This is a genomic window from Achromobacter dolens, assembly GCF_902859745.1.
Taxonomy (GTDB): Bacteria; Pseudomonadota; Gammaproteobacteria; order Burkholderiales; family Burkholderiaceae_B; genus Achromobacter; species Achromobacter dolens.
Genome location: NZ_CADIJW010000006.1, coordinates 113096 through 169622, shown reverse-complemented (window position 1 = coordinate 169622; position 56527 = coordinate 113096). Strand labels below are relative to the sequence as shown.

Annotated in this window: 52 protein-coding genes and 1 tRNA gene (1 of these 53 only partly in view); 24 read left to right on the top strand and 29 right to left on the bottom strand. The window is 68.5% G+C overall.

Translation table 11 applies throughout. The features are described 5' to 3' along the window. Positions 1-388, top strand: partial view of a heavy metal translocating P-type ATPase gene (locus HV783_RS07830; protein ID WP_175188925.1) — the end only. It extends 2081 nt beyond the left edge of the window; the window shows 388 of its 2469 coding nt (coding positions 2082-2469); the start codon falls outside the window, past its left edge; its stop codon occupies positions 386-388. A gap of 170 nt (positions 389-558) precedes the next feature. Here the strand turns inward: HV783_RS07830 and speG are convergent, their stop codons facing one another. Next, complete coding sequence (gene speG / locus HV783_RS07825) at positions 559-1143, bottom strand: spermidine N1-acetyltransferase (RefSeq protein WP_049074529.1); 585 nt, start codon at positions 1141-1143, stop codon at positions 559-561. Between the two features lie 225 nt (positions 1144-1368). Continuing rightward, on the bottom strand, positions 1369-2283 hold the full coding sequence (locus HV783_RS07820) for a LysR family transcriptional regulator (RefSeq protein ID WP_175188924.1): 915 nt from the start codon (positions 2281-2283) through the stop codon (positions 1369-1371). Between the two features lie 169 nt (positions 2284-2452). On the opposite strand from HV783_RS07820, the gene HV783_RS07815 reads away from it, so the two are divergent. Both HV783_RS07815 and HV783_RS07810 read left to right on the top strand, forming a co-directional pair. After that, positions 2453-3754, top strand: a complete 1302-nt coding sequence (locus HV783_RS07815) for an MFS transporter (RefSeq protein ID WP_175188923.1) — start codon at positions 2453-2455, stop codon at positions 3752-3754. Positions 3755-3772: 18 nt separating this feature from the next. Continuing rightward, the gene (locus HV783_RS07810) at positions 3773-5266 is read left to right on the top strand and encodes a M81 family metallopeptidase (RefSeq protein WP_054504105.1); all 1494 of its coding nucleotides are present in this window, start codon (positions 3773-3775) and stop codon (positions 5264-5266) included. A 52-nt stretch (positions 5267-5318) separates the two neighbouring features. On the opposite strand, the gene HV783_RS07805 is transcribed toward HV783_RS07810, so the two are convergent. Next, positions 5319-6023 (bottom strand): riboflavin synthase subunit alpha, encoded by a 705-nt coding sequence (locus tag HV783_RS07805; protein ID WP_175168135.1) that lies wholly within the window; start codon positions 6021-6023, stop codon positions 5319-5321. Positions 6024-6133: 110 nt separating this feature from the next. Beyond that, a complete protein-coding gene (locus HV783_RS07800; protein WP_054504103.1) occupies positions 6134-7567 on the bottom strand; it encodes an aldehyde dehydrogenase family protein in 1434 nt (477 codons plus the stop codon). Between the two features lie 336 nt (positions 7568-7903). On the opposite strand from HV783_RS07800, the gene HV783_RS07795 reads away from it, so the two are divergent. Then, a complete protein-coding gene (locus HV783_RS07795) occupies positions 7904-8707 on the top strand; it encodes a FadR/GntR family transcriptional regulator (RefSeq protein ID WP_064523704.1) in 804 nt (267 codons plus the stop codon). Between the two features lie 107 nt (positions 8708-8814). After that, positions 8815-9591: a 3-oxoacyl-ACP reductase gene (locus HV783_RS07790; protein ID WP_064523701.1), complete on the top strand. Its 777-nt coding sequence runs from the start codon at positions 8815-8817 to the stop codon at positions 9589-9591. A gap of 28 nt (positions 9592-9619) precedes the next feature. On the opposite strand, the gene HV783_RS07785 is transcribed toward HV783_RS07790, so the two are convergent. Next, positions 9620-12961: a DEAD/DEAH box helicase gene (locus tag HV783_RS07785; RefSeq protein ID WP_175188922.1), complete on the bottom strand. Its 3342-nt coding sequence runs from the start codon at positions 12959-12961 to the stop codon at positions 9620-9622. A 426-nt stretch (positions 12962-13387) separates the two neighbouring features. Here HV783_RS07785 and HV783_RS07780 point away from each other — a divergent pair, with 426 nt between their 5' ends. The 4 genes from HV783_RS07780 (at position 13388) to HV783_RS07765 (ending at position 15034) form a co-directional block, all read left to right on the top strand. Continuing rightward, positions 13388-13702 (top strand): type II toxin-antitoxin system RelE/ParE family toxin, encoded by a 315-nt coding sequence (locus HV783_RS07780; protein ID WP_054504100.1) that lies wholly within the window; start codon positions 13388-13390, stop codon positions 13700-13702. Further along, entirely contained in the window at positions 13699-14010 is a 312-nt protein-coding gene (locus HV783_RS07775; RefSeq protein ID WP_054504099.1) for an addiction module antidote protein, read from the top strand. Before HV783_RS07780 ends, HV783_RS07775 begins: the two co-directional genes overlap by 4 nt. A 95-nt stretch (positions 14011-14105) precedes the next feature. Beyond that, positions 14106-14888: an exodeoxyribonuclease III gene (gene xth / locus HV783_RS07770; RefSeq protein WP_064523698.1), complete on the top strand. Its 783-nt coding sequence runs from the start codon at positions 14106-14108 to the stop codon at positions 14886-14888. 70 nt (positions 14889-14958) lie between these two features. Next, positions 14959-15034 (top strand) — tRNA-Ala (locus tag HV783_RS07765). Between the two features lie 77 nt (positions 15035-15111). On the opposite strand, the gene HV783_RS07760 is transcribed toward HV783_RS07765, so the two are convergent. Genes HV783_RS07760 through HV783_RS07730 form a run of 7 tightly spaced genes read right to left on the bottom strand, consistent with a single transcriptional unit; the run spans position 15112 to position 20126 of the window. Then, entirely contained in the window at positions 15112-15771 is a 660-nt protein-coding gene (locus HV783_RS07760) for a 4'-phosphopantetheinyl transferase family protein (protein ID WP_175188921.1), read from the bottom strand. Then, positions 15746-16129: a thioesterase family protein gene (locus HV783_RS07755; RefSeq protein WP_054504096.1), complete on the bottom strand. Its 384-nt coding sequence runs from the start codon at positions 16127-16129 to the stop codon at positions 15746-15748. Before HV783_RS07755 ends, HV783_RS07760 begins: the two co-directional genes overlap by 26 nt. Further along, on the bottom strand, positions 16130-16915 hold the full coding sequence (locus tag HV783_RS07750; RefSeq protein WP_054504095.1) for a class-II aminoacyl-tRNA synthetase family protein: 786 nt from the start codon (positions 16913-16915) through the stop codon (positions 16130-16132). A gap of 58 nt (positions 16916-16973) precedes the next feature. Then, on the bottom strand, positions 16974-17930 hold the full coding sequence (locus HV783_RS07745; protein WP_144655093.1) for an NAD(P)H-dependent flavin oxidoreductase: 957 nt from the start codon (positions 17928-17930) through the stop codon (positions 16974-16976). Between the two features lie 13 nt (positions 17931-17943). Beyond that, on the bottom strand, positions 17944-18837 hold the full coding sequence (locus tag HV783_RS07740; RefSeq protein WP_064523684.1) for a diiron oxygenase: 894 nt from the start codon (positions 18835-18837) through the stop codon (positions 17944-17946). Positions 18838-18856: 19 nt separating this feature from the next. Then, the gene (locus HV783_RS07735) at positions 18857-19105 is read right to left on the bottom strand and encodes an acyl carrier protein (protein WP_054504092.1); all 249 of its coding nucleotides are present in this window, start codon (positions 19103-19105) and stop codon (positions 18857-18859) included. A 31-nt stretch (positions 19106-19136) separates the two neighbouring features. Beyond that, complete coding sequence (locus tag HV783_RS07730) at positions 19137-20126, bottom strand: methyltransferase (protein ID WP_175188920.1); 990 nt, start codon at positions 20124-20126, stop codon at positions 19137-19139. 340 nt (positions 20127-20466) lie between these two features. Here HV783_RS07730 and HV783_RS07725 point away from each other — a divergent pair, with 340 nt between their 5' ends. Together HV783_RS07725 and HV783_RS07720 are read left to right on the top strand one after the other, a co-directional pair. Further along, entirely contained in the window at positions 20467-21231 is a 765-nt protein-coding gene (locus HV783_RS07725) for a sulfite exporter TauE/SafE family protein (protein WP_006386411.1), read from the top strand. Between the two features lie 123 nt (positions 21232-21354). Beyond that, complete coding sequence (locus tag HV783_RS07720) at positions 21355-22056, top strand: YoaK family protein (RefSeq protein ID WP_047992824.1); 702 nt, start codon at positions 21355-21357, stop codon at positions 22054-22056. On the opposite strand, the gene HV783_RS07715 is transcribed toward HV783_RS07720, so the two are convergent. From HV783_RS07715 to HV783_RS07705, 3 genes are read right to left on the bottom strand one after another with little or no spacing between them, the layout of a single operon-like run. Next, positions 22044-22247: a hypothetical protein gene (locus HV783_RS07715; protein ID WP_175143074.1), complete on the bottom strand. Its 204-nt coding sequence runs from the start codon at positions 22245-22247 to the stop codon at positions 22044-22046. The genes HV783_RS07720 and HV783_RS07715 overlap by 13 nt on opposite strands. Then, entirely contained in the window at positions 22244-23308 is a 1065-nt protein-coding gene (locus HV783_RS07710) for an Lnb N-terminal periplasmic domain-containing protein (protein ID WP_116793326.1), read from the bottom strand. The genes HV783_RS07715 and HV783_RS07710 overlap by 4 nt, the downstream gene beginning before the upstream one ends. Then, positions 23292-23990, bottom strand: coding sequence for a MarC family NAAT transporter (locus tag HV783_RS07705; protein WP_081273394.1), 699 nt, complete (start codon positions 23988-23990; stop codon positions 23292-23294). Before HV783_RS07705 ends, HV783_RS07710 begins: the two co-directional genes overlap by 17 nt. A gap of 182 nt (positions 23991-24172) precedes the next feature. On the opposite strand from HV783_RS07705, the gene HV783_RS07700 reads away from it, so the two are divergent. Next, the gene (locus HV783_RS07700) at positions 24173-25567 is read left to right on the top strand and encodes a lysozyme inhibitor LprI family protein (protein WP_254603844.1); all 1395 of its coding nucleotides are present in this window, start codon (positions 24173-24175) and stop codon (positions 25565-25567) included. Here HV783_RS07700 and HV783_RS07695 read toward each other — a convergent pair. Continuing rightward, positions 25564-26946: an amidase gene (locus HV783_RS07695; RefSeq protein ID WP_175188919.1), complete on the bottom strand. Its 1383-nt coding sequence runs from the start codon at positions 26944-26946 to the stop codon at positions 25564-25566. The two genes, HV783_RS07700 and HV783_RS07695, sit on opposite strands and share 4 nt — an antisense overlap. Further along, the gene (locus tag HV783_RS07690; protein WP_175188918.1) at positions 26943-28283 is read right to left on the bottom strand and encodes an MFS transporter; all 1341 of its coding nucleotides are present in this window, start codon (positions 28281-28283) and stop codon (positions 26943-26945) included. Before HV783_RS07690 ends, HV783_RS07695 begins: the two co-directional genes overlap by 4 nt. Positions 28284-28423: 140 nt before the next feature. Here HV783_RS07690 and HV783_RS07685 point away from each other — a divergent pair, with 140 nt between their 5' ends. From HV783_RS07685 to HV783_RS07670, 4 genes are all read left to right on the top strand, one after another. After that, the gene (locus tag HV783_RS07685; RefSeq protein WP_049074573.1) at positions 28424-29464 is read left to right on the top strand and encodes a LacI family DNA-binding transcriptional regulator; all 1041 of its coding nucleotides are present in this window, start codon (positions 28424-28426) and stop codon (positions 29462-29464) included. A gap of 132 nt (positions 29465-29596) precedes the next feature. Further along, positions 29597-29977 carry a DUF4180 domain-containing protein gene (locus HV783_RS07680; RefSeq protein WP_175188917.1) on the top strand — a complete coding sequence of 127 codons (381 nt, stop codon included), beginning with the start codon at positions 29597-29599 and terminating at the stop codon, positions 29975-29977. Between the two features lie 184 nt (positions 29978-30161). Further along, entirely contained in the window at positions 30162-30743 is a 582-nt protein-coding gene (locus HV783_RS07675; RefSeq protein WP_054504168.1) for a TetR/AcrR family transcriptional regulator, read from the top strand. A gap of 86 nt (positions 30744-30829) precedes the next feature. Beyond that, positions 30830-32038 (top strand): MFS transporter, encoded by a 1209-nt coding sequence (locus HV783_RS07670; RefSeq protein WP_175188916.1) that lies wholly within the window; start codon positions 30830-30832, stop codon positions 32036-32038. Here HV783_RS07670 and HV783_RS07665 read toward each other — a convergent pair. Further along, complete coding sequence (locus HV783_RS07665) at positions 32026-33213, bottom strand: MFS transporter (protein ID WP_175188915.1); 1188 nt, start codon at positions 33211-33213, stop codon at positions 32026-32028. The genes HV783_RS07670 and HV783_RS07665 overlap by 13 nt on opposite strands. 189 nt (positions 33214-33402) lie before the next feature. Between HV783_RS07665 and HV783_RS07660 the strand changes: the two genes are divergently transcribed. The 3 genes from HV783_RS07660 to HV783_RS07650 all read left to right on the top strand — a co-directional run bounded on the left by HV783_RS07660 (position 33403) and on the right by HV783_RS07650 (position 36408). Continuing rightward, positions 33403-34332: a LysR family transcriptional regulator gene (locus HV783_RS07660; protein WP_175188914.1), complete on the top strand. Its 930-nt coding sequence runs from the start codon at positions 33403-33405 to the stop codon at positions 34330-34332. 241 nt (positions 34333-34573) lie between these two features. Then, positions 34574-35374: an N-formylglutamate deformylase gene (hutG, locus tag HV783_RS07655; protein WP_054504084.1), complete on the top strand. Its 801-nt coding sequence runs from the start codon at positions 34574-34576 to the stop codon at positions 35372-35374. A 20-nt stretch (positions 35375-35394) separates the two neighbouring features. Then, on the top strand, positions 35395-36408 hold the full coding sequence (locus HV783_RS07650) for a LysR family transcriptional regulator (protein ID WP_054504083.1): 1014 nt from the start codon (positions 35395-35397) through the stop codon (positions 36406-36408). A 22-nt stretch (positions 36409-36430) separates the two neighbouring features. On the opposite strand, the gene HV783_RS07645 is transcribed toward HV783_RS07650, so the two are convergent. Continuing rightward, positions 36431-37618, bottom strand: coding sequence for an NAD(P)/FAD-dependent oxidoreductase (locus HV783_RS07645; RefSeq protein ID WP_054504082.1), 1188 nt, complete (start codon positions 37616-37618; stop codon positions 36431-36433). A gap of 96 nt (positions 37619-37714) precedes the next feature. Beyond that, positions 37715-38182 (bottom strand): winged helix-turn-helix transcriptional regulator, encoded by a 468-nt coding sequence (locus tag HV783_RS07640; protein ID WP_240317411.1) that lies wholly within the window; start codon positions 38180-38182, stop codon positions 37715-37717. A gap of 226 nt (positions 38183-38408) precedes the next feature. Here HV783_RS07640 and HV783_RS07635 point away from each other — a divergent pair, with 226 nt between their 5' ends. Further along, complete coding sequence (locus HV783_RS07635; RefSeq protein ID WP_116793335.1) at positions 38409-38828, top strand: tautomerase family protein; 420 nt, start codon at positions 38409-38411, stop codon at positions 38826-38828. A gap of 86 nt (positions 38829-38914) precedes the next feature. Here HV783_RS07635 and HV783_RS07630 read toward each other — a convergent pair whose 3' ends face one another. Beyond that, entirely contained in the window at positions 38915-39886 is a 972-nt protein-coding gene (locus HV783_RS07630) for a LysR substrate-binding domain-containing protein (RefSeq protein WP_064523640.1), read from the bottom strand. A gap of 93 nt (positions 39887-39979) precedes the next feature. On the opposite strand from HV783_RS07630, the gene cydC reads away from it, so the two are divergent. Next, a complete protein-coding gene (gene cydC, locus HV783_RS07625) occupies positions 39980-43591 on the top strand; it encodes a thiol reductant ABC exporter subunit CydC (protein ID WP_175188913.1) in 3612 nt (1203 codons plus the stop codon). On the opposite strand, the gene HV783_RS07620 is transcribed toward cydC, so the two are convergent. Then, the gene (locus HV783_RS07620; RefSeq protein WP_175188912.1) at positions 43557-46160 is read right to left on the bottom strand and encodes a penicillin G acylase; all 2604 of its coding nucleotides are present in this window, start codon (positions 46158-46160) and stop codon (positions 43557-43559) included. The genes cydC and HV783_RS07620 overlap by 35 nt on opposite strands. Positions 46161-46310: 150 nt before the next feature. Between HV783_RS07620 and HV783_RS07615 the strand changes: the two genes are divergently transcribed. Continuing rightward, positions 46311-47273 (top strand): LysR family transcriptional regulator, encoded by a 963-nt coding sequence (locus HV783_RS07615; protein ID WP_175188911.1) that lies wholly within the window; start codon positions 46311-46313, stop codon positions 47271-47273. Here the strand turns inward: HV783_RS07615 and HV783_RS07610 are convergent. The 7 genes from HV783_RS07610 to HV783_RS07580 all read right to left on the bottom strand — a co-directional run bounded on the left by HV783_RS07610 (position 47260) and on the right by HV783_RS07580 (position 53217). Next, positions 47260-47604, bottom strand: coding sequence for a hypothetical protein (locus tag HV783_RS07610; RefSeq protein ID WP_020927230.1), 345 nt, complete (start codon positions 47602-47604; stop codon positions 47260-47262). The two genes, HV783_RS07615 and HV783_RS07610, sit on opposite strands and share 14 nt — an antisense overlap. A gap of 74 nt (positions 47605-47678) precedes the next feature. Further along, positions 47679-48071, bottom strand: coding sequence for a PPC domain-containing DNA-binding protein (locus tag HV783_RS07605; RefSeq protein ID WP_006387040.1), 393 nt, complete (start codon positions 48069-48071; stop codon positions 47679-47681). A gap of 2 nt (positions 48072-48073) precedes the next feature. After that, a complete protein-coding gene (locus HV783_RS07600; RefSeq protein ID WP_049054485.1) occupies positions 48074-48637 on the bottom strand; it encodes a PCC domain-containing protein in 564 nt (187 codons plus the stop codon). Positions 48638-48695: 58 nt separating this feature from the next. Then, a complete protein-coding gene (locus HV783_RS07595; protein WP_054504074.1) occupies positions 48696-49460 on the bottom strand; it encodes an SDR family NAD(P)-dependent oxidoreductase in 765 nt (254 codons plus the stop codon). An 84-nt stretch (positions 49461-49544) separates the two neighbouring features. Further along, a complete protein-coding gene (locus HV783_RS07590; protein WP_175188910.1) occupies positions 49545-51176 on the bottom strand; it encodes an acyl-CoA synthetase in 1632 nt (543 codons plus the stop codon). After that, positions 51173-52345 carry an acetyl-CoA acetyltransferase gene (locus tag HV783_RS07585; RefSeq protein ID WP_175188909.1) on the bottom strand — a complete coding sequence of 391 codons (1173 nt, stop codon included), beginning with the start codon at positions 52343-52345 and terminating at the stop codon, positions 51173-51175. Before HV783_RS07585 ends, HV783_RS07590 begins: the two co-directional genes overlap by 4 nt. A 44-nt stretch (positions 52346-52389) precedes the next feature. After that, entirely contained in the window at positions 52390-53217 is an 828-nt protein-coding gene (locus HV783_RS07580) for an IclR family transcriptional regulator (protein ID WP_240317412.1), read from the bottom strand. A 235-nt stretch (positions 53218-53452) separates the two neighbouring features. On the opposite strand from HV783_RS07580, the gene HV783_RS07575 reads away from it, so the two are divergent. After that, positions 53453-54466: a TRAP transporter substrate-binding protein gene (locus tag HV783_RS07575; protein ID WP_064522872.1), complete on the top strand. Its 1014-nt coding sequence runs from the start codon at positions 53453-53455 to the stop codon at positions 54464-54466. After that, positions 54463-56355 (top strand): TRAP transporter large permease, encoded by a 1893-nt coding sequence (locus HV783_RS07570; RefSeq protein ID WP_175188908.1) that lies wholly within the window; start codon positions 54463-54465, stop codon positions 56353-56355. The genes HV783_RS07575 and HV783_RS07570 overlap by 4 nt, the downstream gene beginning before the upstream one ends. The last annotated feature ends 172 nt before the right edge of the window (positions 56356-56527 follow it).

Genomic DNA, 56527 nt, shown 5'->3' with positions numbered 1-56527 from the left:
GCTGGCCGCCATCGAAAGCAAGCTGGCGCCCGCCGGCAAGGTCGGCATGGTCGGCGACGGCATCAACGACGCCCCGGCCCTGGCCCGCGCCGATATCGGCTTCGCCATGGGCGCGGCCGGCACCGGCACCGCCATCGAAACGGCCGACGTGGCGCTGATGGACGACGACCTGCGCAAGATCGGCACCTTCCTGCGCCTGTCGCGCGCCACCCACCGCGTGCTGGTGCAGAACATCGCGCTGGCGCTCGGCATCAAGGTGGTGTTCCTGGCGCTGGCGATGACCGGCAACGCCACGCTGTGGATGGCGGTGTTCGCCGACGTCGGCGCCAGCCTGCTGGTGGTGGCCAACGGCTTGCGGCTGCTGCGGGCCGCCCCGGCGGCGAACTGAAGCGCCGCCCTGATGCAAAACGCCCCGGCAGGAATCTCCTGCCGGGGCGTTTTTCCACATCGGCGCGGCGTCGCGCTTTCGCGCCGTTCGATCGTTCTAGGCGCACTGCGCGGGAAGGCGGCCTCGGCCGCCTCGATCATGCGGGGATGCAACGCCGATCGCGCCGCGCGTCAGCCGGTCTGCTCTTCCTGCGGCCAGTCGCGCAGCACCGGCGCGTCCGGCGCTCCCGGGCCGACTTCGCGCAGGTGATCGTGCTGCAGCAGCGCCATGCGGTAGGCGTCGCGGTAGGCGCCGTTGGAAAAGAACTCTTCCTTGAGCAGCCCTTCGATCTGGAAGCCGCAGCGCTCGTAGATGTGCACGGCGGCGCGGTTGTCCTTGTCCACCACCAGGTAGACCTTGTGCAGGTTCAGCACGCGGAAGGCGTAGCCCACCGCGATGCGGGTGGCGGCCTTGGCGTAGCCGCGCCCCTGGTAGCTGGGCGCGATGATGATCTGGAATTCGGCGCGGCGGTGGATGTAGTCGATTTCCACCAGTTCCACCAGGCCGGCCGGCTGACCGGTGTCGTGCTCGATGATGAAGCGCCGCTCGTTCTGGTCATGCAAGTGGCGGTCATAGAGGGCGACCAGTTCGTCGTAGGCCTCGTAGGGCTCTTCGAACCAATAACGCATGATGACGTCGTTATTGTTGATCTTGTGCACGAAGTGCAGGTCGCCGCGCTCCAGGGGGCGTATTTTGATATCGGATATTACCGACATAGAAACCTCCGAAAGTGCTGCCATTGTAGCTGACACCACCCCGAAAAGCCCATTACATGGCGATTTCACTAGAAGAATGGCTTGCTTATTGACCTACAGCAGAAAAATGGCTGAAAAAGCGCATGAATACTGGAACTTTCAATATTCACGCGCCACCATCCGTAACGAAATCCACCCGCAGCCCGGGCCGGGCATTGCCCCCTGCCCTTGGCACACATGCCGCCATTACGGCGCCGCGAATGCCGGCAGGCGCTGTTCGATGCGCCGCACCACCTCGTTGGCGGCCGATGACAGCGGCCGCCCCAGACGCAGCAGCATCTGGCACTCGGGCGCGCTCAGGATCGGATGCGCGATCGGCAGCGCCACCAGTTCGCCGCTGGCCAATTCGTGGTGCACGCCCAGGTTCGGCATCAGCGTCACCCCGGCGCCGCTGATCGCGTACTGCTTGAGCACGCGCAGCGAATTGGTGGTCAGGCTCGGCGTCAGGTGGATGCGTTCCGTGAATTCCAGCAGGTCGACCGCCTGGCGCAAGCCATACGGCGCGGACATCAGCGCGAATGGATACGGCAGGATGTCGGCGATGGCGAGCGGCGCGCGGCGCCGCGCCAGCGCATGGCCGGGCACCGCCAGCAGGCAGACCGGATGCTTGCGGCTGGCGCGGCAGCGCAGCCGCGGATCGACCGGCGGGTTGTAGGCCAGGCCGATGTGCGCGGCATCCGTGGCCACCGCCTCGACCACCTCGTTGACCGAGCCGACGTTGACGCTGACGTTGATGCGCGGGTGTTCGATGCAGAACGGCCCCACCACGTGCTCCATCAGACTGTCGATGAAGCCCTCGCTGATCATCAGATGGACGTTGCCGCGCCGCATGCCGCGCAGTTCCTGCAGGCGCGTGTTCAGGTGTTCCTGCTGGGCGCGACAGGCGCGGTGGTATTCCAGCAGCATGTCGGCGGCCTCGGTCGGCGTCAGTCCGCGCGCGCGGCGCTCGAACAGCGCCACACCCAGTTCCTTTTCCAGCAACTGGATCTGGCGACTGATGACCGAGGGCGCGGTGCCGAGCTTGTCGGCCGCGCCGCGGATCGAGCCACAGGCCACGACCTCGTTGAAGTACTTCAGCCGCGTCTGGCTGATTTCCGCCATGGTTTCCCCTTTTGTTTTCCGTTGCTCTGAAGGCAACGACAATTTATCACCCAGGTCATTGTTTCGAACACAGTGTGCTCGCAATATGGACGCCGCGCGGACCCGCCCGGGCCCCGCCGCCATCCCACCCACCGCGGCGGGCGCAGACCCGCCCGCGAGGAGACACGCAATGCCCCATCAGGCCACGCCAGGCGCCGATCCGCGCCTGGGTCCGCTATACCGCAAGATCACCTGGCGGCTGCTGCCGTTCCTGCTGCTCTGTTATGTGTTCGCCTACCTGGACCGCATCAACATCGGCTTCGCCAAGCTGCAGATGCAGCAGGACATCGGCATCTCGGATGCCGTCTACGGCCTGGGCGCCGGCATCTTCTTTCTCGGCTACGTGATGTTCGAGGTGCCCAGCAACCTGCTGCTGACGCGCATCGGCGCGCGCCGCACCATCAGCCGCATCATGGTGCTGTGGGGCCTGACCTCGGCCTCCATGCTGTTCGTGCAGGGCGAATGGAGCTTCTACGTCCTGCGCTTCATGCTGGGCGTGTTCGAGGCCGGCTTCGCCCCCGGCATGATCTTCTACCTGACCTACTGGTACTCGCAGTCACGCATGGCCGGCGTCATGGCGGTGGTGATGCTGGCCGGCCCGATCGGCGGCATCGTCGGCGGCCCGGTCTCCGCCTGGATCATGACGGCCTTCTCCGGCGCGCATGGGCTGGATGGCTGGCAATGGATGTTCCTCCTGGAAGGCCTGCCCTGTGTGCTGCTGGGCGTCATCGCCTTCCGCTACCTGGACGACAAGCCGGCCGAGGCGCGCTGGCTCAGCGTCGAGGAGAAGGCGCTGCTGGCCGCCGACCTGGACAGCCGCGGCGCGCACAAGAAGCACGCCTTCGCCCAGGTACTGCGCGACCCGGCCATCTACGGCATGGCGCTGACCTACTTCTGTCTGATCTGCGGCATCTACGCCGTCAGCTTCTGGCTGCCGACGCTGCTCAAGCTGGCCGGGGTGCAGGACACCATGCAGATCGGCCTGTACTCGGCGATCCTGTACGTGGCCGCGGCGGTCTTCATGCTGGGGTTCGCGCGCAGTTCCGACCGCCTGCGCGAACGCCGCTGGCACACGCTGGTGCCGGCGCTGCTGGCCGGCGTGGCGCTGTGCATCGCCACCGCGGCGCCGACGCAATTCGCGCTATCCCTGACGGCCATCACGCTGGCCACCGGCTTCATGTGGGCCGCCTACACGGTATTCTGGGCGATTCCGTCGCAGTACCTGCAAGGGGAAGCCGCGGCGGGCGGCATCGCGCTGATCAACAGCATCGGCCTGCTGGGCGGCTTTCTCAGCCCGTCCATCATCGGCTGGGTCAAGGAATCCACCGGCAGCCTGGCTGGCGGCCTGTACGCGATCTCCGCCCTGCTGGTGGCCGGCGCCCTGCTGCTGCTGGTGAACCGTCCTCCCCAATCCGCGCCCGCGCGCGCCTGACGCTCAAAGGAATCGATCATGCACATTCTGGTGGCTGGCTTCCAGCACGAGACCAATACCTTCGCGCCGTCCAAGGCGGCCTATGAGAACTTCGTGCGCGGCGAGGGCTTTCCCGCCATGGTGCGCGGCGAGGACATGCTGGCGCTGCGCGAGGTCAACATCCCCGCCGGCGGCTTCATCAACGCCGCGCTGGCGCAGGGCCACACCGTGCGCACGGTGATCTGGGCCGGCGCCAGCCCGTCGGCCCACGTCACCCGCGACGCCTACGAACGCATCGCCGGCGAGATCGTCGAGGCGGCGCGCGCCGGCGGCTTCGACGCCATCTACCTGGACCTGCACGGCGCCATGGTGGCCGAGCATCTGGACGACGGCGAAGGCGAACTGCTGGCGCGGGTGCGCGCCCTGGTCGGTCCCGGCGTGCCGGTGGTCGGCAGCCTGGACCTGCACGCCAACGTCACCGCGCGGATGCTGCGCGAGGCCGACGGCCTGGCCGCCTTCCGCACCTACCCGCACGTGGACATGGCGGTGACCGGCGAGCACGCCGCGCGCCTGCTGGCCGCGCGCGTCGCTGCCGGCGACAAGTGGGTGCGCGCCGAACGCCGGCTGCCGTTCCTGATCCCCATCAACGGCATGTGCACGATGCTGCAGCCGTCACAGGGCGTGTACGAAGAACTGGAACGCCTGGAGCGGACGCCGGGCGTGGCCTCGATCTCGTTCGCGCCGGGCTTTCCCGCGGCCGACTTTCCCGAATGCGGCCCGGTGGTGTGGGCCTACGGCACCGACGCCGACGCGGTCGAACGCGTGACCGAGGCGCTGTACCAGCGCGTGCTGGAACTGGAACCGCAATGGTCGCCCGACTTCCTGGCGCCGGCCGACGCCGTCAAGCGGGCCCAGGCGCTGGCGGCGGGCGCGTCGCGCCCCGTGGTCATCGCCGACACCCAGGACAATCCGGGCGCGGGTGGCGACGCCAACACCACCGGCATGCTGCGCGCGCTGGTCGAGGCCGACGCGCAGAACGCCGCGCTGGGCCTGTTCTACGATCCCGAGGCCGTGCGCCAGGCGACCGCCGCCGGCATCGGCAGCAAGGTGAAGCTGCGCCTGGGCGGCCAGTCCGGCGTGGCCGGCGACGCGCCGTTCGAGGGCGAATTCGTGGTCGAGACGCTGTCGCCGGGCAAGCTGCGCTTCGATGGCCCGATGATGAACGGCATGGACGTGGACCTGGAGGCCGTGGCCGGGCTGCGCCTGGGCGGCGTGCGCGTGGTGGTCAGCGCCACCAAGTCGCAGATGCTGGACCGCAACCTGTTCCGCGTCGGCGGCGTGCAGCCCGAGGAGATGGCGATCCTGGTGGTGAAAAGCTCGGTGCACTTCCGCGCCGACTTCCAGCCCATCGCGCATGAGGTGCTGGTGGCCAAGGCCCCGGGCCCGATGCAGGCCGATCCCGCCGACCTGCCCTGGACCCGGCTGCAACCGGGCATCCGCATCAAGCCGATGGGGCCGGCATTCGCGGCTTGAATTCGCGGCCTGGTCTTGAACGGAACGCGGATGGAACGCGGACGGCCGCGTCCTACTTGAGCTTGCCCTGCGGGCTGACGAAATCTTCCAGCGTCAGCCCTTTTTCCTTGAGAATGGCTTCCAGCAGCGGCTGCAGCTTGCCCAGGCTTTCCTGGACCGTCTCGCGCACGGTGTCCACCACCACCTGGGTGCTGCGCTCGATCTCGATGTTGACGTGGTCGCCCACCTGCTTGTCCTCGAACACCGTCATGCGGCGGGTCTCGGGGATCAGCCAGACTTCGAACCAGCCTTCGGCGCGGTTGACCTCGGACACGGTCAGGCTGGCGCCGTTGATGGCGATGTAGCCCTTGGGGAACACGTACTTGCGAAAGGCCTCGGGGATACTGAAGCGCATCAGGCGATTGGTGTCCGAGGACTTCACCATCACCACTTCCGAGGTGAAATCGACGTGGCCGGAGAGCGGATGCCCGCCGATCTCGGCGCCATCCTTGGCGGCGCGCTCGACGTTGGCGCGGTCGCCTTCCTGGTAGCTGCCCAGCGTGGTGATGGCCAGGCTTTGCAGCATGACATCGAAGGTGGCCTGGTTGGCGTCGAGGATTTCGGTGACCGTCAGGCAGACGCCGTCGGTGGAGACGCTGGCGCCGACCGTCAGGTCCTTGCAGAAGCCGTCGGGAAACGCCAGCGTAAACGTGCGCAGGCCTTCGCGGTCCGCGATTTTCGCGATCTTCGCGGTGCCTTGGACAATACCGGTGAACATGCTGATCCTGGATATGGGGCGTGGCGCCCCTGGCAAAACATCAAAGGTAACCGATATTTTGCCACCGGGCGCCCGCCCCTGTCGGGGCGGCACGCCCGGCCGCCGCCGGATCAGTGGCGGATGGCGATGGTCTTCAGGGTGGTGAAGCCGTACAGCGCCTCGAAGCCCTTTTCACGGCCGTAGCCCGACTGGCGCGAACCGCCGAACGGCAGCTCGACGCCGCCGCCGGCGCCGTAGTTGTTGACGAACACCTGGCCGGCGCGCAGCTTGCGCGCCAGGCGCAACTGGCGGCCGCCGTCGCGGGTCCAGACGCCGGCCACCAGGCCGTAGAGCGTGCCGTTGGCGATTTCCAGCGCTTCCTCCTCGGTGTCGAACACCATGGCGGCCAGCACCGGGCCGAACACTTCTTCCTGCGCCAGCCGGCTCTTGGGCGGCACGTCGCGGAACAGCACCGGCGGCTGGTAGAAGCCGCTGTCGGGCGCGCCGTCCTTGAGCTTGCCGCGCGCGGCGACCTTCAGGCCCTCGGCTTCGGCCTCGGCCAGGAAGCCGCGCACGCGGTCGTGCTGGCGGGCGCTGATCAGCGGGCCGACGTCCAGGTCCTGCGCGGCCGGGCCGGTGACGGTGGCCGAGAACGCCTCGCCCAGGCGCGCCAGCACTTTCTCGTAGACGCCGCGCTGGATCAGCACGCGGCTGCCGGCCGAGCAGGTCTGGCCGGCGTTCTGGATGATGGCGGCCAGCAGCACCGGCATGGCGGCGTCCAGGTCGGCGTCATCGAACACGATCTGCGGCGACTTGCCGCCCAGTTCCAGCGTCACCGGCACGTGGTTCTCGGCGGCGGCGTGCGCCACCATCTTGCCGGTCTGCGGCGAGCCGGTGAACGAGATGTGGTCGATGCCCGGGTGCGCCGACAAGGCGGCGCCGGCCTCGTGGCCGTAGCCGGTGCAGATGTTCAGCGCGCCGGCTGGCAGGCCCACCTCGGCGGCGATCTCGGCCACCTTGAGCAGCGACAGGCAGGCGTCCTCGGCCGGCTTGACCACGCAGGCGTTGCCCGCGGCCAGCGCCGCGCCGACGCTGCGGCCGAAGATCTGCAGCGGATAGTTCCACGGCACGATGTGGCCGGTCACGCCATGCGCTTCGCGCACGGTCAGCACGGTGAAGCCCGGGGTATAGGGAATGGTCTCGCCGTGCAGCTTGTCGACCGCGCCGGCATAGAACTCGAAATAGCGCGCCACGGCGGCCGCGTCGGCGCGGGCCTGCTTGATCGGCTTGCCGGCGTCGGCCGATTCCAGTTGTGCCAGTTCTTCCTGGCGATCGAGCAAGGCGAAGGCGATGCGCATCAGCAGGCGGCTGCGGGCGGCCGGAGCCATCTGGCCCCACTCGCCCTCGAAGGCCGCGCGCGCGGCGACCACGGCGCGGTCCACATCCGCCTCGCCCGAGCGGGCGATGGCATCGAACGCCTTGCCATCGGAAGGGTTCAGCACGGGGATGGTTTCGCCGCTGGCGGCGGGCACCCATTGGTTGGCGATAAAGTTCTTCTGAGTCACGGTGTGCGGAGTAAAGTAGCGGCCGTTGGCCGATTGCGGAACGCGCGGATGCGGGGGTCTCCTGGCGCGGCCGGCGAAGCCGGATCGCGCCACCCGGGCGTCGGTGGCGCGCGGTGTGGTTATGGGGGTGCTGCGGATCCATCCAAGGTAAGGGAGCGCCCCACAATTTGTCAATTGAATTGACAGCTTTCGTCCCACGCTTCAGGATATTTTTCGTCCAACTCGGGTTATCCCTAGGATTTCAAAACCATAAGGCGTTCGTCCCACGGCGGGACGCCTGGTCAGATTTGTCATGACACCGAACAAACCCGGCGCCCGCGCCATGGGAGCAAGTCAATGAGCAAAGTGCGCGATCCGCAGCTGGACAAGCTGCTCACCGCGGCCAGCCGGCCGCGGCCGGAACTTGAGGTCCTGGCCGAAGTGGCCTCGGGCCTGGGCTACGTGCGCGCCGAACGCTTCGCCGAACGGGTCTACGAAAGCCTGTTCTACGCCATCGCCACGGGCAAGATCGCGCCGGGCGCCAAGCTGCCGACCGAACTGGAACTGGCCGCGCTGTTCGAGGTATCGCGGCCGGTGGTGCGCCAGGCGCTGGACCGCCTGCGGGAAGACCAGTTGGTCGAGTCGGTGCGCGGCTCGGGCAGCTACGTGCGCGCCAAGCCCGACCTGATGGGCGGCATGCCCGCCGTCGACCCGGCGCGCCGCGTCGGCCACATCCTGGAAGGGCTGGAATTGCGCATGGTGATCGAACCGGAATGCGCCTACCTGGCCGCGTTGCGCCGCACCGACGACGACCTGCTGGAAATGGACCGCATGCTGGCCGGCTACGAAGCCGCCGACGCCGCCGGCGCCATCGCCCACCATCACGACTATGGCTTTCACCGCGCGATCGCGGCGGCCACCGGCAACCAGCGCTTCGTCCAGGTGCTCAAATCACTGGAGTACGACGTCAGCCACGCCGTCAACATGATGCGCCACCTGGTCCACAGCGAACCCTGGAAGCGCACCCGCGCCGCCATCGACGAACACCGCCAGATTTACCGCCTGATCCGCGAACAGGACGCCGAGGGCGCCCGCAACATCATGCGCGCGCATATCGAAAAAGCCCGCAGCCGCATGCTCAACAGCGGCTCGGAACATTGAGGCGGCGCCGGCGCTGCCCCGTCCGCGCGGCGGCTCATGCGGTCCGTCCGGCGCCACCGCATTTTTCCTGACCCGATTCACTGCCTGATTTCCGCCTGATTCCCACCATGCCCAGCCTTCCCCTCCCCCTGGACCAGCAACTCGTCATCGTCACCGGCGCCAGCCGCGGCCTGGGCGCGGCCATTGCCCGCGCCTTTCTGCGAGAAGGCGCGCGGGTGGTCATCAATTATCTGAACAGCGACGCCGCGGCGCGCGAACTGGCCGCCACCGCCCCGGACCGCGCGCTGGCCGTGCAGGCCGATGTGCGCGATGGCGAGGCCGTCGCCGCCATGGTGGCGCGCGCCAGCGAACATTTCGGCCGGCCGGTCGGCACCGTGGTCAACAACGCCCTGCCCGCCTTCCAGTTCGACGGCGACGCCCGCCCCCACGCCGACACGCTCGACTGGGCGCGCATGAACGCGCAACTGGAAGGCAGCGTGCGCGCCGCCCTGAACACCACCCAGGCCGTGCTGCCGTCGATGCGCGCCGCCGGCGGCGGCCGAATCATCAACGTCGGCACCAACCTGGTCCAGAACCCGGTGGTGCCGTACCACGACTACACCGCGGCCAAGGCCGCGCTGCTGGCGTTCACGCGCACGCTGTCGCACGAGTTGGGCGCGGACGGCATCACCGTCAACATGGTGTCCGGCGGGCTGCTGCGCACCACCGACGCCTCGGCCGCCACGCCGGCGGCGGTGTTCGACCTGATCGCCGCCAGCACGCCGCTACGCGAAGTGACCACGCCGGAACAGTTCGCCGACGCGGTGCTGTTTTTCGCCAGCCCGTGGTCGCGCGCGGTGACGGGGCAGAATTTGATTGTGGATGGGGGGCTGGTCAAGGGGTGATGCGGCCGCGTCGCGTCGACGAATGTGGTTAATGCGAGGGCGGCTCGCTGCCGATACCAAGGCGCTGGTCAAGAACGCGGAAATAGGGGCGTTGGCCCCAAGCGGCACGATCGCCGATCACATACAGCCGGGCCTTGGCCCGGCTGACCGCCACATTGAGCAGGTTGGGGCTTTGCGCAGCCCAATCCTTGGCCCCCGGGCGCTGCGGGTTGCCGCCCAGCACCAGGATAACGATTTCGGCCTCCTTGCCCTGGGTCGTGTGCACCGTCCCGGTCTTGGCAGGATCGAGTCCCAGCATCCGGGCCATCGCGCGCAGTTGCGTCGCCGCATCCTTGAACGGCGAGATCAGGAAAATGTCCTTGGGCGCGACCTGGTGCTCAGCTTGCAACGACCGCAATAACTTCCTGGCAGCCTCCCCCTCCTCGGGTACCCAATTGCCCACACTGGTTTGCGCGCGTACGTCGATCCAATGGCAATGCGGCCACGAATGGGCGGACGGCGATTTCCCTTGAACCATCAGCCCGTCATAAGCAATGTCGTTGCTGATGGAGAACATCGGATCATCGCAACGGCGGTGCACACGCAGAGGCGAACCGACCCAGACTTTCCCGTTCTCCTTGCCAGGCAGCCAGGTCCCCATCGACATGCTCTGATCCGACAGGCACTGCGCCGATGTGAAGCTGGGCCACCAATCCCGAGGTACTTCATAGTGCCGAGCCAGTGCGCCCTCGACCGCCGCCGGCATGCCCAGCACGGGTTCAAGCTGGTTGGGATCGCCCACCACGACGGTGCGCGCCGAGCGCCAAATGGCGCCGGCGGCCTGTTGTGGCAGCGCCTGGCCGGCTTCGTCGATCAAAAGCCAGCCGATCGACTCCCGGCCAAGCGAATGGAACATGCGAGGAATCGAGGCAAAGGTCGTGGAAATCACCGGCACCACGAGCGCGAGGCTACCGAGCGCCACCCGCGCCATGTCTTCAGGCATGCCCTTACCTTGGAGCCAGTTCGAGGCCAAGCCAAGGTTGTCGATGATCTCCTGGGGATGTGACTCGATGAAAGCGCGATGCACATCCAATCCGGCCAGAAACAGATCTTGCCGCGCGCGGCGCCAAGCCGGCGTTGACCAGGGCGAAGACAATTCGCGGGCGGCGTCATCGGCGCTGGATTGCGGCCAGTACGCCCCCAAGCGTTGCATTGCCTGCAGACATGCATGCCTGGCAGCGTCAAGCCGGTCCAATGCCTCCTGATGAGCGACCTGCTTTTGCCGCAAGGCTGTCCTAAGCTTCTCGTCCCCACCGGCCGCATCCTGATGAGCCGCCTTGGCCTTCTTGCACTCCGCGGCCAGGGCATCGTGATCGGCCCTGGATTGCCTGACTTGAGCATCGATCTGGCTGCGTCTGTTCCACCAATCCCGGTGCGAGCGTCCCCAGGTCGAAAGCCAGATCAGCAATCCAGGCCTGGCCCGATCGTGGCTGGCCAATTCAGCTTGTGCCGCCGCACACTGCTTAAGCGCGCCGGCCATCCGCGCTTGCAGGTCGTCGACGCGCTCCCGTAGCGTCGGCAGCGCGGCCTGTCGCGCCGCGAGTTCGACCTCGATAGCTCGCGCGCCACGCTCTAGTTCCTCGGCCTGGGCGCGCGCCTTGGCGACGGCCTCCGGAAGTTTCGCGTTCGCCTCCAAGACGCTTCGGCATTGACGTTCGGCCTCCTGCGCCTGTTCGAACCGGGCCACGGCCTGTGCCCAACCGATCACCGGCTTGCGTCCGCCGTCGATGATCCGGCTCAGGTGATAGCGCAGCCCTTCCCCGCCCTCGACAAAGGGATTGGCGTCCCATCGAGCCAGAAGCGCCGCTTGCGTGGGATCGTCTTGCGCGTCCGGCTGATTTTTCCTGGAATGGACGCCAGGGGGATTCTTCCACCAGAAGCTGTTCATGAACGCGCCACGGTTGGCCTTCGATCCCATGCGCGCGGCCAGGAGGCCCCAGGCGGCATTGCCCAGGACGTTGCCGGCCAGGCACTGGTAATAACCATCCGGATGCGCACTGCGCCCGGCCGCATCGGCGGGTACGGCCTTGACGCCAGGCAGTTCCAGCGAAATGTTCTCCACCGCGCCGTTGTTGGCCGAGGCCACAACGATGGCGAACCCGCTCAGGTCAGCGTGCAACGGTCGATAGTTGCACCAGAATTCACCCAGTTTCTTTGTCGTCCGCCCGGCAAAGGCCTGCCCTCCCAACCGGGCAAGGTGCGCCGCGCGCGCAGTGACAACCGCCGCCACCACATCGCGTAGCAAGGTGGTCTTGCCCGTGCCCGGCGGTCCATTGATCGCAAAAATTCCAGGCTTGGCTTCGAGCTGGCGCCACAGTTCGTTGACGGCCAGTTGCTGGCTGAACGCAAGCGGATGATCCGAAGGCCAACTTCCCGCAGGAAAAGCCGGAGGATTCAACGCCGCGAAGGCAGTCGCCACTCCATGAGCCTCGCGCATATCCACGCGCGCAGGATCCACCTTTGCCGCCGCCTGGATATATTCGGCCAGCCCTTTCCCGACATTGCCATCGACCCAGGCTCGGCGCAGCGCGTTGAGATCGCCCACAAAGAAACTATTCAGCAGATCATCGCCCGGCTGGGGATCGGACGTGCCCTGATCTCCCGTCGCGTCGGCTCTCTTGACCTGGACGCATTTGGCGGCGTGGGTCGAGGAGATCATCCCCTCGGGCAGTAGACAAAGGGCGGCAATGCGCCCGCTCAACGCATCGAGCCAGGCACGGGTGGGCGGCGCTTTTTTCTCTCGCGCCGCGGCCGTGGCGCCGACGAGCCACTGCATAAGCCGGCGGACCAGCATGTCGAAGCCCGCATAGCCGCTGTTCGGGCTCGGGATCTCGGGATTGGCCTCTGGCAAGCCGGCGGCGACGATCCTGCCGCCCTCTTCCAGCACCGCGATGCCGTCAGGGTAATGCAGGATCTGCCCTGCAGCCCAACATGCCAGGGACAGCACAAAACTCTGTGGCAGAGGATAGCCGTCTTCGTCGAAAGCCAGGTCAAAGAGGCGGCCTTGGCCACTGGGGCGGCGCTCGTCGAATACATCCTCGTGCGAACCAACCTTGACTTCCAGCAATGCCGCAAACCGCTCGATCTCGTAGAGCCCCGCCTGCAGCGTGTAGCGCCAGGCAAGGCGCGGCGCAATGCGTTTGGCCCGGTGTTTTGGATCGAACCAGGGCAAGGACTCGTCCGCGCGCAACCGGTAGACAGGCTCGGTGAGGTGGGAGGGATTGGCTTTCTCGGCCTTTTGCGGGACGCACGCCTCGACGGCGCGCCAGAACCCTAATATTCGCGGGGCTTGAGATATCGCAGGCTGCCGGCCCTGCTGTTGTTCTGCCATTGTTTTGTTCTCTTTTGAGGACTGCGGAACTTCCGATAAAAGTCGGATATTGGCGTTCTTTAAATTATACAAATTGATAATAATTTATACGGATGCGGTGGCTTTCCGGTTTGAACGGAACCCGCCTTCTGTTCGCGCAAATTACAGAAAGGAGTGAACCATGCGTGAAGCGCTGCCCGTCAACGCTTCCCACGGTTTCGGACGCCCAGAAGGGACGACTCGCCAAAACTCACTGCTTCCGTTGCTAGACTGCCGACAGGGCATTAGTCACCCGCAGGTTCAATGCCTTGGCTCGCGCATTGGCCACACCTTCCAGTGGTACGCGACTCATTCGAGCGCTACCCGCAGGCATCTCGTGCAGGTCAGGCACCGGCATCACTTCGCCGATCCGCTTGTCAAAAAAGTATCCGATCGAATACACTACCCATGTACCACATAAAGCCGCTGCCAGAGTTCGACGCTTGGTTCGACACCCTGACAGACCCGACTACGCGGGCCCGCCTGATCCGCAGGCTTGAAAAGGCCGCACGGGGTTTGCTGGGCGATGTGAAACCGGTCGGAGAGGGCGTGAGCGAGATGCGCGAGTTCTTTGGCCCCGGCTGGCGCATGTATTACGTCGAACGGGGCAATGTGCTGATCGTCATGCTGGGTGGCGGCACCAAGGGCACACAAAGCCGTGACGTCAAACAGGCCAAGGAATTGGCGCGGGCCCTGAGAAACGACGAAGAAGACCAATCATGAGCAAGAAAACGATCAAGGTTTCCGAACTGCCCACCTTCGACCCCGCGCGTTACCTGCGCGACGACAAGGACATCGCCGCCTACTTGACGCAGGTGATCGAGGACGGAGACTTCAGTGAGCTTGCCCAGGCGCTGGGAGTTGCCGCGCGCGCTCGTGGCATGACGCAAATTGCCGAGACGACTGGCATTGGCCGAGAATCGCTATACAAGGCCCTGCGCGCCGGCGCGAGCCCGCGCTTTGACACCATCGCCAAGGTATGCAAGGCATTGGGCGTGCGTCTCGTCGTCCAGGCCAAGCATCCGGCCTAGGCACGCATGACGAGCGTGGCCGGGCCAGTAGCCGGAAACCAAGATTTCCTAGAGAATCCCTCCCACCTTCCGCAACGATAAACTGCATTCCCCCCATGAAATTAGCCACCTGGAACGTCAACTCCCTGAACGTGCGCCTGCCGCAAGTGCTGGACTGGCTGGGCGCCAATCCCGTCGACGTGCTGTGCATCCAGGAACTGAAGCTGACCGACGACAAGTTTCCCGAGGATGCCTTCAAGGAAGCCGGTTACCACGCCGTCTGGGCCGGCCAGAAGACCTACAACGGCGTCGCCATCGTGTCGCGCGTGCCGGGCACGTCCATGGTGCGCAACCTGCCCACCTACGAAGACCCGCAGCAGCGCGTGCTGGCCCTGACCTTCCCCAGCGCCGACGGCGAGGTGCGCGTGGTCTGCGCCTATTGCCCCAATGGCCAATCGGTCGGTTCCGACAAGTATGCCTACAAGCTCGAATGGTTCGCCGCCATGCGCGCCTGGCTGGCCGACGAGATCAAGCAGTACCCGCGCCTGGCGGTGCTCGGCGACTACAACGTCGCGCCGGCCGACGAGGACGTGCACAACCCCGAGAAATGGGAAGGCCAGGTGCTGGTCTCCGAACCCGAGCGCCAGGCGCTGCGCGAGCTGATCGACCTGGGTCTGGCCGACTCCTTCCGCCTGTTCGAGCAGCCCGAGAAATCGTTTTCGTGGTGGGATTACCGCCAATTCGCGTTCCGCCGCAATGCCGGCCTGCGCATCGACCACATCCTGCTGTCGGCGCCGCTGGTCAAGCGCTGCACCGCCTGCGTGATCGACAAGGAGCCGCGCCGCAACGAACAGCCGTCCGACCACGCGCCGGTGGTGGCCACGCTGACGTTCGATTGAGCCAAAAATCTTGCGCGCCGGCTTGCACGGCGCGCGGAAATTCCTGTATAGTTGCGCTCTTGCTTGATTTGGGGCGGTAGCTCAGCTGGGAGAGCGTCGCGTTCGCAATGCGAAGGTCGGGAGTTCGATCCTCCTCCGCTCCACCAATTCAATCTCCAGAGTGATCTGGGCAAGTCCGGAACAGCGCCTTAAGGCGCTGTTTTTGTTTGGTCGCTTGGCCTGACTATTTCCGGCCAGCGCCCAGGATCCGGCCAGTACCCACGACTGAAAGGCTGGCGGCCGTTGGGCTGCCGGCCACGGGACTACCGACCACGGGACTACCGGCCACGGCGCCGGCTGCGCCAAGGCCGGGCTGCAGCAAGGATATGGCGGGCTTGCCATATTCCTCCCGGTAACCCACGCATAGCAGCACCCTGCCGACACGCTCGCACCGCGCGACGAATCGCCAGCGGCTCAATACCAGGCCGATTTCTTGCGCCCCGTCCTGGCCGCAAGGCCGGGCCCAGGCGATGGACAAGCGCGGCAGCGCGTGCAGCAGCCCCAGCCCCACGCTTTTTGCGCAAGCCTCGCGGGCGACCCAGCCGACCAGGAAGTCCACCACGACGAGGTCCCGCCGCGCCAGCCAAGCCGCCAGGCGGCGTTGGCGGGCGGCCAGATCGGGCCGGTCCAGATGCTCGATATCAATGCCCACATACTTGCGATTGGCATATAGCCGCGCCTGCACGCCGGCACTGTGGCTCACGCCGAAACCGGCAAGGCCGGGAAGGTACGGCTTGCCTAACCGGGTGCGCAGGATCGGGGCGCGCGCGGCCCGCCCGACCAGCACCGGATCGGGACGGCCCAGCACTACCGTGACATCAAAGTTCGACGAGGGTGCGGTCATGCGTGCCGGTCGCGATCAGGGTGTCGGCCTCGCCCGCCACGGCGCGGGCGCTGAACCGCAGGGAATGGCCGAACATCGCCTCCACCGTGATCGTCAGCCGCACCGCGCTGCCTGGGTGCGCGGGCGCAACGTGGCGCACGCTGACCGCATGCCCGACCGACCCGCAGCGCCCGTCGCCCGCCAGCCGGATGCACTCGGTCGCGTAAGACTCGATCCAATAGACAATCACCGGGGTGGCCAGCACATCCCGATCTCCTCCATAGTTCAATGCGCTTGCGGCGGCATCGACCATGCAGGTTTTCGTGAACTGCTGTCCCGTCTCGAACAGCGCCTGCGCCTGTAGCGTCGGGCCATCCATCTAGGCGCGCTCCAGCGCGGCGAGCGCATCCGCCGCATTGCCGAAACGATCCTTGAACATGGAGATCCATCGCTCCAGCCCAAACGCGACACAACTGGTATGCACGAAGCTGTCGGCCAGGCGGATATCGAACTTTTCTCCGAAGTAGTTGCGGTGATAGTTCAGCGACGACACGGCGTGGCCGTCGAACACCAGCTCACGCTTGGTGGGCGTCAGCGCCGACAGGCGCGCCACGGCGCTGCCGGAATCAAAGAAGGGATCGTTGGCTTCTTCACAACCCGCGCTGATCCCAAGTTGCGCGAACAGGGAGAACAGGCGGTCGTACCCCGCTTCCAGGTGCGCCTGCGCGCCCTGCGCGGTGCCCAGGTACACGTATTCCTTCATGGTGAAGTTGAAAGCGCGGTAACGATCCAGCGCCTTGTCCTCGTGCCGGAAGCAGCGCGCGATGCAGGACTCCACCCGCGCGTCTTCGAGGTGCTGCCCTTGCAGCCCCAGGTAGACCTTGTAGCAGGTGGCCGGCAACAGCGCCACGTCGGCGCAAAGCGCCTTGAAATCCTGGTCCAGCTTGCGCTGGCCGCGCGCGAACCCCAGCAACTCGCCCTTTTCTATCGAGCACATGACGCAGGTCAGGTGCGGGAAATTGCGCACGTAACCCAGCGCATTGATCTCTTCATGGGCCAGCAAGCTGTCGAACTCGGTGGTGGCGTCGGGCGCAATCGAGAATATGTCGTCCAGTTTGGCCTGCAGCACGTTCTTTACCTGGTGCCATTGCTTTTCGATAATCACGATTCAATCTCCTGAAAATCCCTGAAAGCACTTGAGTGAATGCATGCACGACCCGGCCTTACGCCGTCAGGTCAGCCAGCACCTGGCGGACGGTTCGGATGGAATGCGTGTCCTTGCAGGACGTGCCGCAATACAACGCCATTTCCTCGATCAAACCCTCGGTGTGCACGGTGGGTACCGCAACGCTGTAACGCAGGATGGGATAACGCTTGCCAAAGTAATGCGCGGAACCGATGACACTGGCCGGCAGCGATTGCTCGCAACTGGCATTGCGGATAACCCGGTGGCGATGGGTGTGCCAGCCGATGCTGAAGCGGTCGGTGACCACGGTATCGCCGGGCGTGGCGTTCACGATCGCCTGCTTGTAGCGCTCGTGCGCGGCGGACTCCCGGGTGGCCGCGAATACGGTGCCGCACAGCGCGCCGGAAAATCCGGCCTGCACCACCTGGCGCAACTCCGCCGCGTTGCTGATGCCGCCGCTTAGAAACACCATGCGCCTGTCGACGCCATGACGGCCGGCCTGGTCCAGCGCCTGTCCGCGCGCGGTCGAGCCCAGGTGATGGCCGCCCGCCTCCGTCGTCTGCAACACGCCAAAGCGCGCGCCGGCATCGAACCCCGCTTCCAGCTCGTCCCAGGTCCCGCCTTGCACGCCATATTCCATGCCGGCCGGCAAGGCCCGCAGCACGGGGGCATCCGGCAGGCCGAAGAAGGTCACGACCGGCCGCTCCGGACGGTCCGCCAGAAAGGCGAGCCGCTCCAGCAACGCGTCCGCGTCCAGTACGAAGGGCACCAGATTCACGCCGAAGCGCGCGCGGGTCAGTTGGGCCGTGCGCGCAAGCAACGCGCCGATCTCGTCGAGCGTGTGGCGATACAGGCCTATCATGCCGAACGCGCCCGCCTCGCACACGGCGGCCGCCAGTTCCGGCTGCGCCACGCCGCCCATGCCGGCCTGCAGGACAGGCAAGCACGCGCCAAAAAACGCCTCCACCTCGGGACTGCTGGCAATCCGCGCCATGGTGAACCTCCGCCTATAGCGCAGCCAGATTCAAGTCCGTCACCAGCCCCTGTTTGGTGAAGTAGGCGGCGCTACGCTTGAACCATTGCTCGTGGATGGCCTTGCGCGCCGGATGCGACCGCAGCGCGTTGCGCATGGCGTTGCCGTTGCGAAACCCCAGCGGCTCGTAGACCTTGGCATCGTCATAGACGGCGGGGTTGTACATCAGGCTGATGAAGTACCGGAACATATTCGTTACCGTGCGCGCCACCTCCGCCCGCGTCGCGTCGGGATCGCCGCTGCGCTCCAAGGCCAGCCGATACAGGCGCGGCACCATTTCCCGGCCGAAGGACACGTGGCGGGACTCATCGACATGGTGCTGGTAGTTGATCTGCTTGAGGATCTCGGTGATGCCGTCCGTGGTGCCGACCTTATGGTTGTAGTAGTCGACAAACTCCTCGAAGATCAGCGTGCTGGCGAACATGTACAAGTCGTCCAACTCTGGCGTGGCGGCCTGCGCATCGCCCTGCAACTGAATGGATGGATATATCTTTCCCGCATAATCCAGGCAGGCCTTGGCGAAATACCACATATGGAAGTTCTCTTCGCCCATGAAGACATGCAGGTATTCGGAGACATCGGCATAGCGCTCTTCATAGATGCAGCGGCTGACAAAGCCCAGCACCCCTTTGATGCCATGCACGTTCAGGCTGAAGAAATTGACCGCCTCCCACTTGCTGAGCCGTATCTGCTGCGCGGCGTCCAATTGCTCCTGCAAGGGCGTTCCATAGGTGGTGAGCAAGTCATTGCTGCACCAGGGCTGGTCATCCGGGATACGGGCGGGCCACTCGAAACGCTCGTAGGGATCATGCGAACGCCCCTTGGATAGCGTCTTCAGGCGTTCGATTCTTGAGTAGTCGAATGTCATGGTGCGCTCCTCGCTCGGCCTAGCGCTGTGCCTGGACGAAGTTGACGATGGCATCCACCGTGCGCAGGTCGTCGACGGTGATGGCGGTCGAGACATCACGCCCGACCAGTTCGCCCAGGAACATGATGAAATCCAGGAACTGCATGCTGTCCAGGATGCGCTCTTCGATCAGGTTCTTCTCCTTGATGCCTTCGACCTGCGCATTGCGGTTTTCCTTCAGCCAGGCGATCACTTCGGCTTCGGTATCGGTGACGGTCTGTGTGGACATAGGGACTCCGGTTCAATAGGTGGATAACGCGTCAGACCTTGACGGCCGACAGCAGGCAGAACCCGCTGCTCTCCTGGCGCAGCACGGCCTGGCGCTCAAACCCCGCACCCGCGATCCGCGCCTGCATGTCGCCCACCGTCCAACTGCGCCCGCCGTCCCACAGCGCCAGCGCGGACAGGTTGTGCAAGGTGGTGAACAACGGCGCGCGCCGGCCCTCGGCAAGGAAGTAGCCTTGCACCAGCAAGGTTCCGCCCGGGCGCAATGCCTGCCTTGCGCGGTCCAGCATCGATCGGCACACCTGCGCGCTCTCCTGATGCAGCACGTTCGAAAAAAGCAGCGCGTCGGCCGCCTCGCCAAAGCCGTCCTGCCGATAATCGGCCACCTTGGCGCTCACGCGGTCCGCCAGGCCGGCTGCGCGCACGGTTTCGCGCGTGATCTCGACAACCGGCGCCAGATCCAGAACCTGCGCGGTTACATCGGGCCGCGCCGCGCACAAGGCAATCGAATACGTGCCCGCGCCCCCGCCCACATCCACCAGATGGCGAATGGGCACGTCTTGCAGGGCCTGCGCGAACGCGGGGCCGGAACGGGACGCGAACTGGTGCATGCCGAGGATGAAATCGCGCATGAACTGGGGGTCCTCGCCCAGCCACTTGGATTGGTTGTCCACCGCCTCGCCTCGCCGCACCGCCTCGGCCAGTTGCGTCCAGGGCTGTTTCCAGCGCGCCATGACGCGCAGCCAGCACAACAGGGATTCGGGGCTGTCCTCGGTGAGGAAACGCGCACTGAGATCGGTATTGGCGTAGCGCTCGCCGTCGCATGCCAGCAGCTTTTGCGCGACCGCGCAGTCCAGCAAGCGTTCCAGCGGCTCGGATTCGCAACCGATTTCCCGAGCCAGCTCGGCGCAGGTACGGGGTTCGGTCAAACGCTGGGCAATCCCCAGATCGGCCAGGGCATACAAGGGTTGCCCCTCCCAATGCCCGAATGCCAACCGGGAAAACGCCATGAAGCTCACATCCATCGAGATTCCCTCCTGATTCAACGGTGATGGCCCGCAGGGCCAGACAGGTGAACACGCAACAACTCCGGGGACGGAGTTGGAAACCAGCGATCAGGACGGGATACACGCAAAGCCGATGCAGATCCGGCCGCATGCGCCATCCTGGGGAGTGACAGCGATCTTGCGGGGGCGGCTAAAAGGCGTCGCCGGAGTTTCAATATGGTCCATATATTGGACCATTATTTATTGTTTAATTTTCGAGCATTCTATACCCACGCAGAAAATAGGCAATAATAAATTTCACCCGATATTTTGGTCCATTATATGGACCATAAACATTGTTTAACGAAGAGGTGTGGGCATGGAGTGGACCATCGCGGCACTGCTGGCCGGCGCGGGCACGCTGGGCGGCGTCATCAATGCGCTGGCGGGCGGCGCCACATTGATTACCTTTCCCGCGATGGTGGCGGCGGGCCTGCCGCCCGTCATCGCCAATGCCTCCAGCGCGGTCGCCATCTCACCCGGCCATATCCTCGCGGCGCTGGCGGATCGTGAAAATCTGCCCGCTCCCGATCGGCGCTTCTGGCTGTTATCCATCGCCACCACCGCGGGCGGCGCGCTGGGCGCATTCATCCTGCTTGCCATTCCCCCCGCCTATTTCATCCTGCCCGTGCCGGCCCTGATCGCGTTCGCCACCCTGCTGTTCGCCTTTGCGCCCCAGGTGCAGGCCTGGAGCGCGCGCCGACGCGGCGGCCAGGCGCAGGACGGCCCCGCGCGCGGCGTGCTGCCGATCGCGCTGGCCTCCGTGTATGGCGGTTTTTTCGGCGCCGGGCTGGGCGTGATCCTGACCGCGGTGATTTCCATCACGGATCCCGGAAACCTGCGCGCCATCAAATCGCTGAAAAACCTGCTGGCCACATTTGTCACCGCCGCGGCAATCGTCATCTTCATCGTGCAGGGTTCGGTGCATTGGCCGGCCACGCTATGCATGCTGGCCGGCGCGCTGGCGGGCGGCTACCTGGGCGGCCACTTGATACGCGTCCTGCCGGCTTCGGCCATCCGGGCGTTCGTGATCGTCACGGGCGCCGCCATGACCGTGATCTATGCGGCGAAGTACTGGTTCTGAACGCCCCGCGCCATCGCCGGACCGAGCGCATCACCGGCGTCATCGGAACATCGTCCTGCGTGCGTGAACGCCGCAACTGCGATACAACGGTAGGCACTCTGCCGTCACCCGGATGGAACACCGATGCCCGCGCCCGCCACCGCCGCTCCCCCTGCCGCCCCCGCTGGCGAACGCCTGCCGCTGCTGCTGAGCCTGAACGCGGGCTACGTCGACACCCTGGGGTTCATCGCGCTGCACGGCCTGTTTTCCGCGCACGTGACGGGCAACTTCGTCACCATCGGCTACGCGCTCGGCAACGGCGCCTCGGGCGCCTGGACCAAGCTGGCGGCCCTGCCGATGTTTTGCCTGGGCGTGTTCCTGGCGCGCCTGTATGGCCAGGCGCGACGCGACGCGGGCAAGCCGGCGTTCATGCGGTTGCTCACGGCCAAGACGCTGCTGCTGTGCGTGGCGGCCGCGCTGGCCCTGGCGCTGGGGCCGTTTCCGATGGGTGATAGCTGGGGGCTGTTCGCCACCGGCATGACGCTGGTGCTGGCGATGTCGATCCAGAACGCGGTGCACCGCGTCCACCTGGGCGCGGCGCCGCCCTCGACGCTGATGACTGGCACCACCACGCAGATCATGCTGGACCTGGCGGACGCCGCGCGCGGCCAGGCCGACGAAGCGGTCAAGCGCCGCATGGGGCGCATGGGACGGGCTGTGCTGGCGTTCGCGATCGGTTGCGGCGCGGCGGCGCTATTGCACGTGTCGATCGGATTGTGGGCGTTCGTGCTGCCGCCGCTGGTGTCGCTGGCGGGACAGGCGCTGGCGCGGCCCTACCCCGGCTGACGCGCCTGGCTGGCGCGCCGGGCCTGGGCGCCCTTGCCCTGCGGGCGCGGATCGCGCGGCGCCTGGCCGGCCCGCCGGCCGCGCAGGCGGCGGGCAATGGCGTCATAGAGCCGCACGCCGGGCGTGCGCATCAGCAGGAACACCAGCACGCCCGCCGACAGGAGCCACAATACGGCGCGCAGCGAGATCATGGCGTGCCTCCCGCCGGTTCGGCGCGCAGGTGGCGCCGGATCGACCGCGAGAAACCGATCGAGTCTTCGCCCAGGATCGGCGGAATGCCGACAAAGCCGCGTTCACGCAGCGTCTGCAGGGGCTGTCGGGTATCGAGTCCGCCCTGCTCATAGAGATATTCGGGCAGGTAGCCCGACAACAGGATGCGGTAGTCCAGCGGCAGCCCGGGCACGATGGCCCGCACCATGCGATAGACCAGCGTGGTGCAGTTGGCGGTGACCGTATGGTAGAAGCGCGGCGTGTCGGCCAGCTCGTTGGCGGTGCGCACGTACGACAGGAACAGTTCGCGCATGGCATCGACCGGCATCTGCACCGGGTAGATGTAGACATTCTCCGCGCGCGGGCCGGCGCGCACATAGAGCACGTCACGCTCGTCGGCGGCCACCACGCTCAGTTCGAATTTCTTGAAGAAGCCGCCCAGTTCGGAGAACTGTTCGCCGCGTTCCTTGCGGATCTCGACCGAGAACACCACATGGCGGCCATCGGCGAAACCGAACGAGACCAGGGTGTGGGCGATGGCCGGACCGTCCCAGTACGACAGCACCATGTCCACCGAGCGCAGGTCGTTCAGGTCGTAGACCCGGGTTTCCCAGCGCTGCGTGTAGTCGCTGTCCGAACGCCACTTGAAGTCGCGCACATTGTCCAGCGTGACGATGCTGCCCGCGACACTGCCGCGCAGGGTGCGGGCCACGTCGTCGGCCCAGACCCGGTCATTGGAGGGCGCGATGCCCTGCCACCAGGCCGCCAGCGCGATCACTGCCAACAGATAGGCCCACAGCGCGGGGCGGCGGCGCAAGCGACCGACGCCATGCCACAGCCGCAGCAAGGCATACAGCCCCAGGGCGACCCAGGCCAGCATCAGCACCGCCCTGGCCCAGACGGCCCCCGGCCCCTGATACCAGAACGCCAGGCAGGCCCATGCCATCGAGAACAGCATCAGCAGGCTGAGCGCCAGGCGCCCCAGCAAGCGCAGGCAGCGCCAGGCCCGGCCGGCGCGTTCGCGGTCAGGCACCGGCGCCATGTTGACTCACGATTTCCAGCACGCCATTGATGACGAACTGCACGCCCATGCACACCAGCAGGAACCCCATGATGCGCGAGATGGCTTCGACCCCGCCGTTGCCGATCAGGGCGACAATGCGGCCGGCCGAACGCAGGCAGATCCAGAACAACACGCCCAGCAGCGAAAAGACGATGATCGGCGTGACGGCGATGGTCCAGGCGGGATACTCGCTGGCGGCCTGGCTGCCGACCGTCGAGGCGGCGCTGATGATCATGGCGATGGTGCCCGGGCCCGCCGTGCCCGGCAGCGCCAAGGGCACGAAAGCAATGTTGGGCACCTGGCGATGGATCGCGACATCGGCGGCCACGTCAGCCTCGCGCTCGTCGCTGGCGGCGCTGGCCGCCGCCGGAAACAGCATGGTGAAGCCAATGCTGACCACGATCAGCCCGCCGGCGATGCGCAGACCCGGGATCGAGATGCCGAACGTGGCCATGATCCAGGCGCCGGCGTAGTACGTCACCAGCATGATGCCCACGACATAACAGGCGGCCTGCCGGATCTGGCGTTCGCGTTCTTTGTAGGGAATGTGCTGCCCGAGAGACAGCAGCATGGTCATGGAGGTCAAGGGGTTGGCCAGCGGCAGCATCAGCGCCAGGCCCAGGCTGACCAGCTTGCCCAGTTGAACCAGATCATCAATCATCGCGGCGGAGGAAAAAACGGCGGGTCGGAACGGCTGCGCGGCGCCGTGCCGCAAGGGGCATCAACCACGCTACACCGCACAGTGTAATGTAAGCAAAGGAAATCTCCCGTAATTACCCGGGCCCGCGCTCCGGTACGATGCGCCCTTGGCCGCCTCCGGCCCGTCACTGACAGGAGTTTTCCGTGCCCCTCCTCCGTTTGCGCGCGCTGCCCGTCGCCCTGCTGCTCGCGCTCACTCCCTTCGCTGCGTCCGCGGCAGCCGGCATGGATTGCGGCCAGGCGCGCACGCCCACCGAAAAAGCGCTGTGCGCCGACGCCGCACTGCACCGGCTCGACGCCGAGCTGGGCGCGGTCTACGGCAAGCTGCGCGCGGCCCGGCCGCAACAGGCCGATGCCTTGCGCCAGACCCAGCGCGGCTGGCTGAAGCAGCGCGACCTGTGCGGCGCCGATGGCGACTGCCTGCGCCAGCGCTACGAGACCCGGCTGGCCGAATTGCAGGGCCAACTGCGGCGCGCCCAGGGCTACCAACCCGACGCCACCGACAAACTGGCGTTGGAGGACCTGCGCCAGGCGGTGGCCGCTGCCGCCCGGAAGGACCCGGAGATGCCGCTGGAATCCGTGCTGGCGGCGTTGTCGACGCGGGCCGAATCGACCACGTTCGCCAATGTGCGCGCCGCGGATGGCGACGGCCAGGCCCGCCTGCCCGACCAGCGGCCGCCGGGCGTGACAGAGGACGAATGGCGCGCCGTGCTGGCGTCGGGCCTGGACACCGATAGCGACGCCGAAGGCGGCAACGTCTCCTATACCCTGCTGGACCTGGACGGCGACGGCCAGCGCGACCTCGTGGTCGATACCTACATCGGCGGCACCGGCCTGTTCTCCGCCATCGGCGCGTTGCGTCGCGACGGCGCGCGCTTCGTTCCCGCCGATGCCAACCGCGCGCCGGACGCCGGCGGCTCGCTTTACACGATCAACGGCCGCGGCGCCAATCAGTCGGGCGACTGGATCCGGCTGCGCGGCCGGGTCTATGCCACCTACCGGGTCGGCAGCTACGGAGAAGACCGCTTGTATCTATTGCGGCCGCTGCACCTCGTGGGCGATGTGCCGACGCTGACCGTCCGCTACCGCTACGACCTGTCGGTGCCACGGCAGCAGACGCGGCAGGACACGGGCGCGGCCAGGACGCTGGACGAAGCGCTGCACGCGGCATTGACCCGGGCGCTGGCCGGCCTGCCGCCGGGGCCGGCCAAGGGCGACGCGCCCGGCAGCCAGCCGCTGTGCCCGGTGCCGGCCGGCACGCGCCGGGACGAGCGCGAGGCCTACAACGGCTACGGACCCGGGCATTACAGCTACGAGACGGTCGGCGACCTGACGGTGCAGGTCGGCCCGCGCTGCTATATAGGCCGGGTGGTGGACTGGTTCGGCGACTACAGCGCCAAAGGCGGCCTGTCCGCGCAGCTCTGGATTCGTGATCCGGATCCCGCCGGCAAGCAGGACGCGTTCGACCTGCGCGGCAAACGCCGCGCGGTCGATATCGAGACGTCGATCGGCCCGGTGCAGGGCGACAACGGCGTCTAGGGCCGGCGCCAGTGCCGCGCCGCCAGCGCCAGCAGGCGCGCGTCGGCGCCTTCGGCGGCCACCAGTTGCAGCGCCACCGGCAGGCCGTCGACGAAGCCGGCCGGCAAGGCGATGGCCGGCAGACCCAGCAGGTTCCAAGGATTGGTCAAGCCCAGCAGCGTCTCGCGCACGGCGGCGCTGCCCGGGCCGGCCACGCTGCGCTGTTGCAGCGCCGGCGCGGTGATCGCCACCGCCGGCAACGCCAGCACGTCGACCCGCTCGAACAGGTCCGCGAACACGCCCCGCAACTGCTCGCGCGTATTGCGCGCACGGACGTATTCCCAGCCTTGCACCGGACGCGAGGCGCGCAGGCGCTCCAGCACTTCGGGGTCGAACTTGCCGGGCTCGTCCTCCACGCGCTCCGCATGCACCGCGTAGGCTTCCGAACGCTGGATGGCGCCCAGCGCCGCCTGCAGCGCGCGGGCGTGGCGCGTGACCTCGGCGCCATCCACCAGCTCGCCGCCAAAGCCTTCGGCGGCGGCGCGGACGCACGCCGTGACGGCCGCCTCGTCGATCGCGAACGGCGCGTTCGGCACCCACATCATGCGCGGCGCGGCCAGGCCGGGATCGGCCGCGTCGGCATAAGCGCCGATGGCGCCGCCGGACACCGCCTGCATGAACGCCTGCGCGTCTTCGACGCTGTTGGCCAGCACACCGACATCCTCGATGCCGGGCGCCAGGGGGAACACGCCGCGCGCCGACACGCGGCCGTGGGTCGGCTTGAAACCGACCACGCCGCACAGCGCGGCGGGCACCCGCACCGAGCCGCCGGTGTCGGTGCCCAGCGCCAGCGGCACCATGCCGGCGGCCACCGCGGCGCCGCTGCCCGCGCTGGAACCGCCGGTGATCTGGGTGGTGCGCCACGGATTGCGCGCCGCGCCCTGGACGCTGCGGTCGCCAGTGGGCCCGTAGGCGAATTCGTGCGTGAGCGTCTTGCCGATGACGATGGCGCCGGCCGCGCGCAGCAAGGCCACGCACTCGGCATCGGCGGCCGGCCGGTGCCCTAGGAAATGCGCCGCGCCCATGGTGGTGGGCATGTCGCCGGTGTCGACATTGTCCTTGATGGCGACCGGGATGCCATGCAGCGGCCCGCGCACCTGGCCACGGGCCCGCTCGGCGTCCAGCGCGCGGGCGGCGGCCAGGGCGGCATCGACGTCCACATGCACGAAGGCGTTCAGTTGCGGGTTCAGGCGCTCGATGGCGGCCGCCGCGTGGCGCACCAGCGCTTCGGCGTCAAGCGCGCCCTGGCGCATGGCGTCCTGCAGCTCGGCGACGGTGCGGCCCGCGAAAAAGCCGGGTTCGACGGCCAGCGCCGGAATGGGGTTCGATTGCGGATTCATCGGGTGGCTCCCTGGTAATTGGCGGGCAGGCGCGGGCCGACGCCCGGACGCACCTGCAGCATGGCAATCATGCCGACGGCGGTGGCGACGGAGGCGGCCACGAACATCACGGAATAACCATGGCGCGCCGCCAGATAGCCGGTGAGCGTCGGCGCCAGGATCGAAGCGATATTGGCGAAGAAGTGCATCAGGCCGCTGAAGGTGCCGACGCGGCTGGCCGGGGCGGTGTCGATCACCACGGCCCAATAGACCGAATTCGGCATGGCGTTCAGGGCATTGGCCAGCGTCATCAGCGCGATCACGGCGAACACCGACTGCGCCTGCGACACCATCAGGAAGCACAGCGTGGTGGCCAGCAGGCAGCCGGCGGCGAACCAGCTACGGGCGATCTTCAGGTTGCCGGTGCGCCTGGCCAGCATGTCCGAAATGCGGCCGCCCAGCAGCACGGTGACGCAGGCGCCGGTCCAGGGAATCATGCCCATGTACCAGAGCGAGGACAGGCTGTAGCCGAAGGTGTCCTGCAGGTACTTGGGGGTCCAGGTCAGCAAGAGGAAGTTGACGTAGTTGAACGAAAAATAGCCCAGCGTGTTCAGCAGCAGGGTCTTGCTGCGAAAGAAGCTCCACCACGGCAGCGCCGGCGCGTCGCCGCCCTGCCCGGCCGCCGCCTGCTCGGCGCGCGCCGCCTGGATCTCGCGCAGTTCGGCCGGGGACACGCGCGGGTTGGTGTCGGGGCGGTCGGTGAAGATGCGCATGAACAGCATCAGCACGATCAGGCCGGCCGCGCCCAGGATGTAGAACATGGCGCGCCAGCTACCGGTCAGGCTCAGCAGGCCCACCGCCACCGGCGCCGTCAGCAGCGCGCCCAGCGGCGTGCTGAGCAGGCCGAAGCCGACCACGAAGCCGCGTTCGCGCGGGGTGGCCCAGTTGGCGATGGTCTTGTTGATGATGGAGTACGCCGGGCCTTCGGCCGCGCCGAACAGGATGCGGATGGTGGCGAAACCCGCCAGCGCCGAGCCGCCCAGGAAGGCCAGGCCGAAGTCACCGGCCCAGGCGGTGGCGATCTCGAAGATCGACCAGGTCACCCCGGCCACGATCCAGACCTTGCGCGGGCCGAAACGGTCGGCCAGCATGCCGCCAAACAGCGCGCCGACCATGTAGCCGTAACCGAAGTAGCCCAGCACGGCGCCCCAGTCGCCACGATCCAGGCCATATTCGCCGGTGATATGGGCGGCGGCATAGGACATGGCGCCGCGGTCGATGTAGTTGATCAGTGCCAGCAGCACGACCATGGTGAAAATTCGGTAACGGAACCGCGAGTTCCGGGATTCAAGCGTCATTGCGATCCATCCAGTCGATTTACCCAAACGTTTGGGTTGCGCAATGCTAAGGGGTCGGAAAACAAAAATCGACACCGTGTAAACCCTAGGTTGCCGCCAAAGACCCTGAGACGGTATTCGTGCGTGTATCCTCCAGCCCCATGAACAAATCCCGCCCTGTCACGCTGCAAAGCCTGGCGCGGCAGCTCGGTCTGAACGTGTCGACCGTCTCCCGCGTCCTCAACGGTTCCGAGGATGATGCGCGCGCCGCCGCCGCGCCCGACACGGTCAAACGGGTCCGGGCGCTCGCCGCCGAGTTGCAATATCGGACTAATCCGCACGCGGCCAGCCTCAAGACGCGCCGCAGCCGCACCATCGGCGTGCTGGTGCCGAGACTGTCGGACATGGTGCTGGCCACCATCTACGAAGGCATCGACGAAGCCGCCGCCGAACACGGCTACCTGACCTTCGTTTCCAACACCCAGGACGCGCCCGACAAGCAGCGCAAGCTGATCGACATGGCGCTGGCGCGGCGCGTGGACGGCCTGATCCTGGGCGACGCCCACAGCCACGAGGGCGCGGCGCCCAATCCGCTGCTGGCCGACCTGGCGCAACGCGACGTGCCGTTCGTGCTGGTCAGCCGCCACGCCGATGACCATTGCGCCGTGACCTGCGATGATCTCGAAGGCGGACGGCTGGCGGCGGAGCATCTGTTGGCGATGGGCCATCGGCGCATCGCGGTGATGGTGGGCGAACCCTTCACCAGCACGGGCCGCGACCGCTCGGCGGGCTTTTTCGCGGCCTGCGCGCGGCACGGGGTTCAGGTGCCCGCCCAATGGCGCATCGAAAGCCCGTTCGATACCGACGCCGGCCGCCTGGTCGGCGCCCGCCTGCTGGCCGGTCCCGACCGCCCCACCGCCATCTTCGCGGTCAACGATTTCCTGGCGGTGGGGGTGATGGGCGCGGCGCGCGAGCATGGCCTGGAGGCCGGCCGCGACGTGGCCGTGGTGGGCTACAACGACACGCCGCTGGCGGGCGCCCTGCCCATCGGCCTGACCACCATCCATTCACCCATGCACGAGATGGGGCGGCTGGGGCTGGAACTGCTGCTGCAGAAGATCGACGGCGGCGCCCCGCGCAGCGTGCGGCTGGCGCCGTCGCTGGTGGTGCGCGGCAGCAGCGATCGGCCGATACCGGGCTGAACCGCGCCTGCAGGCAGAGGCCCCGACCGTGGCCGCGGTTCGGCCCGGGCGACCGTGGCTGGTGGTCTTCGTGGGCACCAGGGATATCATGTTCGCCCCAAGACAACACATGCCGATACTGCCATCCACGCCATGATCAATTCTTCCACGCTCGTCGATATCGGCGGCAAGCGCGTCCTGCAATTCGACGCGACCGGCCCCGCCCTGGCCACCGGCCAGGACACCAACGACCTGATCAGCGCCGCCTGGGAACACGAGGCCGAATGGCTGGCGCTGCCCGCCGCGCGCGTGCATCCCGATTTCTTCCGCCTGGAAACGGGCATCGCCGGCGAGCTGATCCAGAAGTTCGTCAACTACCGCCTGCATTGCGCGGTGGTGGGCGATATCTCGGCCTATCTGGCGGACAGCAAGTCGCTGCGCGATTTCGCCTACGAGACCAACCGCGGCCGCGTGTTCTGGATGCTGGATGACATGGCGGCGCTGACGGCGCGGCTGACGGCAAGCCAGGGCTGAGCGGGTCATAGGCCGGCTGTCTGGCGCGGCCAATGGTTATTACCCGCATGGAAAAAACGGAAGGTCAGGGAAAGCGCCAAGCCCGGCCCAATGCGCAAAGCCCCTTCGGCGCGAACGGTCTTGCTTGACGCAGCACCGCTGCGGACCGTATCGTTATTTGAACGATCATTCCAAAAACAACGCCATGCGTACCAAGGATTTCGAACCCGACGACGTCGCCGACGCCGCCATGCAGGTGTTCTGGCGGCGCGGCTACGCCGCGACCTCCGTGCAGGACCTGGTGGACGGCACCGGGCTGGGACGCGGCAGTCTCTACAACGCCTTCGGCAGCAAGCAGGGCCTGTACGAAGCCGCGCTGCGGCGCTATCACGAACTGACGGCCGCCAACCTCGACCTGCTCGCCCGCCCCGGCAATGCGCGCGAGCGCATCGGCCGGCTGCTCGACTTCATCGCCGACGACGAACTGCGCGAGGCCAGCCGGCGCGGCTGCCTGGTGGCCAACGCCTCGCTGGAAATGGCGGGTCAGGATGACGTGGTGGCCGAACTGGTGCGGCGTAACTTCCAGCGCCTGGAAAAGGCGCTGGAGAAGATCCTGGCCGAAGGCCAGGCCAACGGCGAGATCGACAGCGGCAAATCGCCGCGCGCGCTGGCCCGCTTCATCGTCACCACCATCCAGGGCCTGCGCGTGGTGGCCAAGGGCAGCAATGCGCGCGAACGCCGCCAATGGCTGGGCGACGTGGTCTCGGTGGCGCTGGGCGCGCTCTAGGCATACCGCGGCATTTCCGTGCCGCCGGTTTTTTTTGGTCTTTTCTGGAACGATCGTTCCATTTCAACCGCAACCGGAGTTTCCGAATGAGTTTCACCCCACCCCTGCCCGCCGGCGCCTGCCCCCAGGATGACGCCGACGGTTTGCCGCTGGGTAAGCTGCTGGCCCTGGCGCTGGCGGGTTTCATCACCATCATGACCGAGACCGTGCCCGCCGGCCTGCTGCCGCAGATCGGCCAGGGCCTGGGCGTCTCCGAGGCGCTGGCCGGGCAATTGGTCACCCTGTTCGCGGCCGGCTCGGTGCTGGCGGCGATCCCCATCATCGCCGCCACCCGCGGCTGGAACCGCCGACCGTTGCTGTTGCTGGCGATTGCCGGCCTGTCCGCGTTCAACGTGGTCACGGCGCTGTCGACCCATTACGCGCTGACGTTGGCGGCGCGCTTTACCGGCGGCATGGCGGCCGGGCTGCTGTGGGGCCTGTTAGCCGGCTATGCGCGCCGCATGGTGGCCTCGCGCCAACAGGGCCGCGCCCTGGCGGTGGTGGGCGCGGGGCAGCCGCTGGCCCTGTGCATCGGCGTGCCCGCCGGCGCCTGGCTCGGCGGCCTGATGGACTGGCGCGGCGTGTTCTGGCTGATGGCCGCCGTGTCGCTGACGCTGCTGCTCTGGGTGCGCGCGGCCGTGCCCGACTTCGCCGGCCAGGCCACGCGCCAGCGTCAACCGATCGCGCGCACCTTCCTGCTGCCGGGCATCCGCCCGATCCTGTTTGTGCTGTTCACCTGGATCCTGGCGCACAACGTGCTCTATACCTACATCGCGCCGTACCTGATCCACCTGGGCAAACCAGCCTCGGTCGACCTGGCGCTGCTGGTGTTCGGCGCCAGCGCGGTCGCCGGCCTGTGGCTGACCGGCATACTGGTGGACCGGCGCCTGCGCCTGCTGACGCTGCTTTCGCTGGCGCTGTTCGCGCTGACCGCCTGCGCGCTGGGCCTGGCCGGCGGCAACCCGGCGGTGCTGTTGACCGGCGTGGCGTTGTGGGGCTTGAGTTTCGGCGGCGCGCCGACGCTGTTGCAGACCGCCCTCGCCGATGCCGCCGGCGAGCATTCCGACGTGGCCCAGTCGATGCTGGTCACGATCTTCAACCTCGGCATCGCCTGCGGCGGCATGCTCGGCGGCGCCCTGCTGGACACGGCCGGCGCCGGCTCCTTCGCCTGGACCGTCGCCGCGCTGGCCGCGATCGCGCTGCTGGCCGCATGGCGCGCGCGCGATCACGGCTTCCGTCCCGGTCACCGGCGGTAGCGTCCGGCCACCGCCGCCAACGCCGCCAGCATGCAGGCGGCGGCCGCGAGCAGCGTGGCGGGCAAACCCCAGTGATCGACGCTGGCCCCGCCCGCCAGCGCGCCCAGCGCGATGGCCAGGTTGAACACGCCGACGAACAGCGACGTCGCCGCTTCGACCGCGCCGCGCGCGGCCTGCATCACCCAGGTCTGCAAGGCGACCGAGACGCCGCCGTACGACAGCCCCCACAGCAGCAGTAAGGCCGCGGCGGCGCCGCGCAGGTCGCCCAGCCAGGGCAGCAGCGCCAGGGTCGCCAGCAGGCCTAGCGTGATCGCCAGCAGCGTCGCGCGCGGATGCCGCGCCGCCGCGCCGCCCGCCACGAAGTTGCCGGCGATGCCGGCCACGCCGTAGGCGAACAGCAGCGGGCCGATCCAGTCCGCCGCGAACCCCGCCATCGTCTGCAGCACGGGACGCACGAAGGTGTAGGCCATGAAATGTCCCGCCACCAGGAACAGGGTGATGAACAGCCCGCGCCGCAGGCCTGGATTGCGCAGTTGATCCACCAATTGGCGCGCCGTGACCGACTGCGCCACCGGCAGCGGCGGCAACGCCAGCGCGGCGAACAGCAGCGCCGCCGCGCTCAGCGCCGCCATCGCGCCGAAGGCGCTGCGCCAGCCCGCCAGATTGCCGATCAACGCGCCCAGCGGCACGCCCAGCACCGACGCCACCGCCACGCCACCGAAGATGACCGCGGTGGCCATGCCGACGGACCCGGCGGGAACCAGCCGGCCCGCCAGGCCGCCGGCCACCGCCCAGATGCCGCCAATGCAGAGGCCGACCAGGACGCGCGCGGCCAGGAACCCTGCCAGGCCCGGCGCCAGCGCGCTGCCCAGGTTGGCAAGGGCCAGCAACAGCAGCAGGCCGCACAGGATCCGGCGCCGGTCGATACCGCGCGCGCCGACCACCACCAGCGGCGCGCACAGCGCGGCCAGCAGGCCGGGCGCCACCATCAGCCAGCCCACGCGGCCCACCGACACGTCCAGGCTGGCGGCGATCGGCACCAGCAGCCCCACCGGCAGCATCTCCGTGGTGACGACGCAGAACGTCGCGATGCCGGCCGCCAGCACGCCTGCCCAGGCGCCGCGGGACGATTCGCCGCGCGCGGCGGCCGGGTTCAGGGAAATACCGCGGGTCATGGAAAGCCTCTCGCCAAACAGGAACAGGAAAAGAACGCCGGGCGGGCGCTCGCGCCAGGCCGTCCGACGGCGCTGGCCCGGCCAGTCTACTGTTTCCATTTCGCTGATAAAGTAGGCTTTCAAAGAAACAAAAGGGACGAATTGTCGCCAATACGCCGCGACATCGCCGCCCCGCCCTGGAGCCGTTCCATGACGCCATCCGCCCCTCCCACCGGCATCGACCACCTCGGCGATGTGATCGCCTTCATCCGCGTCGCCGACGCGCAGAGCTTCACGCTGGCCTCGGAACGCCTGGGGCTGTCGCGCTCGGCCATCGGCAAATGCATCGCGCGGCTCGAACAGGGCCTGGGCGCACGACTGCTGCATCGCAGTACCCGCAGCGTCAGCCTCAGCGACGAAGGCCGGCTGTTCTACGAACACGCGCAGCGCATCGTGGCCGAGGTCGACAACGCCACCGGCGCCATGGCCAGCCGCCAGGAAACGCCGCGCGGCCGCTTGCGCATCGACCTGCCGGTGGCCCTGGGCCGGTTGCACATCCTGCCGCTGGTGGCCGACTACTTGCGGCAATGGCCCGAGGTCGAGGCCGACATCAGCTTCACCGACGACTACACCGACCTGGTGCGCGACGGCATCGACGTCGCCATCCGCATCGGCGGCGAGGTCGACAGCCGGCTGGTGCGTCGCGTGCTGGCGCCGCACCGGCTCATCACCTGCGCCGCCCCGGACTACCTGGCGCGCCACGGCGCGCCGGCCTCGCCCGACGACCTGGCGCGCCACCAGACCCTGGCCTTCACCCACATGGGCGCGCCAGTCCCGTGGCGCTACGCCGGCTCTGGCCAGGAACGCGCTGTCGCAGTCGCCGGCCGCCTGCGGCTGGGCAACACCGAGGCATTGCGCGATGCCGCATTGGCAGGCGCGGGCATCGTCCAGCTTGGCGCCTTCCTGGTGGGCGACGACCTGCGGCAAGGCCGCCTGGTGGCCGTGCTGGAGGCCCACGCGCCACCGGGCGCGCCCGTCTGCGCCGTGTATCCGCACCGGCGCCACCTGGCGCCCAAGGTGCGGTTGCTGATCGACGGCATCGTGGCGCGCTGGCAACACGGCGCGCCCTGGCCGGCGTGAGCGCCGCGCGTGCCGGCATGGCAATTGGGCTTCGGGAACAAACGTCCGGATGCGCACGGCGCCGCCCGCATTTGCATCAGCGATACCGATCATCTATATCCACTAAACTGATGCAAAACCTCTGGCGGGTGGTCCTGTCTAGAGTGCTGTCCGGTCTCCGCGGGACAGCGCTCCGGCGCAAGGGCGCCCGCCATCCGCGGCCCAGCCCGCGGTGCCTTGCCCTTGCCACCCGGAGTTTTTCTTGAGCGACATCTACCACTTCAGCCGCGGCACCGCCCCGCTGCTGATCTCCATTCCCCACCTGGGCAGCCAGCTTCCCGACGCCCAGCGCGCCCGCATGACCGCCGCCGGCCAACAGTCCGGCGACACCGACTGGCATCTGGACACGCTGTACCAGTTCGCCGACGCGCTGGGCGCGTCCGTGCTCGGCGCCCGCTATTCGCGGTACGTGATCGACCTGAATCGCTCGCCCGACGACGAAAGCCTGTACCCCGGCCAGACCAAGACCGGCCTGTGCCCGACCCATACCTTCCGCGGCGAGCCGCTGTACCTGAACGACGCCAGCCTGACCGACGACGAGCGCTCGCACCGCCTGCAGACCTACTGGCAGCCCTATCACGCCAAGCTGCGCGAAGAGCTCGACCGTATCCGCGCCGAACACGGCACGGTGCTGCTGTGGGAAGCCCATTCCATCGCCAGCGTGCTGCCGCGCCTGTTCGAGGGCAAGCTGCCCGACCTGAACCTCGGCACCGCGGACGGCGCCAGTTGCGCCCCCGACATCCTCGAGGCCATCGCCGAGCGCCTGCCGGACTGCGGCTACACCTCGGCCGTCAACGGCCGTTTCAAGGGCGGCTACATCACCCGCCACTACGGCTCGCCGGCCGAGGACATCCACGCGGTGCAACTGGAAATGTGCCAGTCGACCTACATGGACGAGTCCTACCCCTATGGCTACCGGGCCAACGCCGCCGCCAAGGTCATCCCGGTCGTGGAAGGCATGGTGCGCGCCGCGCTGGCGCAGACGCTGGCGCGCAAGCGCTGACCCGCCACCGGACCGCGCCGATGCAGCGCCTGCCGTACCGCGACGCCGACCCCTACCCGGAGTGGAGCCTGCTGCTGACCTGGGTGGCGGTGGTGCAGGCGGCGTCGGTATCGGGCGCGGCGCAGTTGCTGGGCCTGTCGCAGGCCGCGGTATCGCAGCGCATCAAGCAGCTTGAGGCCGCGCTGTCCACCGACCTGCTCGACCGCAGCACGCGCCCGGCCCGCCCCACGCCGGCGGGCGACCTGCTGTTCGACCACGCGTCGCGACTGCTGGCACAGGCCGGCGACATGACTGAAAGCGTGCGCAACCTGAGCCGCGCGCGCCGCAACATCGTGCGCGTCGGCTGCGTCGACTCGTTCGCGGGCACGCTCGGCCCCACCCTGATCCACGGGCTGTCCGGCACGTCGCGCCAGATCCGGCTCTGGTCGGGCATCACACCGGTACTGGACAAGCAACTGGAAGAACGCCTGCTGGACCTGGTCATCAGCACCAGCGCCGCCGCCGAGCCAACCGCCATCCGCAAGCTCGGGCTGTTCAGCGAGCCCTATCTGCTGGTGCTGCCTCGCGCCCTGCCGTGGGAGGGCGCGCCGTCGCTGGCGCAACTGGGACGCCGCAGCCAGTTCATCCGCTACAGCGCGCGCTCGCACATCGGCGCGGCCATCGACCGCCTGCTGGAAGCGCGCGGCATCGTCATTGAACGCACGTTCGAATTCGACAATACCGATCCCCTGCTCAGCCTGGTCACCGCCGGCCTGGGCTTTGCCATCAGCACGCCGCTGTGCATCTGGCAATCACGCCATTTCATCGACCAGCTACGGGTGCTGCCGCTGGCGCCCTGGCTGGACAAGGCCCGCGCCGACGACCCCGACCTGGCGCGCGCCTTCTATCTGGCGGCGCGGCCGCAAGAGGCAGGCAAGCTGCCGGCAGAGGCCCGCAACGTGATCCTGGTGGCGGTCGAGCGCCTGATGCAGCACGACATCGCGCCGGCGCTCGGCCTGCCGCCGGCCTCGCTGTGGCGCAGCCTGCGGCGCTGACCTGTCCGGACCGCCACGCCGCTCACGACACCGCGCCCCGGCCGTACCTGCCGGTCAGCAACGCCCCGCGCGCGAACCGCGCCAGCGCGTAGGGCGCCAGCGGCACATCCGTCGCCAGTCCCAGGGCTTCCTGCGCCAGCACCCGGCCGACCGCGGGCGACAGCTTGAAGCCGTGGCCGGAAAACCCGAATCCCGCCACCAGCCCCTCCACGCCGTCGATGCGGCCCAGCACCGGGTTCCAGTCCGGCGTCACGTCGTACACGCCGGTCCAGGACGATGCCAGGCCGGCCTCGGCATACGCCGGAAAGCGCGCCGCCACCTGCTCGCCAACCGCCGCCACGTAATCCAGCGGGATGTCGCCCTGCTCGGTCTGGCCGGACGCCAGCGTTTCACCGGCCGTGCCCTCGCTGACCAGCATCTGGCTGCCGCCATAGCTGCGGCAGTACAGCATGCCGGGCGAAGCCAGGTCCTTGTAGACCGGCATGGAATAGGCATAGGGCGCCGCCGCGCATTCCAGCGCCAGCACCGCGTGGCGCTCGGGCGCCAGCGGCAGCGCCAGGCCGGTCCACGCCGCCAGTTCGGCGCTCCAGATGTTCTGGGTGCTGACGACCACGCCGCAGGCGTAGTCGCCCTCGGATGTGGCCACGCCGGTCACGCGCCCGCCTTGCCACGACAGGCCATGCACGGCGACGTTCTCGCGGATCGTGACGCCACGCCGGCGCGCCGCCCGGGCAAAGCTGGTGGCGACCAGATAGGCGTCGGCGAAGCCGGCGTCGGGCTCGAAGCCGATCAACGCGGCGTCGCGGAAATCGGCGATCGGAAGCAGATCGCGCGCCTGCGCCGCGTCCAGCCGCTGCACCGGAATGCCCTGCGCCTGCTGCTGCGCCAGCGCCTCGGCCAGCGGCGCGCGCTTGTCGTCGTCGGCCGCCGCGATCAGGTAGCCGCAGCGCACCAGGCCGCTGGCCGCGTCTTCGTCGCCGACATAGGCGGCGAAATCGGTGAAGGCGCCCCACGAGCGCCGCGCCAGCTCGACGTTTTCGCGCACCGAATAATGGGTGCGCAGGATGCCCGATGACTGCGCCGTGGTGCCGGCGCCGACGGTGGCGCGGTCCAGCACCAACACGCTGTTCGCGCCCAGGGCCGCCAGGTGGAAGGCGACCGAACTGCCGACCACGCCCGCGCCGATCACAATCACGTCATAACGCTTCATGCCCACGCTCCCCAGGGAAGAATGGCGGCAGTGTGACGCCGGCGGGGGCCGGCGGCCTCTACATCAGCGCGACAAATATTGAATAAAAGCGCGGCTTCATGCGCGCTCCGTCTTCCGCGACAGCCGCCAGCGCATCAGGTCGTCCGCGCCGGGGCCGGCTTCCACCCGCAGGTCCTGGTGGCGCACGCGCGCGCCGGAGCCTTCCTCGACCAGCCCCAGTTCGACGCGGCGGCCGGTCTGCGCGTTCATGAAGCGCAGCGGCGATCCGCCGTCAGACCGCCATTGGTCGCCGACCTGGGCCAGCGCCTGCAGCACCAGCGCGATGTCGCGGCCCTTGGCGGTGGGCAGGTATTCATGGCGGTCGGGGCCGCTCTGGTACAGGCGGCGCTCGATCAGCCCGTTCTGTTCCAACTGCCTGAGCCGGTCGGCCAGCGTCGCGTTGGCGATGCCGGTCGAGCGGCGCAGGTCGTCGTAGCGCCGCAGGCCGAGCACCAGATCGCGCAGGATCAGCATGGCCCAGCGGTCGCCGACGGCATCGAGCACCGTGGCGATGGAGCAGACCATTCCTTCAAAACTCTTGGAGCGCATGGATTCCCTTTGCCGTGCCGCCGGAGCGCGGCCATCGCAGTATCGCAGCCGCGCGGACAACGCTCAAGCGTCCCTGCCACGGCCTTTGCTTTACAACTTCAATAATTGAAGTCAATAATTATACCAACTGCTCGACACTGCCCTTTTCCCCTGCCGCCCTTGCCGGACGGCCTTTGCCCCTTCCCCGAAAGGAACCCCCGCCATGCCGCTCTGGAACATCTATCACCCGCAGGACGCCTTCTCCGACGAAGACAAGCAGGCCATCGCCGAGCGCATCACTGCGCTCTACACCGACCTGCCGAAGTTCTACGTCGGGCTGGTGTTCCATCCCGTGCCCAGGTCCTCGTTCTTCATCGGCGGCGAACGCGCCGACGACTTCGTGCGCATCTCGGTCGACCATATCGCCCGCCAGATCCACGAGGACGAGACCCGGCGCCGGTTCCTGGCTGCGGTCGGCCGGCTGCTGGCCCCGTATGTCGCGGACCGCGGGCTGCGCTGGGAAATCCATATCGATGAAACGCCGTTCGGCCTGTGGACCATCCAGGACATGCGTCCGCCCGTGCCCGGCACGCCGCAAAGCGAGCAATGGCGCGCCGACAACCGGCCGACCGCGCCAGCCTGACGGCGCCGCTCCCGGCGTGACCGCAGCAGCCAGCCGCGCTCGGATGCCTTGCGGTTCCGCCGCTGCGGCGCGTCGGCGCGGCCGCGCTAGCGCGCGGCGATGACCGGGTCACGCCACGCCACCGTGGCCCCGCGCCCTTCCTCTGCCAGGAATTCCACCAGCGCCGGCAGCGACGCGTCCATCGGCCGATTGGCATGGATGCGCATCACGTAGCCCCACGAGCCCGGCATGCGCAGGCCCGGCGTCAGCGCCACCAGCCGGCCGCTGGCCAGTTCCTCGTCGATCAGCGGCGCGCGTCCCAGCGCGATCCCGACGCCGGCCGCGGCCGCCGCCACCACCGTGCTCAGGCCGCTCAGCACCAGCGGATCCTGGCCGGCGCTTTCCGCCAGGCCCAGGCGTGGGCGCCAGGTGCGCCAGTCGGTCTCCGGGCTGTCGATGTGCTTTTCCTCGAGCCAGCGATGACGCGTGAAGACGGCGGGATCGTCGCGCTCGTCAGGCGCGACCAGCGCCGGGCTGCACACCGGCACCACGGTTTCCGTCATCAGCGGAATGTCGCCGGGCGCGGCCAGGTGCGGCCCCAGGGCGCGCACGTGCAGGAACGCCAGGTCGATGTCCTGGGCCTTCCAGGCCGGGTCCTGGCTGGCGTGCAGGAACACCTGGATGTCGATGTCGGGGTGCAATTCGATGAAGCGGCCGATACGCGGCGCCAGCCACAGCGCCGCCAGCGACGGATTGGCCGACACGTTCAGGTTGTAACGCCGTTTGCCGCGGGCGCTGGCCCGGGCATTGCGGCAGGCGGTCTCCAGCAGGGTCAAGGCCTGTTGTACCGAAGCCAGCAACGCGGCGCCGGCCTCGGTGGTTTCCGCGCGGCGCACCGTGCCGCCCCGGCGCAACAGGCTCACGCCCAGGTCGGCCTCCAGCGCGCGCAACTGGTGGCTGACGGCGCTCTTGGTGACATTGAGCTCGGCCGCGGCGCGGCTGAGGCTGCCCAGGCGGGCGACGGCCTCGAAGGCGCGCAGCGCCGCCAGCGGCGGCATATGGGTGGGCAGGGTCGACATGAGTTGAGTTTATCTCAACCCATGATTGAATAACTATCGCTATCGCCAGCGCGCCGGATGCGTGACCATGCAGGCTCTGGAGGGAGCATTGATATGTATTTCGATTCGAGGCTTTGGCAACTGACCGCGGGGCTGCGCGCCGGCATGGCGGGCGGCATTTTCCTCGGCCTGCTGGCATTGGCGGCGGGCATCGCCCGCTATGTGTTCCTGGGCCAGTTGCTGGCAAGGGTGTTCGACGGCGCGTCCTGGCAGGACTGGCTCGCGCCGGCCCTGTGCGCCGGCGCCATGGTGCTGCTGCGCGCCCTGCTCGACCACCTGCGCACGGTGCAGGCCAACCGCTGCTCGGCCCAGGTACAGCAGACGCTGCGCGCGCGGCTCTACGACCGCATCGTGGCATTGGGGCCGGCCTGGTTCGCCAACCAGCGCACCGGCGGCGTGATGCTGACGGTGGTGGACGGCGTGGAGCAACTGCAGACCTTCTTCGGCCAATACCTGCCGCAGGTCGCCATCGCCGCGGCCGCGCCGTTCGCCATCTTCGCCGTCATCGCCTTCTGGGACGTGCCGACCGCGCTGGTGTTCCTGGTGGCGGCGCTGTTCGCGCTGTTCGGGCCGATGGCCGTGCACATGCTCGACCGCCGCGCCAGCCTGGCGCGCACGCGCTCGCTGAACGAGTTCGGCGAGGAATTCCTGGACGCCGTCCAGGGCCTGCCGACGCTCAAGTCGTACGGCCAGGGCAAGACCTTTGGCCAGCGCCTGGCCGCGCGCGCCCGCGCCCTGTCGGACAACACCTTCTGGGTGCTGTCGGTGAGCCTGCTGACGCGCGGCATCAGTGACCTGGGCGTGGCGCTGGGCGCCGCGCTGGCGCTGGCGGTCGGCGCCTGGCGCGTGGCCGCTGGCGACATGAGTGTGGAAGCGCTGCTGATCGTGCTGATGGCCGGCACCGAGATCTTCCGCCCGCTGCGCGACCTGCGCTCGGTGCTGCACCGGGGCATGCTGGGCCAGTCGGCCGCCGCCAGCATCCACGCGCTGATGGACGCGCAGCCGCTGACCGCCGCCCCCGCCGTGCTGGCGGGCTCCGCCCCCGCGCGGCTCGACCCCACCATCGAATTCGACGCGGTGGCGTTCTCGTATTCGCCGCAACGCCCGGCGCACCAGGGCCTGTCGTTCCGCGTGGCCGCCGGCGAACGCGTCGGCATCGTCGGCCCCAGCGGCGCCGGCAAGTCCACCATCGTGCGCCTGCTGCTGCGCGAATGCGTGCCGCAGGCCGGCGCCATCCGCGTCGGCGGCCACGACGTCAACCAGCTCGACACGCAGACGCTGCTGGGCCAGATGGCGCTGGTCAGCCAGGACATCACGCTGTTCCACGGCACCATCGACGAGAACCTGCGCCTGGGCCGGCCCGACGCCAGCCACGAACAGGTGCGCGCCGCCGCCAGCGCCGCCAATATCGACGACTTCATCATGGCGCTGCCGCAGGGCTACGCCACCCGCATCGGCGAACGCGGCCTGCAACTGTCGGGCGGCCAGCGCCAGCGCGTGGCGATCGCCCGCGCCCTGCTGCGCGACGCGCCCATCCTGATCCTGGACGAGGCGCTGTCGTCGGTCGACACCGAGAACGAAGCGCTGATCCAGCAGGCGCTGGACCGCCTCATGGCCGGCCGCACCACGCTGATCCTGGCGCACCGCCTGGCCAGCGTGATCGGCGCCGACCGCTGCCTGGTGCTGGACCAGGGCCGCGTGGTCGAGCAAGGCCCGCATGATGCGCTGATGCGCCAGCATGGCCTGTACTACCGCCTGATGCACGAACAGGCCCTGGCCTTGAGCGCGCCGAGCGCGCCGCTCGTCGCCACGGCGTGCGACACCACGCCCGCCGCGCACGCCACTGACGATGAATCCGGCGGCCAGGGCCCGGCGCTGCGCCCGCTGGACGCCGACGCCGAACAGGTCGGCTGGCGCGCCACGCTGGCCACGCTGCTGTCGGTGGTGCAACCGTGGCGCGGCACCCTGATCGCCACCATCCTGCTGGGCGTGGCGCGCGTGGCCGCCTTCATCGGCGTCGGCGTGCTGAGCGCGCTGGTGGTGGCCGCCATCCGCGACGGCCGCGACACGTCGGCGCTGATCATCGGCCTGCTGATCGCCGCGCCGCTGGCCGCGCTGTTCCACTGGCTCGAATCGTGGCTGGCGCACGCCATGGCCTACCAGTTGCTGGCGGACATGCGCGTCAAGCTCTACGACAAGCTGGAGCGGCTGGCGCCCGCCTATCTGCTGCAACGCCGCTCGGGCGACCTGGTGGCGCTGGCGACGCAGGACGTGGAGATGGTCGAGTACTTCTACGCCCACACCATCGCCCCGGCCATCGTCTCGGTGCTGGTGCCGCTGTCGGTGCTGGGCTTCCTGGCGTTCTACAGTTGGCCGGTGGCGCTGGCGCTGCTGCCGTTCCTGGCCTATGCGCTGGTGTCGCCGGTGCGCGGCCGCCGCAAGGTCGACGCGCTGGGCGACCGCGCCCGCCACGCCCTGGGCGAGATGAGCGCGCACACCACCGACACCATCCAGGGCCTGGCCGACCTGACCGCCTTCCAGGCCACCGGCCGCCGCCGCGAGGAATTCCTCAGGGTCGCCGACCAGTACCGCGTGCGCCGCCTGGACATCCTGCGCGACCTGTCGCGCCAGACCGCCTGGTTCGAGACCGCCATGGGCCTGGGCGGGTTGGCGGTGGCCGTGGTCGGCGCGCTGCAGGTGTCGGCCGGCGCCCTCTCGGCAAGCATGCTGCCGCTGCTGGTGCTGATCGCGCTGGCGACCTTCCTGCCGGTGTCGGAGATCTCGCAGGTCAGCCGCCAACTGGCCGACACCATCGCCGCCACCCGCCGCCTGCACGTGGTCAACAACGAACCCGAGCCGGTCACCGACGGCCCGCTGCCGCCGCCGGCGGCGCCGCACGGCCTGTCGCTGGCGTTCGACCACGTGTATTTCACCTATCCCGGCAAAAGCCAGGACACGCTGCGCGACCTGAGCTTCACCGTGCCGGCCGGCGCCACCGTGGCCGTGGTCGGCGCCTCGGGCGCGGGCAAGAGCACCGTGGCCAGCCTGCTGCTGCGCTTCTGGGATCCGCGCCAGGGCGCGGTCAAGCTCGACGGCGTGGACGTGCGCCAACTGCGGCTGGACGGCCTGCGCGAACGCGTCGCGCTGGTGACGCAGGACACCTACCTGTTCAACGACACGCTCGAAGGCAACATCCGCCTGGCGCGCCCCGACGCCAGCCGCGAGGAACTGGCGCGGGCGCTGGAACAGGCCGCGCTCGGCGATTTCGTGCGCAGCCTGCCCGAGGGCCTGGCCACGCGCGTCGGCGAGCGCGGCATGCAGTTGTCGGGCGGCCAGCGCCAGCGCATCTCGATCGCGCGCGCCTTCCTGAAGAACGCGCCGGTGCTGATCCTGGACGAAGCCACCTCGCACCTGGACACCCTGTCGGAGATGCAGGTGCGCGGTGCGCTGGACGTGCTGATGCGGCACCGGACCACGCTGGTGATCGCGCACCGCCTGGCCACCATCCGCGACGCCGACCTGATCCTGGTGCTGGACAACGGCACCCTGGCCGAGGCCGGCACCCATGACCAACTGCTGCGCAAGCAAGGCGCCTACGCCCGGCTTGCCAGCCACCAGGGCGCGCGCGACCTTACCGCCGGTAGCGCAACGTCTCTTCCGACGTAGCGTTGCGCCGCACCTCGTCCGCCGTGAACCACACCCGCTTGCTGCCGAAGGTGTTGTACAGGTCGAACTGGTCGCGGGTGTGCGGCGACGGGGTGCCGTCCGGCGCGACGAAGCCGCTCTGCCCCGGCGCCACCACGTCCACCGCCCGCACCGATTTGCCGTCGAACACCGTCATGTTGTTCTCGGTGCCGCGGTTCTGCGTGGCCGGGTAGCTCAGCACCGCCTTGGCGTCGGCCTGCGGCACGCCCAGGAAGTTCTTGGGCGCGAACACCATCGGCGGCGCCGGGATCTTCCACGCGGCCGGATCCTGCCCATAGGCCTGGCGCAACGCCGCCAGCGCATCGTCCAGCGCCGCCAGGATGACGTCGTCGGCGCGCGCGCCGTTGAAGAAGTCATAGCGCTGCGGCACCCCGGCCTCGGGGCCGGCCAGGGCGTTGAACAGCACCTTGACGCCGGCGGTCAGGTTGAGCGAACCGGTGGCCGGCGCCTGCGGCGTCGGGTAGCCGGTGGCGCTGTACCACTTGAAGAAGTCGGCCGGCATCTCGTCGGCCAGCGTGCGCTTGAGCATGGCGCGCAGCCAGGCGTCCATCACCGCCGGACCGGCGTTGTCGAAGTAGCCCGGCTGGCGCTCGCTGGTCGCCATGCCGTCCCACGCCGCCAGCCCCGCCACCAGCCGCGCGCGCGGATCGTCGGCCGGCAGCCCTTGCACCGCGCGCTGCAGGAACGGCAGGAAGTGGCGGCGGTTGACGTCGGCGTAGCTGGTGGTGCGGATCAGGTCCCACATCTGCTGCGCGCTGACCTTGCCGCCGTTGGTGGTCATGGCCTTCAGGCGCGTCTCGATCTCGGCGTAGCGGTCGGCCTGGCCCCAGACGATGGCGAACAGGTCGGTGGACGGGTAACCGCGCATCGGCTGGTTGTTCCAGTTGGCGATGAAGCCCTGGCGCGGGTTGTAGACCTGCGGATTGGTCGAGAACGGCAGCAGGCCCTGCCAGTCCATCTCGCCCGTGCCCGGCACCGGCAGGCGCGGGTCATGGCCCGGGCGGCGCCTTGGATAGAAGCCGGTATGGGCGTAGCCGATGTTGCCGCGGTCGTCGGCGTAGTACCAGTTGATGGTCAACGCGTGGCGCGCCGCCTGCGCCTTCCATTGTTCCCAGTTGGCCGACTGCGTCTTGCGGGTCCAGGCCATCAGCGACTGCAATTCGAAGCCTTCCCAGGCGCGCGCCTTGGCGTAGGCCACGTGCTGCGCGTCGTCGAACTTGACGATCAGGCCGTGCACGCTGCGGTACACGTCCAGCGTCACCGGCGCCGCGTCCTTCACCAGGATCAGGTCGGTGCGTTTTTCCAGCGTCTTCCATTGCCCGTCGTGGAAATAACGGGTGCGGTCGGCCGGATCGAGCTTTTCCGCGAAGATGTCGACGTCATCGCCGAAACCGGCGGTCGAGCCCCAGGCCACATGCGCGTTGTGGCCGAACAGAATGCCGGGATAGGCGAACGGCGTGTTGCCGACCACGTCGAAGCCGGCGCCGTGCAGGCCGATGCCGTAGGTGTAGGCCGGGTTCCACCAGCCGAACTGCGGGCCGTTCAGCAGGATCGAACGGGCGTCCTTGGCATGGTCGCGGCCCACGATCCACATGTTGCTGGTGGTGGGAAAGCCGGCGATGCCCGGCTGGCCCGATTGCGCGTACTGCTCGGCCAGTTGCGCCCGCAGTGTCGCCGGCGCGCCATCGACCACGCCGCGCGTGGCCGGATCGCGCACCACGCGTTCGAGCATCGGCGGCGTGCCGTCGTAGCGCGGCAGCGCGTAGGCCAGCCTGTCCGCGCCGTCCGGCTGGAACACGGCCGGCTGGTAGCTGCCCGCTTCGGGCGGCACCGTGGTCGGCGCGCGGCTGTCGGTCAGCCAGCGCAGTTGGTTGAAGATGCGCATGGCCTCGGCGTCGCCGTGCCTGTCCTTGAGCGCCGTCAGCAGCGCCAGGTTGTCGATCTCGCTGTTGGCGTCCGAGAAGCGGTTGGCCATGGTGCCGATGAAGATCATCGCCACGTCGTAGGCGGTCCAGTCGGCCGGCGCGAAGCCCAGGTCGTTGAACTCCTTGGGCATCAACGTGCCGGGCTCGGCCCGCACCCGCGCCAGCCAGGCGTTCATGCCGGCCGCGTAGCCGTCCAGCACCTGGCGGTCCGAGGCCGGCAGCGCCGCCAATTGGCGTTGGATGCGCTCGGGCGAGAAATTGGCGCGGATCGACTTGTCGAACCCCACCATCGACGCGCCCAGCACCTCGGCCACCCGGCCCTGGGTGCTGCGGCGCGCCATCTCCATCTGGAACAGCCGGTCCTGCGCCACCGCGTAGCCGTAGCCATAGAAGATGCCGTACACCGTGTCCGCATAGACGTGCGGCATGCCATAGGCGTCACGCCGGATCGTGACCTTGCCATCGGCGCCCTGCGGCGGCGCCGCGACGGCCTCGGCGGCCTGTCCGGCGGCCGTCGCCACGGGTTGCGCCACGGCCTGCGCCGCCATCGCGGGCAGGCACGAACTGGCCGCCAACAGGGCGGCCGACAACACATGCTGCTTCATTGAATCTGTCTCCGTATCGAATGGGACCGCGCCGCGAGCCTGCCGCGGGCGATGGCGGCGCCTCTGCCGGGCGCCGTCCGCGGACCATCATACGGAGGCCCAATCTATAATTCCAATGCATTTGATTCATATGATTCATGCGGTTGGCACATGGACTTCCAGAAACTCAAGCACCTGCTCGCCGTGGTCGAACACGGCACCTTTTCGCGCGCCGCCGACAAGGTCAACCTGTCGCAACCCGCGCTCAGCCGCAGCATCCAGGCGCTGGAGGCCGAGCTTGGCCTGCCGCTGCTGGACCGCGGCACCCGCCAGGTGCGCCTCACGCCTTACGGCGCCTGCGTCGCGGAACGCGCCCGCCGCATGCGCTACGAAGAAGCCGAGCTGCGGCGCGAGCTCAAGACACTGGCCGGCGGCGAATCGGGCACCCTGTCTATCGGACTCAGTCCCACCCCCGCCTCGCTGTTGCTGACGCCGTTCCTGGCGCACATGGCCGCTCGCCATCCGCAGGTGCGCGTGGCGGCCGAACTCGGCACCACCGCCACCCTGCTCGATCTGCTGCGCGCCGAACGCATCGACGCCATGGTCTGCGACGCCCGCATGCTGTACGGCGCCGCCGACATCGAGACCCGGCCGCTCGCGCCCCTGCGCGCCGGCATGGTCTGTCGCAAGGATCACCCCATCCTGGCCCACCGCCGCCCCACCATCGATCACATCCGCCAGTACCCCGTCGCCTCCAGCACCCTCAGCCCCGAGGTCGCCCTGCGCCTGGCCGAAACCCTCGGCCCCGCCGGCGCCCCCGAGCAGATGGTCAGCGTGCGCTGCGAAAGCCTGGCCCCCCTGGTCCACCTGGCCCTCGCCACCGACACCCTGCTGCTGGGCGTCATCTGCGTCACCCGCCGGGAGCAGCAGGCCGGCCAGCTCGTGGAAGTGCCGCTGCCGCCCGATCCCCAGCGCCAGGGCCACTACGTCCTCGCGCGGCTGGCCGGCCGCAGCCCGCTGAAGGCGCAGGACGCGCTCTACAGCTACACGCAGCAGTGCTGGAGCGGCTTTGCCGGATTTCGCGCGAAGCAGCCGGCGGCGCGGCCGCGGCCAGGGCCGGTCAAGGACCCGTGACGCGCGTGATCCAGTACGGCGCGAGATAGCCGAGCAGGACGCCCAGCGCGACAGCCAGCAGGTAGCCGTCGATGCCGGCGCCGAGCAGGGCCGCGACCAGCAGGCATCCCGCCACGGCGCAGCCGACCTGCCACAGCGCCGGATAGCGGAACGCTTTCGGCTCGATGGCCGGCGCCCCGATCGCGCCGAAGATGGCGCCGGTCAGCGCCAGCCAGATCACGCTTTCCAACGAATAGCCCGTGGTCCAGCCGCCGACGACGGCAAACAGCGCGGCGAAGATCAGGCAGGCCGCAAGGGCCAGTCTGATGCCGGCCGACAGGGTGCGTTTCATGTCATTTTCCTTGGCGCATGGGTGGCCAAGTGTATCCGTCCCGGCCGCCGCATCGCGCCTCACCCGTCCGCGCCTCAGCCGCCGTCCGGCAGCCACTCCTCCAACGTCACCTCGAACGTCATACAGACAGGGTTCGCCCCAGGGACGAACACCCCGCCGTGCACCCGCCCCGCCGGGTCCGCCACCACCCCCGACAGCGAGGCCACCACCGACCCGTCCGCCTGCGCGCGCACCTCTCCCGCCAGGCTCACGATCTCCACCGCCGGCCCCTCAAGCTGCCGCACCTCCCCGCCCCGCGCATACAGGCAGGCATCCACCAGGCTCCCCAGCGCGCCGCGCACGAAGGCATTGCGAAACCCCTCCGCCAGGCACAGCTTCTCGACCCCCTGCACCAGATCCTCGTTGGGCCCGATGCGCGCATACGCCACCCGCCCCATGCTTCCGCTTTCGACCTCGGCCGGCATCATCGTCAGATCTCCCGCGGCTGCAGTAGCCGCAAATTGGTTTCGGCGTCATAAGTGGCGCGCAGTTCGAAGCCTTCCAGCGCCGTCACCAGCACCGTCACCGGCCCCGCGCCCACGATCGATGTCTGCGGAATCAGGTGCCCGCCCAGCAGCGCCCCGCCCTGATCGCAGAACGCGGCGTGACAGTGCACCAGCGGCTCGCCGTTGTCGCCCTTGCCCAGCGTGGCGTTGCCGAAGATCAGCGTGGCCGCGCCCGCCGCGATCGGCGCGGTGTACGCCACCACTCGCAGATGCGCCGGGTCCGGCGGCGCGGTGCAGTAGTCGAGATGGCTGAATTCGCCGCTCAGCAGCGTCATCGAGGCGTTCTCCACGCCCAGCGGCGCCAGGCCATTGACCAGCGCCTCGAACAGGCTGGCGCCGGGCTGCAGCGCCAGCCGGACATGGCGGCCGCGCCGCGCGCAGCGGCTGTGTATCCGTACCGGGTTGAAGGCTCCCGGGTGTATCAGCGTCCTGGGGCGGGGCAATACTGGTGATCCCCGCAACGAACGATCCACGGTGGTGGTTCGCATGATGTGCACTCCGTGCGCTTGTGGCGCAAGATGGGAATGAAAGCTGAAAACGCGGGCGTCAATGCACCGCCGGCAGCATGCCCGCCGCGGTGAAGCCGCCGTCCACACAAATCACCTGCCCCGTCACGTAGCTGGACAGCGAATCGTCGAGCAGCCAGCCGATGGTGCCGTTCAGTTCCTCCGGCGCGGCGTAGCGATGCTGCGGCACCACCTGGCGCCAGGCCGCGCGCGCCTCGTCGGTATGCATCTGCCCCACCAGCGGCGTCTCGATCGGCCCCGGCGCCACCGCGTTCACGCGGATACCGTACGCGGCCAGTTCCACCGCCATCACCCGCGTCAGCGTCACCACGCCTCCCTTGGAAGCCCCGTACGCCGCGCGGCCCGCGTTGCCGCGGATACCCGACACGGACGCGATGTTGACGATCGAGCCGCGGCCGCGTTCGCGCATGCGCCGGGCCGCCTCGCGCGCCACCACGAACGAGCCCACCAGGTTAACTTCCAGGATCCGCCGCAGCAACGCCGTGTCCGTCTCCAGGAACGGCACATCGCGGCCGATGCCGGCCGAGTTGACCAGCCCGGCGATCGGACCGAAATCGGCTTCCAGTCGCGTCATGACCTCGGTCACCTGCGCCTCGTCGGATACGTCCAGCCGCACGCAACCCAGGCGTTCCGCGGGCGCCAGGCCCCGCACCTCGTCCAGCCGTTCCTGCGACACGTCCGCCACCAGCACCCGGCGTCCCGCGCCCAGCAGGCCCCGCGCGACGGCCAGGCCGATGCCCGACGCGCCCCCCGTGACCAGCACCGCTTCCTGCGCTCCATCCATGATTCGGTCTCCTCGTTGTCTGCTCGCAATGTGTTCGCGATGTCCGCACCCTCTTGCGCGGCCGCCGCGCGGCGGCCCCGTTTCCTAAGCGGGCGCCAGGCAGCCCCGCTCGCGCAGGGCCTCGCGCACCAGCTTCTTGGTGATCTTGCCGTAGCCCGACCGCGGCAGCGCATCCCAGAAGAACACCTGGCGCGGCAGCTTGTAGCGCGCCATGCGCGATCCGAGCCAGGCCAGCAGGGCCTCCTCTTCCAGTGTCTCGCCGGGTCGCAGCACGCACACCATCACCCCCACCTCGCCCCACACCGGGTCCGGCACCCCCAGCACCGCCGCCTCCGCGATCGCCGGATGCGCCAGCACCTTTTCCTCGACCTCGCGCGGATAGATATTGGAGCCGCCCGAGATGTACATGTCGGATTCGCGGCCGGTGATGTAGAGGTAGCCCGCGTCGTCCAGGTAGCCCAGGTCGCCGGTGCGGAACCAGCCGTTGCGGAAGGCCTTGGCATTGGCGCCCGGGTTGTCGTAATAGCCGGCGAACACCGCCGGCCCGCAGACGCAGATCTCGCCCGTCCGGCCCGCCGGCAACGGATTGCCGGCCTCGTCCTGGATGCTGACCTGCATGCCGATGCGCTCGTAGCCGCAGGTGCCCACGCGAGCCTCGGGGCCGTCGCCGTCATGGTGCTGCTCCGGCGGCAGCACGGTGATGTTGCCCGTGACCTCGCCCAGCCCGAAGTACTGCACCAGCACCCGGCCCAGCTTGGCCAGCGCGCGCTTCTGGTCTTCGCGGTACATGGGCGCGCCGGCGTAGATCACGTAGCGCAGGCTGGAGTGGTCGAAGGCGTCCACCGCCGGGTGCTCGACCAGCAGCTTGACGATGGTCGGCACGGTGAACATGTTGGTCACCCGGTGCGCCTGCACCAGGCGCCAGGCCTCTTCCGGGTCGAAGCGCTCGCCCTCGGGCAGCACGGTGGCGGCGGCGCGCGCCACCTGGGTCAGGAAATGGATGCCCGCGCCATGCGACAACGGCGCCACCACCAGGCTGACGTCGTGCTCGGTGGTGCCCGGCATCAGATCGCACAGGTGGTTGGTCAGCACGAAGGCCATCTGCCCATGCGTCAGCACCGCCGCCTTCGGATGGCCGGTGGTGCCGGAGGTAAAGAAGAACCAGCAGGGATCGTCATAGTCCACGTCGGCGCAGGCCGCCGGCGCGTCATCCAGATGCGCCGCGATCAGGGAAGCGGTGTCGGCCTCGCCGAACTCGCCGGGACCCAGCCGCGCCAGCAAGGCCAGGTCGGGCATGGCCTGCGCCACGGCCGCCGCGTGCCCGGGGGACTGGCCTTCGCACAGGAAGGCCTTGACCCCGGCCGCCCGCGCCAGATAGACCGCCTCGTCCGGCGAGATGCGGCAATTGGTCGGCACCCAGACCGCGCCCAGCCGCAGCACGGCGAACAGGGTTTCGGCGAACGCGAAGCTGTTGCGCGCGTGCACCAGCACCCGGTCGCCCTTGCCCACGCCGCGCTCGGCCAGCGCCCGCGCCAGGGCGGCCGTGCGCGTGTCCAGCTCGCGCCAGTTCAGGCGGGCCTCGCCGCAGACCAGCGCTGCGCGCGTGGGGTGGCGGCGCGCCGCCTGCACCAGGAAATGCGCCAGGTTCATGGCCCGGCGCGACACCGGCGCCACCCCGCCCGGCGGCGCCAGGGCCTGCTCCAGCGGGCCGCTCATTTGACGCGCTCCAGGATGCTGACGTAATTGGCCACGGCCGCGCCGCCCATGTTGAAGACGCCGGCCAGCGTTGCGTCCGGCACCTGCATGGCGCCGGCCTCGCCGGCCAGTTGCAGACACGCCATGACGTGCAGCGACACGCCGGTGGCGCCCACCGGATGGCCCTTCGCCTTGAGCCCGCCCGACGGGTTGACCGGCAGGCGTCCGCCCTTCTGCACCCAGCCTTCCCGCAGCGCCCGCACGCCATGGCCGCGCGGCGCCAGGCCCATGGCCTCGTACTCGATCAGTTCGGCGATGGTGAAGCAGTCATGCGTCTCCACCAGGCTCAGGTCATCCAGGGTCGCGCCGGCACCGGCCAGCGCCTCGCGCCAGGCGCGCGCCGCGCCCTCGAACGCGATGGGATCGCGCCGGCTCAGCGGCAGGAAGTCATTGACGTGGCGCCGGGCGCGAAAGCCGATGGCGCGGCGCAGGCCCGCCGCGGTTTCCGCGTCGGCCAGCACCAGCGCCGCCGCGCCGTCGGAAATAGGCGAGCAATCGGTACGGCGCAACGGCGCCGCCACATAAGGGTTTTTCTCGGAGACGGTATTGCAAAACTCGAAGCCCAGGTCCTTGCGGATCTGCGCGTAAGGGTTGTCCAGCGCATTGGCGTGGTTCTTGGCCGCGATGCGGGCCAGCGCCTCGCCGTGGTCGCCATGGCGCTCGAAATAGGCGGTGGCGATGCGGCTGAACACGCCGGCAAAGCCGCCCGGCAGGTTGGCCTCTTCCTTGCGATAGCTGGCATTGAGCAGAATGTCGCCGGTGTCCTCGGTGGAACGCGCGGTCATCTTCTCGGCCCCCACCACCAGCGCCACGCGGCCGCGTCCGGCCTCGATGAAATCCATGGCCGCGTACAGCGCGGCCGAGCCGGTGGCGCAGGCATTCTCCAGCCGCGTCGCCGGCACATACGCCAGCGCCGGCTCGGCCAGCGCCACCAGCGCCGCCTGGAAATCCTGTTTCTGGAAACCGCTGTTCATGACGCCGGCATAGATGCCGTCCACCGCCTCGGGGCTGATGCCCGCGTGGTCGAGCGCGGCGCCGGATACCCGCGCCATCAGGCTTTCGGTGTCGGGGTCGTCGAGTTTGCCGAACGGGGTGTGCGACCACCCCACGATGACGGCACGCTTGCTCATTGCTGTCTCCTCTGTTGGCAGCCCCGCCCCGCCGGCACGGCGGATCAGGGCCTGGGCTTGGCGGCCTGCGGGCGCGCCCGCGCCTCGCGGCCTGCCGGGTTGGCCTGCGCAAGCAGGCGTTTGGCCTCGCGTGACAACAGCTTGGCCAGTTGGAACTGTCTTTCCTCGTCCATGCGCGATTCGACCGCGGCGATGCTCAGGGCGCCCAGCACGTGGCCCTGCTCATCGCGCAGCGGCATGCCGATGCCCCACGAGCCCGGCACCACCAGGCCGCGGTTGACGGCATAGCCCTGCTCGCGCACCTCATCGACCAGCGTGCGGATCAGCGCCACGGAGTAATGCGGATAGCGCCGCTCGATCAGGGCCGCATTGGCCTGCAGGCAGGCATCGACCTCGTCGTCGGGCAACGCCGCCAGGATCGCCAGGCTGCCGGCGCCGATGCCCAGCGGATGCCGGTCGCCCGGCAGCAGCACGTGGGTCTTGAGCGGATAGTCGCCATCCTCGCGCAGCACGCAGACCGCGAACACGTCGCGGCGCAGTGAAAAGAAGGCGGAATCGCCGCACTCGTGCGCCAGTCGCGCCACCACCGGCGCGGCCAGCCGGTTGATGCCGAAGCGCTCGCTGGCGATGTTGCCCAGCACGTGGCATTCGGGGCCCAGAAAGTAGCGGCGGCTGGCCAGGTCCTGTTCGACCATGCCTTCGGCGGCCAGGGCGGCCAGGATGCGGTGCACGGTGGGCTTGCTCATGCCCGTGTCGCGCGTCAACGCCAGCAGGCCCGCGCCTTCGCCGCGGGTGCGCGACACCGCGCGCAGCACCAGCATGGCGCGGGATATCGCCTGGGCGCCACCGACCTGGGATGAGGTCTCCGTCACGTCTCCGCCTGTGTTTTCATCAGGTCCATTTTGTGGACCATCAATATGATTTTGTTTTTTCATTCTGCACCAGTTTTATTGATTTACGCTAGTGAATCAATGTGATTAAATGAATTTAAGGGTAGTACGCAGGTCCACATAATGGACCTCATGCAAAGATAAAGCAACAGGCCTGGCAAGGCGCTTTATCCGGCCGTCCTCGACGGCGGCCGGATCTCATAACCAAGGAGACAGCATGAACACGACTCGACGCAACCTCATGCGCGCCGCGGGAGGCGGCGCGCTGCTCGCCCTGGCCCCGTTCCAGCGCACGCTGGCGGCGCCCCAGTTCCGTTACAAGTACGCCAACAACCTGCCCCCCTCGCACCCGATGAACCTGCGCGCCAACGAGGCCGCGCAGAACATCCTCAAGGACACCGGCGGCCGCTTCGAACTGGCGGTGTTCCCCAGCAGCCAGCTCGGCTCGGACACCGACACCCTGAGCCAGTTGCGCGCCGGCGCCGTCGAGTTCTTCACCCTGTCGGGCCTGATCCTGTCGACCCTGGTGCCCAGCGCCTCGATCAGCGGCGTCGGCTTCGCCTTTCCCGACTACGCCGCGGTCTGGAAGGCCATGGACGGCGACCTGGGCGCGCACATCCGCGCCGACATCAACGCCAAGGGCCTGTTCGTCATGGACCGCATCTGGGACAACGGCTTTCGCCAGGTCACCACCAGCTCGCGCGCCATCAGCGGCCCCGGTGATTTCCGCGACCTGAAGATCCGCGTGCCGGTCAGCCCGCTGTGGACCTCGATGTTCAAGGCGCTGGGCTCGTCGCCGGCCAGCATCAACTTCAACGAAACCTATTCGGCGCTGCAGACCCGCGTGGTGGACGCGCAGGAAAACCCGCTGGCCATCATCCAGACCGCCAAGCTGTACGAAGTGCAGAAATACTGCTCGATGACCAACCATATGTGGGACGGCTTCTGGTTCCTGGGCAACCGCCGCGCCTGGGAAAAGCTGCCGGCCGACATCCGCGAGGTCGTCGCCAAACACATCAACGCCGCCGGCATGGCCGAGCGCGCCGACGTGCTGGCGCTGAACAACCAACTGCAGGCCAAGCTGGCCGAGGAAGGCCTGACCTTCAACACGCCCGACCCCGCGCCCATCCGCGACGCGCTGCGCCGCGCTGGCTTCTATGCCGGCTGGAAGGAAAAATACGGCGACAAGGCCTGGGGTCTGCTGGAGCAGGCGGCCGGGAGTCTGTCATGAGGGCTGCGCTGACGCATCCGGCGGCGCTGCGGGCCGAGGCGGGTCCGGCGCCCGGCGCGCGCCGCCCCTGGGCCATCACGCTGGACAACGCCCTGGGCCACCTGGTGGAGATTCCCGCGGCCATCCTGGTGGTCGCGGAGATCGTCATCCTGTTCTCGGGCATCGTGGCGCGCTACGTGCTGCACACGCCGCTGGTATGGTCCGACGAACTGGCCTCGATCCTGTTCCTGTGGCTGGCCATGCTGGGCGCGGTGATCGCCTTTCGCCGCGGCGAGCACATGCGCATGGGCGCGCTGGTCAACCACGCCTCGCCCGGCGCCCGCGCGCTGCTGGACATGGTGGCCGTGGCGGCGGCGCTGGCGTTCCTGCTGCTGCTGCAGGCGCCGGGCTACGAGTACGCCTCGGAGGAACAGTACGTCACCACCGCCGCGCTGGAAATCCCCAACGTCTGGCGCGCCGCCGCCTTGCCGGTGGGCACCGCGCTGATGCTGCTGATCGCGCTGCTGCGGCTGGTCGAACGCGCGCAGTGGCGCGTCACCGGCCTGGCGCTGCTGCTGGTCGGCGGCGTGGTGGCCGCCATGACGGCGCTGCAGCCGGTGCTGGCGGGCCTGGGCAACCTCAACCTGCTGATCTTCTTCGTCGGCGTGGTGGCGGCCACGGTATTCGCGGGCGTGCCGATCGCCTTCTCGTTCGGGCTGGCCACCTTCGGCTATCTGTCGCTGACCACCGACGTGCCGATGATGGTGGTGGTCGGGCGCATGGACGAAGGCATGTCGCACCTGATCCTGCTGGCGGTGCCGCTGTTCGTGTTCCTGGGCGTGCTGATCGAGATGACCGGCATGGCCAAGCGCATGGTGGCGTTCCTGGCCAGCCTGCTGGGGCATGTGCGCGGCGGCCTGTCGTACGTGCTGATCGGCGCCATGTACGTGGTCTCGGGCATTTCCGGCGCCAAGGCCGCCGACATGGCGGCGGTGGCGCCGGTGCTGTTCCCGGAAATGCGCGAGCGCGGCGCCGACGAGGGCGACCTGGTGGCGCTGCTGTCGGCCACCGGCGCGCAGACCGAGACCGTGCCGCCCAGCCTGGTGCTGATCACCATCGGCTCGGTCACCGGCGTGTCGATCACGGCGCTGTTCACGGGCGGCCTGCTGCCCGGGCTGGTGCTGGGCGTGATGCTGTGCCTGGTGGTCTGGTGGCGCAACCGCCGCGAAGACCTGAGCGCGGTGCGCAAGGCCAGCGGCCGTCAGATCGGGCGCGCCCTGCTGGTGGCGCTGCCGGCGCTGGCGTTGCCCTTCGTGATCCGCGCGGCCGTGGTCGAGGGCGTGGCCACCGCCACCGAGGTCTCGACCATCGGCATCGTCTACGCCGCGCTGATCGGGCTGCTGGTCTACCGCTGCTTCGACGTCAAGCGGCTCAAGCCCATGCTGGTCGACACCGCCTGCCTGTCCGGATCGATCCTGCTGATCATCGGCACCGCCACCGCCATGGCCTGGGCCCTGACGCAATCGGGCTTCTCGACCCAGCTCGCGCAAGCCATGGCCGGCCTGCCCGGCGGCGCCGCCACCTTCATGGCGGTGTCGATCGTGGCGTTCGTCATCCTGGGCAGCGTGCTGGAAGGCATCCCCGCCATCGTGCTGTTCGGGCCGCTGCTGTTCCCCATCGCGCACCAGATGGGCATCCACGAGGTGCACTACGCGATGGTGGTGATCCTGTCGATGGGCCTGGGCCTGTTCGCGCCGCCATTCGGCGTCGGCTACTACGCCGCCTGCGCCATCGGCCGGGTCGCGCCCGAAGCCGGCATCCGGCCCATCCTGGGCTACCTCGGCTCGATGGCGGTCGGCATCGTGGTCATCGCCGCGGTGCCGTGGATCTCGACCGGGTTCCTGAAGTAGCCCGCCTGGTCGGCCGCCGCGCCTTCGCGGCGGCCGACCCTTCAGCCATTGCGCCTGGCGGCCGGACGCCATCGCCGTGGGGAAAAACCCACACGCCGGCAATCCCCCACCGTCCGCGCGGTTGATCCGCCTACACCACTTCTATAGAATCTTCAATTCGGGCCTGTGCCCA

Excerpts from the sequence above, each read along its gene's own strand:
- HV783_RS07685 (WP_049074573.1), top strand. The coding sequence starts at position 28,424 with ATGAACAAATCCCGCCCTGTCACGCTGCAAAGCCTGGCGCGGCAGCTC.
- HV783_RS07600 (WP_049054485.1), bottom strand. The coding sequence starts at position 48,637 with ATGCGAACCACCACCGTGGATCGTTCGTTGCGGGGATCACCAGTATTG.
- HV783_RS07620 (WP_175188912.1), bottom strand. The coding sequence starts at position 46,160 with ATGAAGCAGCATGTGTTGTCGGCCGCCCTGTTGGCGGCCAGTTCGTGC.
- HV783_RS07640 (WP_240317411.1), bottom strand. The coding sequence starts at position 38,182 with ATGGTCTGCTCCATCGCCACGGTGCTCGATGCCGTCGGCGACCGCTGG.
- HV783_RS07795 (WP_064523704.1), top strand. The coding sequence starts at position 7,904 with ATGAGCAAAGTGCGCGATCCGCAGCTGGACAAGCTGCTCACCGCGGCC.
- HV783_RS07755 (WP_054504096.1), bottom strand. The coding sequence starts at position 16,129 with ATGGATGGCCCGACGCTACAGGCGCAGGCGCTGTTCGAGACGGGACAG.
- HV783_RS07780 (WP_054504100.1), top strand. The coding sequence starts at position 13,388 with ATGTACCACATAAAGCCGCTGCCAGAGTTCGACGCTTGGTTCGACACC.
- HV783_RS07610 (WP_020927230.1), bottom strand. The coding sequence starts at position 47,604 with ATGAAACGCACCCTGTCGGCCGGCATCAGACTGGCCCTTGCGGCCTGC.
- HV783_RS07650 (WP_054504083.1), top strand. The coding sequence starts at position 35,395 with ATGCAGCGCCTGCCGTACCGCGACGCCGACCCCTACCCGGAGTGGAGC.
- HV783_RS07790 (WP_064523701.1), top strand. The coding sequence starts at position 8,815 with ATGCCCAGCCTTCCCCTCCCCCTGGACCAGCAACTCGTCATCGTCACC.
- HV783_RS07635 (WP_116793335.1), top strand. The coding sequence starts at position 38,409 with ATGCCGCTCTGGAACATCTATCACCCGCAGGACGCCTTCTCCGACGAA.
- HV783_RS07745 (WP_144655093.1), bottom strand. The coding sequence starts at position 17,930 with ATGGCGCGGATTGCCAGCAGTCCCGAGGTGGAGGCGTTTTTTGGCGCG.
- HV783_RS07695 (WP_175188919.1), bottom strand. The coding sequence starts at position 26,946 with ATGAATCCGCAATCGAACCCCATTCCGGCGCTGGCCGTCGAACCCGGC.
- HV783_RS07705 (WP_081273394.1), bottom strand. The coding sequence starts at position 23,990 with ATGATTGATGATCTGGTTCAACTGGGCAAGCTGGTCAGCCTGGGCCTG.
- HV783_RS07715 (WP_175143074.1), bottom strand. The coding sequence starts at position 22,247 with ATGATCTCGCTGCGCGCCGTATTGTGGCTCCTGTCGGCGGGCGTGCTG.
- HV783_RS07805 (WP_175168135.1), bottom strand. The coding sequence starts at position 6,023 with ATGTTCACCGGTATTGTCCAAGGCACCGCGAAGATCGCGAAAATCGCG.
- HV783_RS07785 (WP_175188922.1), bottom strand. The coding sequence starts at position 12,961 with ATGGCAGAACAACAGCAGGGCCGGCAGCCTGCGATATCTCAAGCCCCG.
- HV783_RS07815 (WP_175188923.1), top strand. The coding sequence starts at position 2,453 with ATGCCCCATCAGGCCACGCCAGGCGCCGATCCGCGCCTGGGTCCGCTA.
- HV783_RS07720 (WP_047992824.1), top strand. The coding sequence starts at position 21,355 with ATGCCCGCGCCCGCCACCGCCGCTCCCCCTGCCGCCCCCGCTGGCGAA.
- HV783_RS07605 (WP_006387040.1), bottom strand. The coding sequence starts at position 48,071 with ATGATGCCGGCCGAGGTCGAAAGCGGAAGCATGGGGCGGGTGGCGTAT.
- HV783_RS07645 (WP_054504082.1), bottom strand. The coding sequence starts at position 37,618 with ATGAAGCGTTATGACGTGATTGTGATCGGCGCGGGCGTGGTCGGCAGT.
- HV783_RS07810 (WP_054504105.1), top strand. The coding sequence starts at position 3,773 with ATGCACATTCTGGTGGCTGGCTTCCAGCACGAGACCAATACCTTCGCG.
- HV783_RS07690 (WP_175188918.1), bottom strand. The coding sequence starts at position 28,283 with ATGACGCTTGAATCCCGGAACTCGCGGTTCCGTTACCGAATTTTCACC.
- HV783_RS07680 (WP_175188917.1), top strand. The coding sequence starts at position 29,597 with ATGATCAATTCTTCCACGCTCGTCGATATCGGCGGCAAGCGCGTCCTG.
- HV783_RS07735 (WP_054504092.1), bottom strand. The coding sequence starts at position 19,105 with ATGTCCACACAGACCGTCACCGATACCGAAGCCGAAGTGATCGCCTGG.
- HV783_RS07670 (WP_175188916.1), top strand. The coding sequence starts at position 30,830 with ATGAGTTTCACCCCACCCCTGCCCGCCGGCGCCTGCCCCCAGGATGAC.
- HV783_RS07710 (WP_116793326.1), bottom strand. The coding sequence starts at position 23,308 with ATGGCGCCGGTGCCTGACCGCGAACGCGCCGGCCGGGCCTGGCGCTGC.
- HV783_RS07590 (WP_175188910.1), bottom strand. The coding sequence starts at position 51,176 with ATGAGCGGCCCGCTGGAGCAGGCCCTGGCGCCGCCGGGCGGGGTGGCG.
- HV783_RS07570 (WP_175188908.1), top strand. The coding sequence starts at position 54,463 with ATGAGGGCTGCGCTGACGCATCCGGCGGCGCTGCGGGCCGAGGCGGGT.
- HV783_RS07760 (WP_175188921.1), bottom strand. The coding sequence starts at position 15,771 with ATGACCGCACCCTCGTCGAACTTTGATGTCACGGTAGTGCTGGGCCGT.
- HV783_RS07615 (WP_175188911.1), top strand. The coding sequence starts at position 46,311 with ATGGACTTCCAGAAACTCAAGCACCTGCTCGCCGTGGTCGAACACGGC.
- HV783_RS07820 (WP_175188924.1), bottom strand. The coding sequence starts at position 2,283 with ATGGCGGAAATCAGCCAGACGCGGCTGAAGTACTTCAACGAGGTCGTG.
- HV783_RS07740 (WP_064523684.1), bottom strand. The coding sequence starts at position 18,837 with ATGACATTCGACTACTCAAGAATCGAACGCCTGAAGACGCTATCCAAG.
- HV783_RS07575 (WP_064522872.1), top strand. The coding sequence starts at position 53,453 with ATGAACACGACTCGACGCAACCTCATGCGCGCCGCGGGAGGCGGCGCG.
- HV783_RS07630 (WP_064523640.1), bottom strand. The coding sequence starts at position 39,886 with ATGTCGACCCTGCCCACCCATATGCCGCCGCTGGCGGCGCTGCGCGCC.
- HV783_RS07675 (WP_054504168.1), top strand. The coding sequence starts at position 30,162 with ATGCGTACCAAGGATTTCGAACCCGACGACGTCGCCGACGCCGCCATG.
- HV783_RS07595 (WP_054504074.1), bottom strand. The coding sequence starts at position 49,460 with ATGGATGGAGCGCAGGAAGCGGTGCTGGTCACGGGGGGCGCGTCGGGC.
- cydC (WP_175188913.1), top strand. The coding sequence starts at position 39,980 with ATGTATTTCGATTCGAGGCTTTGGCAACTGACCGCGGGGCTGCGCGCC.
- speG (WP_049074529.1), bottom strand. The coding sequence starts at position 1,143 with ATGTCGGTAATATCCGATATCAAAATACGCCCCCTGGAGCGCGGCGAC.
- HV783_RS07725 (WP_006386411.1), top strand. The coding sequence starts at position 20,467 with ATGGAGTGGACCATCGCGGCACTGCTGGCCGGCGCGGGCACGCTGGGC.
- HV783_RS07585 (WP_175188909.1), bottom strand. The coding sequence starts at position 52,345 with ATGAGCAAGCGTGCCGTCATCGTGGGGTGGTCGCACACCCCGTTCGGC.
- HV783_RS07730 (WP_175188920.1), bottom strand. The coding sequence starts at position 20,126 with ATGGATGTGAGCTTCATGGCGTTTTCCCGGTTGGCATTCGGGCATTGG.
- HV783_RS07660 (WP_175188914.1), top strand. The coding sequence starts at position 33,403 with ATGACGCCATCCGCCCCTCCCACCGGCATCGACCACCTCGGCGATGTG.
- xth (WP_064523698.1), top strand. The coding sequence starts at position 14,106 with ATGAAATTAGCCACCTGGAACGTCAACTCCCTGAACGTGCGCCTGCCG.
- HV783_RS07665 (WP_175188915.1), bottom strand. The coding sequence starts at position 33,213 with ATGACCCGCGGTATTTCCCTGAACCCGGCCGCCGCGCGCGGCGAATCG.
- HV783_RS07775 (WP_054504099.1), top strand. The coding sequence starts at position 13,699 with ATGAGCAAGAAAACGATCAAGGTTTCCGAACTGCCCACCTTCGACCCC.